Genomic DNA, 56365 nt, shown 5'->3' with positions numbered 1-56365 from the left:
CTGGGCCCGAACTTCGAGGGCCGCAACGCGACCCACCAGATGAAGAAGCTGACGGTCGACGACCTCAAGCGCTTCCGCGACCGGCTCCACATCCCGGTGACGGACCGGCAGTTGGAGGACGGCCTGCCGCCGTACTACCACCCGGGCCGGAACTCCGAGGAGATCCAGTACATGCACGACCGCCGCAAGGGGCTCGGCGGGTACGTGCCGACCCGTGTCGTGCGGGCGAAGCCGCTGGCCCTCCCGGACGACAGGACGTACGCGGCGGCCAGGAAGGGCTCCGGGCAGCAGTCGATCGCCACCACGATGGCGTTCGTCCGCATCCTGAAGGACCTCATGCGGGACAAGGAAATCGGCAAGCGGTTCGTGCTGATCGCCCCCGACGAGTACCGCACCTTCGGCATGGACGCCTTCTTCCCGAGCGCCAAGATCTACAACCCGCTGGGCCAGCAGTACGAGGCGGTGGACCGCGAACTCCTCCTCGCCTACAAGGAGTCGCCGACCGGCCAGATGCTGCACGACGGCATCTCGGAGGCCGGCTGCACGGCCTCGCTGATCGCCGCCGGTTCGGCGTACGCCACGCACGGCGAGCCGCTGATCCCGGTGTACGTCTTCTACTCGATGTTCGGTTTCCAGCGGACCGGCGACCAGTTCTGGCAGATGGCCGACCAGCTGGCGCGCGGCTTCGTGCTCGGCGCCACCGCCGGCCGCACCACGCTGACCGGCGAGGGCCTCCAGCACGCGGACGGCCACTCGCACCTGATCGCCTCGACCAACCCGGCCTGTATCGCGTACGACCCGGCGTTCGGCTTCGAGATCGCGCACATCGTCAAGGACGGTCTGCGGCGGATGTACGGCCCCGCGGCCGAGGACGTCTTCTACTACCTGACCGTCTACAACGAGCCGATCCAGCACCCGGCCGAGCCCGCGGACGTGGACGTGGAGGGCATCCTCCAGGGCATCCACCGCTTCAAGCCGGCCGAGGCCGGTGCCGTCCCGGCCCAGATCATGGCCTCGGGCGTCGCCGTGCCGTGGGCGATCGAGGCGCAGCGGATCCTCGCCGAGGAGTGGAACGTGCGGGCCGACGTCTGGTCCGCGACCTCGTGGACCGAGCTGCGCCGCGAGGCCGTCGCCGTGGAGCAGCACAACCTGCTCCACCCGGACGAGGAGCAGCGCGTCCCGTACGTGACGCGCAAACTCCACGGTGCCGAGGGGCCGTTCGTGGCGGTCTCGGACTGGATGCGCGCGGTGCCGGACCAGATCTCCCGCTGGGTGCCGGGCCCGTACACCTCGCTGGGCGCGGACGGCTTCGGCTTCGCGGACACGCGGGGCGCGGCCCGCCGCTACTTCCACATCGACGCCCAGTCGATCGTGCTCGCGGTGCTGACCGAACTGGCCCGTGCGGGCAAGGTCGACCGGTCGGCCCTGAAGCAGGCGGTGGACCGCTACCAGCTGCTCGACGTGGCGGCCGCCGACCCCGGCGCCGCGGGCGGCGACGCCTGAGCCCTGGGTACATAGCACCTGGTGAGGGGCGGTGGGACCGACAGGTCTCGCCGCCCTTCGGCGTTCTCTACGATGCCCGGCATGAGAGATCGCTGGGAAGAGCGCACGCAGGTGCCGCTGCTGGTGCTGGCCGTGGCGTTCGGCATCGCGTACGCCGTGCCGATCGTCGCCCCCGGCGCCGACCCGTGGGTGCACCGGCTGTGCACCCACGTCGAGTGGTCGGTGTGGGCCGCCTTCGCGCTCGACTACCTGGTCCGTCTCGCGATCGCCCCGGCCCGCTGGGCGTTCGTCCGCTCCCACCCCGTCGATCTGCTCGCGGTCCTGCTGCCGATGGTGCAGCCGCTGCGGCTGCTGCGGGTCGTCTCCACTCTCCTCCTCGTGGGCCGGCGGGCCCGGATGGCCCCCCAGATAACGCTCACCACCTATGTGGCGGGCGCGGTGGTCGGGCTGATGATGTTCGGCTCGCTGGCCGTGCTGCACGTCGAACGGGACGCGCCGGACGGCAACATCAAGACGCTCGGGGACGCGGTGTGGTGGTCGTTCACCACGATGACCACGGTCGGCTACGGCGACCACGCCCCCACGACGGGGCTCGGCCGGGTCCTCGCGGTGGGGCTGATGCTCTCGGGCATCGCCCTGCTCGGTGTCGTCACCGCCAACATCGCGGCCTGGTTCATCGCCCGCTTCGACCGGGACGACGCCGTGGAGCGCCGGCAGACCGAGCTCCTGGAGGCGCTGACCCTGGAGGTCCGCGAGCTGCGCGCGGAGGTGGCCCGGCTCTCCTGCCCGGTGCGGGCGCCCGCACCGGACGGGACGCAGGACGTCCCCGCGCCTACCGCTCCCAGATCTTGAACGCTCTGACCTCGTACGGCGCCTGCGGCACCCAGGTTCCTCGGCCCGGGTAGGTCTCGAACTCCCCCACCTCCGCGCACTCGGCGGACTGGTAGGTGGTGACGGGCCGTCCGGTGCGGTTGGCCAGGGACTGGGCCGAGGTGCCGGCCGGCAGGGCGACGCAGCTGTCGAGGTCGGTCGTGGCCAGCTCGTGGGTCTGCGCCCTGCCCTTGAAGTCGGGCTTGGACCAGAGGCAGAGGCGGCCCGGGCCGCAGGCGCCGAGGACGGTCCCGGACGGCGCGGCGTAGGCCCGGGCCGCCGGGACCTCCGGGGTCGCCCCTGCCGCCGAGGCCGCCCGGGCCGCCGAAGCTGCCGGGGTCGCCGGGGTCGCCCGGGCGGCCGGGGTCGTCAGGAGCGTGGTCAGGGCGGCGGCCAGGACGGCCGCGGTGGTGAGGACGGTCTTCGTATACATGCTGGTGAACCCCCGTTTCGTCACTCTCTGTAATCACGATCATGACGGAGGTCCCCCGGCAACGGAAGAGGGGCCGCCCCCGTTCACGCGAACGGGTGACGGCCCCCTACGGGAACCCTGACGGGCGTCAGATGTGGCCGCCCATGCCGCCCGCCTCCGCGTTCTCACCGCGCTTGGTGAGCGTGGCGACGAGGGCCGCGACGACGGCGACCACGCCGGCGACGGTGAAGGCGAGGCCCATGCCGTCGAGGAAGGTGTCGTGGATGACCCCGGAGATCTTCTCGAAGAGGTCGGGGGTCATCCCCGGCGCCTTCGCCATCTCCGGCGGGGCCATGCCGAACTCGGCCGCCTGCTCCAGCCGCGGGTCGGCCGGGACCGGGATGCCGGCCTCCTTCCAGTTCCCCTCGAACGCGCCGGAGACCTTGGAGGACATGACGGCGCCGAGCACCGCCGTGCCGAGCGCGCCGCCGACCTGCATCGCGGCCTGCTGCAGACCGCCCGCGACGCCGGAGAGCTCCAGCGGCGCGTTGCCGACGATGACCTCGGTGGCGCCGACCATGACCGGGGCGAGGCCCAGGCCGAGGAGGGCGAACCAGAGGGACATGACGAAGGTGCCGGTGCCGGCCGAGAGCGTGATCATGCCGAACATCGCGACGGCCGTGCAGACCATGCCGCCGACCAGCGGCACGCGCGGGCCGAACTTGGTGATCAGCGCGCCCGCCAGCGGCGAGGAGACGATCATCATCGCGGTCAGCGGCAGCAGATGGAGACCGCTGTCGACGGGGCTGAGCCCCTTCACGCCCTGGAGGTAGAACGTCACGAAGAACAGGCCGCCCATGAAGGCGAAGGCCATCAGGACCATGAGCACCACACCGGCCGACAGCGGCACGGAGCGGAACATGCCGAGCGGGACGAGCGGCTCCTTGACCTTGGTCTCCCAGAAGGCGAAGACGGCGAAGAGCAGCAGGGCGCCGATCAGGCAGCCCCAGGTCTTGCCGCTGGTCCAGCCCCAGGACTCGCCGGCCTTGATGAGGCTCCAGACGAGGGAGGCCATGGCGCCGGAGAGCAGCAGGATGCCGAGGACGTCGAAGGAGCGCGGCGCGTTCTCGGCGCGGTGGTCCTTGAGGATGAGCAGGCCGAGGACGAGCGCGACGACGCCCACCGGCACGTTGACGAAGAAGACGGACTGCCAGCTGACGTGCTCGACGAGCAGGCCGCCGACGATCGGGCCGCCCGCGGTGGACGCGCCGATGACCATGCCCCAGATGCCGATGGCCATGTTCAGCTTCTCGGCCGGGAAGGTGGCGCGCAGCAGGCCGAGCGCGGCCGGCATGAGCAGGGCGCCGAAGAGGCCCTGCAGGACGCGGAAGGCGATCACGGCCCCGATGGAGTCGGACAGGCCGATCGCGCCGGAGGCGGCGGCGAAGCCGGCGATGCCGATGAGGAAGGTCTGGCGGTGGCCGAAGCGGTCACCCAGCTTGCCGGCGGTGATCAGGGCGACGGCGAGCGCGAGCAGGTAGCCGTTGGTGATCCACTGGACCTGGGCGAGGGTGGCGCCGAGGTCGGTCTTGATGGCGGGGTTGGCGATGGCGACGATGGTGCCGTCGAGCGCCACCATCATGACGCCCACGGCGACGGCGAACAGGGTCAGCCACGGGTGGCCGCGCAGTCCCTTCGCCGGGCCCGGTGCGGGTTCCCGGACGTCCCCCCGACCCTGCGGGGTCTTTTCCACGGTGGTCTGACTAGTCATACGGAGGAGGCTAGTGACAGTCACTGACAATTGACAAAGCGGTTCACGCGACGGTAACCGTCACGTAGCTCACAGGTACCCTGAGCCGGACTAAACGGCGGAAAAGAGGACCTTGACTTGACCGTGCCCGGCCTGCGCGAGCGGAAGAAGCAGCGCACGCGCGACGCCCTGACCCGGGTGGCCCTGGAGCTCTTCACCGCCCAGGGGTACGAGAGCACCACCGTCGACGAGATCGTCGAGGCCGTGGAGGTCTCGCAGCGCACCTTCTTCCGCTACTTCTCCTCCAAGGAGGAGGTCGCCTTCGCCGTCCAGCAGATGGTGGAGGAGCGCTTCGTCCGCACCCTCGGGGAGCGGCCGCCGGACGAGGGCCCGCTCGACGCGCTGCGCAACGCCGTCCTGTCCGCCTGGGACACCATCGGCGACGCCATCACCGAGGTCGTCCCCGTCGAGCTCTACCTGCGGACGTTCCGGCTGATCGAGTCGACGCCCGCGCTGCTCGCCGTCCATCTGCGCCGCTCCACGGAGATGGAGGAGACCCTCGCGCGGATCATCGCCGACCGCGAGGGCGTCGACGTCGACGAGGACCCGCGCCCGCGGATCGCCGTGGCGGCGTTCAGCGGTGTGATGCGGGTCACCGGGCAGATGTGGGGCCGGGGTTCGGACCAGAGTCTGGAGGCGATCCGCGCCCTCACCGAGCAGTACCTCGACCACCTCGGGCCGGCGCTCGCCCCGCGCTGGCGGGACCGCGGGGACGAGGGGCTCGGCACCGCCCCGTAACGCCCGCCCCGTAGGGTGGCGCCCCGTGACCTCAGCCGATGCCTCGCCCACCCTCACCCTCGTGCGCGCCCTGCTCGCGCTCGCCGTGGTGTTCGTGCTCCTCGCGACGACCGGGTGGACCACGATCCGGCACCGCCCGGTGCCGGGACCGTCCCGCGAGGCGGCGCTGGCCGCCTGGGCGCGCGACCGGATCGACCACCGTCCGCTGCCCGACCCGGCCGCCACCCCGGCCCGTACGGTCGCCGCGTTCTTCGCCGGACTCGGCCCCGCGCGCGGGGCCCGGCTCGCCGAGCGGCACCCGCTCGTCGTCGGCAACCTCAACGGCGCCCCGGTCGCCCTGCGTTACCGCGCCAACCGGATCACGCTCGGCCGGGCGCTCGCCGCGGAGCGGACCAGGGTCGACGACACCCGGCTGTCCGCCGAGGGACGGCACGAGGCGCGCCGCCGGTTCGACCGCTTCGCCTCGCTGATGCGGCCGGACCGCCGGATCCTCGCCTTCGATCCGACCGGTACGGGGCGGACGGCCGAGGTCCTCGGGGACCTGGAGCGGGCGCGGCGCGTCTCGGTGATCGTGCCCGGCGTCGACACCAACCTCCTCACGTTCCAGAAGACGCACGGCCGGTACGGGGCTCCCGCGGGCATGGCCCAGGCCCTCTTCGCCGCCGAACGGCGGGCCTCGCCCCGCGCCCGGGTGGCCGTCATCGCCTGGGCCGACTACACCACGCCCGCCGGGGTGGGCGTGGACGCGGCGACCGGCCGGCTGGCCGAGCAGGGCGCCGTACGGCTCGTGGAGTTGACCGAGGCGCTGCCCGGCGACGCGCGCGTGGCGCTCTTCTGCCACAGCTACGGGTCGGTGCTCTGCGGGGTCGCGGCGCCCCGGCTGCCCGCCCGGGTGACGGACCTGGCCGTGGCCGGGAGCCCCGGCATGCGGGTGGAGCACGTGACCGAACTCGCCACCCGCGCGCGCGTGTGGGCGATGCGGGACACCGACGACTGGATAGCCGACGTGCCGCACCTGGAGGTGGGCGGGGTCGGGCACGGCGCCGACCCGGTGGCGCCGGAGTTCGGCGCGCGGCTGCTCTCCGCGGACGGGGCTCTCGGCCACAGCGGCTACTTCGAGCCGGGCACGGAAAGCCTCGGGAACTTCGCCGCGATAGGCGTCGGGGCCTTCCCGACGCTGGTCTGCGCACGTGCCGACAGCGCTTGCCACGACGGAATATCCGGCGCGGAAGGGCTCTGACGCGCGTAGATCACGTGATTTCCGGACCTTTCACGGGGGCGACGCAGCGGCACGCGCCGCTTACGATGAGGCGTATGGGTGATGTGCTGGCCGGAATTCATGCCACCTGGGAGTTCGAGAGCGACGCCCTCCTCATCCGCTTCGAACGGGGGATCCGCACGCCGAAGCTCTTCCAGGCGCTGCGCGAAAGACGAGTACCGCACGAGGCGTTGGCGTCCGTGACGCTCACGCCCGGCAAGCGGGGCACCGTCGTGCTGCACGCCGTGCCGCGGCCGGGCGCGGATCCGCTGATGGAGGCGGCCGCGGGACAGCTGAAGGACACCTGCGACCCGTACCGGCTCGTACTGCCGGCGGACCGCGAGACGCTCGCCGAGTACTACCGCGACGAGCTGCGGGCCCGTCTCCCGGCGGACGCGACGGTCGGCGGCGAGGGGCCGGACCGCTTCCTGGTGGCGCCGCCGCAGGGGCCTCAGTCCTTCAAGACGTACGACGGGAGGGCGAGCTTCGACGGGACGTCGGAGGTGTCGTTCCGCTGGTCCTGGACGGGGGCGTCCACCGAGAAGTGGAAGGCGGGCGACCAGACCTTCTCCGTACGGGACCTCTGCGGCGTCGAATGGCGCTCGCCGGAGGGCCTCGACGGGTACCTGCGCCTGGTGCCCCGGGGCGGCGGGCCGCGGGCTCCGCAGCCCGACCGGGACCCGGCGTCCGTCGTCCTCGGTCTCGGCTACGGCCCGGTGCACGTGTCCCTGCCCTTCGCCGCGGCGGTGCTCGCCGCGATCCGGGGCCGTGGCACCGACCGCGTGCCGGTCCCCGTGGCCGCCCCCGCCGGGCTCCGGGACATGACGAACCGCGATCCCGGGGCGGTCGCCGAAAGGATCCGGCACCTGGGCGAGCTGCACCAGGCGGGGCTCGTGACGGACGCGGAGTTCTCGGCGAAGAAGGCGGAGCTCCTCGCGGAACTCTGATCGGCCGGAGTCCTGAACGCCGGGTCCTGAACACCGGCGTCATACCTCGGTATCAGGCCGCACCCCGGTCCCCGGTATGACGTCGGCGACCGGGGTCACTGCCTACGCTGGGCGGGTCATGGCTACCGAACAGCGGCCCGAGCCGCCCACCCTCCGACACCCCTCCCCCGAGCGGCCCGGCGCCCGCGGGCTCCGCCTGCGGCGGCTCGTCGCCCGGACGCCCGAGATGTTCCAGGGCCTCGGTGCGGCGCTCACCACCCCGTCCACGCCGGGGGCGCCGCTGCTCGCGGACGCCTCCTCGCGGTGGGTGCGGCTGCTGCCGTACGCCGTGGCCCTCTCGTTCGTCGCCGCGCTCCTGCCCTCCACGGTCGTCCTGCTCATCGGGGACTACGGCGTCAACGGCGCTCTCGCCGGGGCCGTCGGCACCGCGCAGACGCTGCCCCTGCTGCTCGCCGTCGCCCGGCCCCTCCAGGCATGGTGGATCATCTTCACCGCCGATGTGCTCGGCGCGCTCGTGATGCTCGGCGGGGACGGCACGCGCGCGGAGTACTGGCCGTGGACCCCGCCGCTCCTCGTCGGCTACTGCGCGCTGATGCTCGCGCTGGGACTGCGCGAGTCCCGCCGGGCGCTGTTCGGCGTGTGGCTGGCCACCGGCGTGGCCGGGTACGTCCTGGAGGCGTTCCGGCCCGCGGGGTACACCAGCATCCACACCCTGCTGCTCGTCCTGAGCGGGGTGCTGCTGCTCCTGTCCTCGGCGGTCCGTGCCCGGGGCGACGCGCAGCGGCGGCTCGTGGAGCAGGAGACGATCAGCGAGGCCGAACGGTCCCGCCGCACGCTCCTGGAGGAGCGGGCCAGGATCGCGCGCGAGCTGCACGACGTGGTGGCCCACCACATGTCGGTGATCACCGTGCAGGCCGACTCGGCCCCGTACCGCATCCCCGGACTCCCGGACGCGGCCCGCGAGGAGTTCACCTCGATCGCGGCGAGCGCGCGCGAGTCGCTGGCCGAGATGCGGCGGCTGCTGTCCGTGCTGCGCAGCGACGGCGGCGGCGAGGGCGAACGGGCCCCGCAGCCGGGCCTCGACCGGGTCCAGCAGCTGGTCGAGGCGACGGTACGGGCCGGGGTGCCGGCCGAACTGCGGCTCGCCGCCGATCTGGGGGACGTACCGCAGGCGGTCGACCTGTCGGCGTACCGGATCGTGCAGGAGGCGCTCGCCAACGTCGTCCGGCACGCGCCGGGGGCGTCGACCCGGGTGTCGGTCCGGGCGGACGACGGCCGGCTGACGGTCCTCGTCGTCAACGGGCCCGCGACGGAGGCGCGTTCCGCGGTGGAGCGGGGCGCGGCGGGTACCGGGCACGGGCTCGTCGGGATGCGGGAGCGCGTACGGTTGACCGGCGGCTCGCTCGACACCGGGCCGCTGCCGGACGGCGGCTTCCGGGTGGCCGCCCGGCTGCCCCTGACGCCGGACCCGGCCCCGCCCGCCGACCCGACCTCGCTCGCCGACCCCGTGACCACCGCGAGCACCATGACCACCGCAGACCCCGCAGACACCACGACCACCACAGCCCCCGCGGACACCACGACCACCGCGGGCACCACGACCGGCAAGGACCCCGAGTGACCATCCGCGTGATCATCGTCGACGACCAGGCCATGGTGCGGGCCGGTTTCGCCGCGCTGCTCGCCGCCCAGCCCGACATCGACGTGGTCGGCGAGGCCCCGGACGGGCGTCAGGGCGTCGAGGTGGCACGCTCGACGCACCCGGACGTGGTCCTGATGGACGTGCGGATGCCGGAGATGGACGGGCTCGCGGCGGCCCGGGAGATCCTCCACCCGCCGGCCGGTGTCGTGCACCGGCCGAAGGTGCTGATGCTGACCACCTTCGACATCGACGACTACGTGTACGAGGCGCTGCGCGCCGGCGCGTCCGGCTTCCTCCTGAAGGACGCGCCGCCCGCCGACCTCATCGCGGCGGTACGGGTGGTGGCGGCCGGCGAGGCGCTCCTCGCCCCCTCCGTGACCCGGCGTCTCATCGCCGACTTCGCCGCGTCCCGGCCCGCCCCGCGCCGGGACACCACCGCGCTGCGCCTGAACGGTCTCACCCCGCGCGAGACGGAGGTCCTGGAACTGATCGCCCGGGGCCTGTCCAACCAGGAGATCGCGGACCACCTGGTCCTCGCCGAGCAGACGGTGAAGACCCACATCGGGCGGGTCCTCGCCAAGCTGGACCTGCGCGACCGCGCCCAGGCGGTCGTCTTCGCCTACGAGTCGGGCCTCGTGACCCCGGGCGACGCCGGCCACTGACCCCCGCGCGGACCGACGGGCCATCCCCGGGGGAAAGCCCCACCCCCCTCGGGGGGTTGGCCGCTCCTCCACCCCCTACCCGGGTATCAGACGGGAGTTGGCCCCCCGGTGTGACGTGCCGCCACCCGTCGTCTTCCTACCTTCCTCTCGCCGACGAACGAGCGAGTGACCGGAGAGGGAGGGCGACCCATGCGCCGCTTTGCGAGGACCCTGACGACCGTGGCCCTGGTGGCCACAGCGATCGCGGGGACGGCCGGCTGGGCGTCGGGGAACGCGCAGGAGGCCGTGACCGGGGCGCCGGCCGGGACGGGGGCGTGGCGGGCGGCGGGGCTGCCGGACCCGGAGCGGATGGACGCGGCCGAGGTGGCGCGGTACTTCGCGAGCCTGAGCCCCGTACGGCAGAGGGAACTGGCCCGTATCCACCCGACGGTCGTCGGGAACCTGGACGGTGCGCCGCTGGAGCTGCGGTACGCGGCCAACGGCCGTTTCGGGAAAGGGGAGTTCGACGGGGCGCGGGTGCTCGCCCGCGATCCGCGCGGACGGGGCCAGGTGACCCTGGTGTACGGGGATCTGGCGACGGCCGAGCACGTGGCCGTGATCGTGCCCGGGTCCGACGTCGACGCAGGTCACGTCCGGCCGCTCGCCGACATGGCGACCGCGCTGCGCCGGGCGACCGGCGGCCGGACGGCGGTCGTCGCCTGGGTCGGCTACACGACCCCCGTCGGGGTCGGCCTCGACGCGGCCACCGGCCGGCTCGCCGAGGCGGGCGCGGACCGGCTGACCCGGTTCACGGACGGTCTGGCGGCCGTCGGCGCGGCCGAGCCCTCGGTGTTCTGCCACAGCTACGGCTCCGTCGTCTGCGGCCTCGCCGCCCGCGATCTGAAGGCCAAGGACCTCGTGGTGTTCGGGTCGCCCGGGATGCGCGCCGAGAACGTCGCCGGACTCGGCACCTCCGCCCGTGTGTGGGCGGCGAAGGACCCCACCGACTGGATCGACCGGATCCCGAACGTCCAGGTCGCGGGGCTCGGCCACGGCACCGACCCCACCGACCCGGAATTCGGGGCCCGCCGCATCCCGGCCGACGACGCCACCGGCCACGGCGGCTACTTCGCGCCCGGCACCGGCTCCCTGCGCGCCTTCGCCGCGATCGCCGAGGGGGACGTCCGATGAGCGCCCTCGCCACCATGGCCCGCAGGACGGCCTCGACGATCGAGTCCGGCACCCCCGCCCACCGCGACCGGGCGATCGACGGGCTCCGTGCCCTCGCGCTGCTCGCCGTGCCGACCGGGCACTGGCTGCTCGGCGGTTTCACGCTCTCCGGCGACGGGGCGATCCACAACGCGAGCCCGCTCGGCGCCTTCGCCGGGCTCGCCCCGGTCAGCTGGATCCTCCAGATGCTGGGGATCTTCTTCCTCGTCGGCGGTTACGCCTCCGTGTTGTCCTACCGGCGCCGCGAGGGCTCCACCGGCGAGTGGCTCAAGGGGCGGCTCGCGCGGCTCGGCCGCCCGGTCCTCGGCGTCACCGCCGTGTGGGCGGCGCTGCTGCCGCTGCTCCACTTCGGTGCCGGGGTGCCCGTGGACACCCTGCGGACGGCGTCGACGCTGGTGATCCAGCCGCTCTGGTTCGTCGGGGTGTACACGGTGGTCACCGCCCTCACCCCGTACTGCGTCCGGGCCGCCCGCCGGCTCGGCGTCTGGGCGGCGGCGCCGCTGCTGGGCACGGTCGCCGTCGTCGACTTCCTGCGGTACGGGCCGTACGCCGACGCCATGCCGTCCTGGCTGAGCCTGCTGAACATCCTGCCCGGCTGGCTCTTCGCCTACCAGCTCGGCGTCTCGTGGGGCGAGGGCCGGGTCACCCGGCGCCACGCCCGGTGGCTGCTGCTCGGCGGGGCCGCGCTCTTCGCCGCGCTCCTGGTCCTCTTCGGCTACCCGGCGTCCATGGTCGGCGTCCCCGGCGAGGCCCGCACCAACTCGCACCCGCCGTCGCTGCTGGTGATCGCCCTCGCCGCCGCGCAGAGCGGCGCGGCGATCCTGCTCCGCAACCGGCTCGGCCGGCTCCTGAGGCGGCCGGCGCTCTGGGCGCCCGTCGTGATCGTCAACCTGTCGGCGATGACGATCCTGTGCTGGCACCAGACGGCGATGCTCACCGCCGCGATCCCCGCCTCCTTCCTCGGGGAGGTCCCGGGTCTCGTCGGCGCGCCAAACTCGGTCGGCTGGATCCTCGCCCGGCTGGCGTGGATGCCGGTCTTCGCCGGCCTCCTCGTCCTGATCGGACGGTTCGCGCGGGGCTTCGAGTCGCCGTGGGCGAAGACCGGGCCGGCCCGCCGCACCGCGGCGGGGCTGCTGGCGGCGGGCTTCGCGGTCTTCGCCCTGGGACTGGCGTGAGCGGGCGGGGCGGCTCAGACCTCCCGCGCCGCCGAGGTGGAGCCCATGTCCGGGTAGCGGTCGCCCGCCACCTGGCCGGCGATCGGCTCCAGCTCGGCCAGCTCGGCGGCGGTCAGGGTGATGCGGGTGGCGGCCGCGTTCTCCTGGAGGCGGGAGCGCTTGCGGGTGCCGGGGATGGGGACGACCGTGAGGCCGTGGACGGAGGCCCGCTGCTGGACCCAGGCCAGCGCGATCTGCGCCGGGGTCGCCCCGTGCGCGGCGGCGATCTTGCGGACCGGGTCGAGCAGGGCGCTGTTGCGTTCGGCGTTCTCGCCGGTGAACCGGGGCTGGTACTTGCGGTAGTCACCGCCCGAGAGGTCCTTGGCGGCGTCCGCGAACGCCCCGGTCAGGAAGCCGCGGCCGAGCGGCGAGTACGGCACGAAGGTCACGCCCAGCTCGGCGGCGGCGCCGACGGCGCTGCGCTCGACGTCCCGGGAGAAGAGCGACCACTCCGACTGGAGGGCGGCGATCGGGTGCACGGCGTGGGCCTCGCGCAGCTCGGGCCCGGTGACCTCGCTCAGGCCCAGGAAGCGGACCTTGCCCTCCTGGACGAGTTCGGCCATCGCGCCGACGGACTCGGCGAAGGGGACGCCCGGGTCGCGGCGGTGCATGTAGTAGAGGTCGATGGTCTCGACCCCGAGGCGGCGGAGGCTGTCCTCGGCGGCCTTCCTGATGTAGGCGGGGTCGTTGCGGACGGCCCGGTAGGTGGGGTCGTCGGCGCGCCGCTCGACGGCGAACTTGGTGGCGAGGGTGACCTCGCCGCGGTGTGCGGCGAGGAAGGGGGCGAGGAACTCCTCGTTGGCGCCGCTGCCGTAGATGTCGGCGGTGTCGATCAGGGTGACGCCGTTCTCCAGCGCCGCGTCGAGCGTGTCGCGGGCCGCGGCCTCGTCGGTGTCTCCGTAGAACTCGCTGATGCCCATGGCCCCGAAGCCCTGGACGCCGATCTCGGGTCCGTCCTGGCCGAGACGTACGGTGTCGATCCTGGTCACGCTGGTCATGAAGATGCGCCTCCGCTTGCGGTGCCGTAGTGGCCGATCTTGATGTCGAGCACGGCGAGCGTGTCCTGGAGCTCGGTGATCCGGGCGAGGACGTCGCGCCGGGTGGCCTCCAGCAGTTCACGCCGCGCGTCACGGGTGTGGTCGCCCTCGCGGACGAGTTCGGCGTACCGGACCATGTCGGCGACCGGCATCCCGGTCAGCCGCAGCTTGCCGACGAAGGCGAGCCACCCGAGGTCGCGTTCGGTGAAGCGCCGCTGGCCGGTGTGCGAACGGTCGACGTGCGGCATCAGGCCGATGCGCTCGTACCAGCGCAGGGTGTGCGCCGAGAGGCCGGTCAGGGCGGCGACCTCGCTGATGGTGTAGTGCGCCCGGGTGCCGTTCGTACGCGGGGCCGTGCTCGCGATCACGCTCATGCCCCCACGCTAAAACGTTGGAGTGCACTCGAAGCAAGTAGGCTCGGCCCCATGCAGAGCAGCATGCCGAGCCTGGCGTCGATCGAGAACTGGCCCGTCCCCACCGCGGCGGCCGCCGTCGTCCGCGCGGACGGCACCCTGGCCGGGTCCCACGGCCCCACCGGGCAGCGCTTCCCGCTCGCCTCCGTCACCAAGCCGCTCGCGGCGTACGCCGTCCTCGTCGCGTACGAGGAGGGGGCGATCGACCTCGACGAGCCCGCCGGGCCCGAGGGCGCGACCGTCCGCCACCTGCTCGCCCACACCTCCGGGCTCGCCTTCGACGAGAACCGGGTCATGGCGGCCCCCGGCACCCGCCGGATCTACTCCAACACCGGCTTCGAGGCGCTCGGCGACCATGTCGCCAAGGCGACCGACATCCCCTTCGCCGAGTACCTGCACCAGGCGGTCCTGGAGCCGCTCGGCATGACGTCGACGACCCTGGACGGCTCGCCCGCGAAGGACGGCGTGTCGACCGTCGAGGACCTGGTGCGCTTCGCCGCCGAGGTGCAGGCGCCGCGGCTGCTCGACGCCCGGACCGTCCTGGACGCCATGACCGTCACGTACCCCGGCCTCACCGGCATCCTGCCCGGCTACGGGCACCAGAGGCCGAACGACTGGGGCCTCGGCTTCGAGATCCGCGACGCCAAGTCCCCGCACTGGACGGGCGTCACGTCCTCGCCGCGCACCTTCGGGCACTTCGGACAGTCCGGCACGTTCCTGTGGATCGACCCGGACGTACGGGCCGCGTGCGTCGCGCTCACCGACCGGCCCTTCGGGCCGTGGGCGGTCGAGGCGTGGCCGCCCTTCACGGACGCCGTCCTGGCGGAGCTCCGCGCCCGCTGAGCGACCGGTCAGAACTCGCAGCGGGCGGCGGGGAGGCTGCCGTCCGGGCCGGTCAGGGCCACCTCGACCATGCCCGCCGGGTCCTCCGCGAACGCGGTCGTGCAGACCAGCTGCTGGAGGGCCTCGTCCGTCAGCCCCCCGACGGGGAACGGAGAGCTCAGCCGGAGCAGACGGCGGCCCTCGGTGACCCCCGCGGCCTTGTCCGCCTCCACGTGCGCACCGGCACCCGAGCGGGGCAGGCCGGTGGTCATCCCCGCGGCGGCCTCGACACCGCTCGGGCCGTTCAGGAGCATGGCGAGCACCTTGTCGGTCACGACCGGCCCGTGCCGCCCCGACTCGATGCGCGTACCGCTGCCGGTGCCGTCCGAGGGCGGCCACGTCTCGGAGAACGGCCCGCCGAGGTCGCGGACCGCGGGCAGCGGCCGGCCGTCCGGCCCGAGGAAGTAGAGCACCACCCGGTCCTGGCCGGGCGCGGGGAAGACGGCGACGGTCGCGGCCCCGCCCGCCTCGACGACGTCGCTCTTCTGTATGCCGCAGGCGGCGAGCGTCAGCAGCCCGAGCAGGGCCGCGGCGGCCGTCGTCCGGCGGTTCACAGCGGCATCCGCACGGTGAAGACCGCACCGCCCGCGGGGTGGTTGGCGGCCTCGACGGTGCCGCCGTGCAGGCGCACGTTCTCCAGGGTGATCGCGAGGCCGAGACCGCTGCCCGCCGAGCGGGTACGGGCCCGGTCGGCCTTGTAGAAGCGGTCGAAGACGTGCGGCAGGACGTCCGGGTGGATGCCCGGCCCCTGGTCGGACACCTCCGTCACGAGCCGGTCCCCCTCGGCGTACAGCCTGACGGTGACCGGCGCCGCGCCGTGCCGCAGCGCGTTGCCGACGAGGTTGGCGACGACGACGTCGAAGCGGCGGGGGTCGAGACGGGCCCTGATCCCCTCGTCGAGATACGGGACGACCCGCGCCGGGTCGGTCCAGTGCCGGTTCTGGAGGGTCTTGCGGACGCAGTCGGCGGCGTCGACCTCGTCCGGGTGGAGCTCGGCGGCGCGCGCGTCGAAGCGGGAGATCTCCATCAGGTCCTCGACCAGCACGGCGAGCTTGCCGGTCTCGGTGCTGATCAGGCGGACGGCGCGGGCGGTGTCGCTGTCGAGGGAGCCGGCGTCCTCGTCGAGGACCTCGGTCACCGCGAGCATGCCGGCGAGCGGGGTCCGCAGTTCGTGCGAGACGTCGGAGGCGAAGCGTCGGGCCCGTGCCTCGGCGTCCCGGAGCTCGGCGACGGAACGTTCCAGCGCCGCGGCGGACTCGTTGAACGTACGGGCCAGGTCCGCCAGTTCGTCGCTGCCCTTGGCGTGGATACGGGTGTCGAGCCGGCCGCGCCCCATGCTGTGCGCCGCGTGCCGCAGCTCCCGCACCGGGCGGAGCACACCGCGCGCCGCGATCAGCGCGGGGATCAGGGCGACGGCGAGCGCCGGGAGCGCTCCGCCGCGGGCGGCCGCGAGCATCGCCTCGATGTTGGCCTCCTCGTCGTCGAGTTCCATCACGGCGTAGAGGACGAGGCCGGTGGGCTGGGCAGTTCCCGCGGTCGGGTGCGTCCGGAAGACGGCGGGGACGGCGATCGTCAGGTACGGGGTGCCGTTCTTCACGACCCGCTGGAAGCTGCCGTGCGGGGTGGCGACCCGGGCCATGGCCCGGGCCCGCAGCTCGGGGGTGACGACGGAGGAGGTGGGGCGGTCGGTGGACGAGACGCGGACGGTGCCGTACTCGGCGTAGACCCGCCACGGACGGGGCTTGCCCTGCCGGGCGATGTGCAGGAGCGAGTCCCGCAGCGCGCCGCCCTCGACGGGCAGGGTGATGTTCAGCGCGTCGACCTGCTCGCGGAAGGCGGAGACGGCGGTGTCCTGGGTCTGTTCCAGGATCGCGTTGCGCGCGGCCCGGTAGGTGAGCGCCGCGGTGGTGCCGCAGCCGACGGCCGCGACCAGGAGGAACGCGAGGACGAGCCGGGTCCGCAGGCCGAAGGGGTGCGGGCGCAGCCGGGGGGCGCGGGCCCTGCCGCGGCGGCGGGGCGCGTCGGCCGCCTCGGGCGCCGCTGCCTCCGCCGCCGTCCCCGGCCATGTCCCTGCCGCTGCCCCGGCCCCGTTGCCCGCTCGCGGGTCCGTCTCGGGCTCCGGGCCCACACAGGCCCTCACAGCGGGCCGAAGCGGTAGCCGAAGCCGCGCAGGGTCTGGATGTAGCGGGGTTCGCCCGGGGTGTCCTCGATCTTGTTCCGCAGCCGGCGGACGCAGGCGTCGACCAGCCGGGCGTCGCCGTGGTAGCTGTGCTCCCAGACGTGTTCCAGGAGCTGCTGCCGGCTGAAGACCTGCTCGGGCGCGCCCGTCAGATGCAGCAGCAGCTTCAGCTCGGAGGGCGCGAGGGCGATCCGCTCGCCCGCCTTCGCGACGGTGAGGCCGGACCGGTCGATCGCCAGCTCCCCGTGGAACTCCACGGCCGACCGGCCGCCGGCCGGCTCCTCGATCCGGCGCAGCACGGCCCGGATCCGGGCCTCGATGACCTCGGTACGGGCGGGCTTGACGATGTAGTCGTCGGCGCCGGCCTCCAGGCCGATGACCACGTCGAAGTCGTCCCCGCGCGCGGTGAGCATGATGACCGGCAGCTGGCTGGTCTCCCGGACCCGGCGGCAGACCTGCACCCCGTTCATCCCGGGGAGCATCAGGTCCAGCAGCAGCAGGTCGGGCCGGAACTCCCCCAGCGCGGCCAGCCCCGCCTCGCCCGTCGGCGCGGTCCGCACCTCGTGGCCTCGGCGGCGCAGCCCGAGTTCCACACCCTCCCGGACGGAGGGGTCGTCTTCTATCAGCAGCACGCGGGGCATGTGTGGAGTATCCCAAGCTCGTTCGGAAGGGTCCGGCGGGGGCCGGTGGGGCTACTTGCGGCGGATGCGGGTGGCGGTGGTGGTGAGGAGGGTCCGGAGCTCGGTGAGGCGGAGGGGACGGGCCAGGAGGACGAAGGTGGCGAGGAGGGTGAGGGCGCCGGCGAGGCCGGCGACGACGGACCCGGCGGCTCCGGCGGCGTCGGTGACGAAGAGGGCGTAGCCGGTGGCGGGCACGGCGGCGACGAGGAGCCGGACCAGCGCGGCGGCCGAGCCTCCGGAGGACGTGCCCCGCAGCCGCAGCCGCAGGACGTACGCGGTGACCGCCCAGCCCGCCCAGAGGGCGAGGGAGTAGCCGGCGGCCATGCCGGCGACGGCCCAGTGCGGCGGGAGGACGTGGTAGGCGGTGACGGAGAGCCCGGCGTTGAGCGCGGCGATGACGAGGTTGAGGAAGAACGGGGTGCGGGTGTCGCGGAGGGCGTAGAAGGCGCGGGTGCAGACGTACTGGCCGGAGAGGGCGACGAGGCCGGGGGCGAAGGCCATGAGGATCCAGGCCATCGCGCGGATCTCGTCGTCGCCGGTCGCGCCGTACCGGAAGACGACGGTCATCAGCGGGGCGGCGAGCGCGAGGAGCGCGCAGGCGGCGGGGACGATCGCCGCGGTGCTGGTCCGCAGGGCGTACGAGACGTCCCGGCGGACGCCGGCGAGGTCGCCGTCGGCCGCCGCGCCGCTCATCCTGGGCAGCAGCGCGGTGACGAGGGAGACGGTGATGATGCCGTGCGGGACGGTCCAGAGGAGGTAGGCGTTGTTGTACGCGGCGAGGCCCGCGCCGCCGTCGGCGCCGGCGCCCGTGGAGGTGGCGAGGCCCGTGGAGGTGGCGAGCAGGGTGGTCACCCAGTAGGCGCCCTGGTTGGTGAGGACGAGCAGCACCAGCCAGCCGGCCGCGCGCAGCGGTGCGGCGAGTCCGCTGCCGCGCCAGTCGAGGCGGGGGCGCCAGCGAAAGCCGGCGGCGCGCAGCGAGGGGACGAGGGCCAGGGCCTGGAGGGCGATGCCGGCGGTGGTGCCCCAGCCGAGGAGCGCGGTCTCGCCGGGGGTGAGGGTGCCGCCGTCGCTGACGACGAGGAAGAGGGCGAAGACGGCGACGACGACCACGTTGTTGAGGACGGGGGTCCACATCATGGCGCCGAACCGGCCGCGGGCGTTGAGGACTTGGCCGAGCAGGGTGAAGAGGCCGAGGAAGAGGATCTGCGGCAGGCAGGCGCGGGCGAAGGCGACGGTCGTCTCCCGCTGCCCGCCGGTGTAGTCGGTGTACAGGTCGACGATCTGCGGCGCGGCGAGGACGGCGGCCGCGGTGAGGACGGTGAGGGCGAGCGCGCAGAGGGTGAGGAGCCGGTCGGTGTAGGCGACGCCGCCGTCCTCGTGTTCCTTGGCGGCCTTGACCAGTTCGGGGACGAAGACGGCGTTGAGGGCGCCGCCGAGGAGCAGCATGTAGACGATGGTGGGGACGGAGTTGCCGACCGCGTAGCCGTCGGCGACGTAGCCGGCGCCGAGGGCGGCGGCGACGACGGAGGCGCGGGCGAAGCCGGTGGCGCGGGAGACGAGCGAGCCGGCGGCCATGAGGGCGCCGCTGCGGAGGGGCGAGGACTTCCGCTCCGGCGGGGCGGCGGCGAGCGTCGCCGTCATCGGCGGGCCAGATACGCCTGGAAGGCGCGGTAGAGCGCCTGGTTGGTCGTGCCCTGCATCGGAATCTCCCACTCCCCCAGCGTCTCGACGACCTGTCCGCCCGTGCCGAGCTTCCAGCGCAGGAGCCCGTGGGCGCGGTCGCCCGGATCGAGGGTGGAGGGTACCCCGCGCAGGTCGTAGACGTCGGCGCCGACGGCGTGGGCGTCGAGGAGCATGCGCCACTGCAGGGCGTTGGAGGGGCGGACCTCGCGCCGGTGGTCGGCGGAGGCGCCGGTCTGGTACCAGACGCGCCCGCCGACGGTGAGCATGGTGTGGGCGGCGAGTATCTCGCCCTCGTGGCGGGCGAGGTAGAGCTTCATGCGGCCGGGCTGTTCGGCGTTGAGGACGGAGTACTGGCGCTCGTAGTAGGCGAGGGAGCGGCCGAGGCGGAAGCCGTCGCGTTCCTCGGTGATGCGGAGCAGGCGGTAGAACTCGGGGAGGTCGGCGGCGGAGCCGAGGGTGATCTCGACGCCGGACTTGCGGGCCTTGCGGACGTTGCGCCGCCACTCCTGGTTGAGGCCGGACCAGAGGTCGTCGGTGGAGCGGCCGGTGAGCGGGACCTGGAAGACGTGCCGGGGCTGGGCGTCGGCGCCGTCCTCGGAGTCGCCGCCGCACTTGCGCCAGCCGCGGGCCCTGAGGCGTTCGGCGACGGCGGTGCCGAGCGGGTCGACCTGGTCGGCGAGGACGTCGGCGAGGCGGCGGCCGGGTCCGGTGGCGGCCTTGACGGTGGCGGCGTTCCAGCGGCGGTAGGCCGGTCCGGGGCCGATGCGTACGGCGAAGACGCCGGAGGCGCGCAGATGGCCGAGGAGCGGGCCGAGCCAGCCGTCGAGGTCGGGGTCGGCCCAGTCGGCGACGGGCCCCTCGGGGAGGTAGGCGAAGTACTTGCGGGTGCCGGGGAAGGGGCGGAGCAGGACGAGGGCGACGCCCGTGAGGGCTCCGGACTCGGGTCCCCAGCCGATGAGCTGGTGGCTCCAGCCGTCCTTGACCTGTGCCCAGGAAGGGAGTTGGAGGAAGCTGGGGCCGTCCGCGCCGGACCGGGACGCGAGGAACGCGCGGTACACCTCGGGGGTCACGGGGCCGAGCCGGACCGGGCCCACCGGGGCACGGCGGTCGGTGGGTGCGGCCGTCACGAGCAGCGCTGACACAACGGGAGCCTCCTGGTTCCGCCCCTCGGTCGTGGGGCGCACAGCAGGCTCACAGCCGAATTCGACGGGTGCGCGCGGCGTATGTGACCGGACCGTGACCGTTGTGCCGCAGCCCTCGTCACATGGGCCCTCGGCGCCCCGCGGATGCTCCCGTCGCTCTACAGTCCGGACATCCCACCCTTCTTCCCTCTCCACGGAGGTCTTCCGTGCTGCCGATACGCACACGCCGCCCGCTCCCGTCCCGTCCCGTCCTCGCGGCCGTCGCGCTCGTCGCCTCCCTGACCGCCTGCACGGCCCAGGCGGCGGACGGGGGCGGCGGCCGGTCCGGGACGGGGGACGCCAAGCCGGCGGCCCCGGCGAAGGTGACGGTGGTGGCCCCGGCGGCGGGCAGCCCCGTGAAGGTGACCGCCGCGGGCGGCACGATCGCCGCGGTGAAGGTCGTCGACGCCGACGGCGGGACGCTGCTGGGCCGCACGGGCGCGGGCGGCACGAGCTGGCTGTCGGACCGCAAGGCGGTGCCGGGGACCTCGTACACGGTGGAGGTGACCTCCCGTACCGGCGACGGCAAGGAGTCGACGACGACGTCCTCCTTCACCACGCCCGAGCCGGAGAAGGTCAACAAGCTGACGCTGGCGCCCGGCAAGAACACCACCGTGGGCATCGGGCATCCGCTGTCGATCGTCTTCGACCTGCCGGTGACGCGGAAGGCGGACGTCGAGCGGCAGCTCAAGGTCACCACCTCGAACGCCACCGAGGGTTCCTGGGGCTGGGTCACGGACTACTCGGGCCGGGACCGGGCCGACTGGCGTCCGAAGGAGTACTGGAAGCCGGGCACGAAGGTCACCCTCGAAGCGGACCTGAACGGCACCGACTCGGGCGGCGGCTGGTTCGTACGGGACTACCGCACCGGCTTCACCGTCGGCGCCGCGCAGGTCGTCAAGGTCGATCTGGACCGGCACCGGCTGACCGTCGTCCGGGACGGGCGCACGGTCCGCACCATCCCGGTCTCCGGCGGCACCCCGGGCGGCGACAAGCGGTCCTGGCGGGGGACGGCCGTCCTGATGGCGAAGGAGGGCACCATCAACATGAACTCGGAGACGGTCGGCCTCGGCGACGCCTACAACAAGGACGTGGACTACTCGATGCGCCTGACCTGGTCGGGGATGTACGCGCACGCGGCCCCGTGGAACGCGGCGTACTTCGGCAAGGCCAACCACAGTTCGGGCTGCATCGGCATGAGCGACGAGAACGCCGCCTCGTTCTACGCCTCGGTGAACGTCGGCGACCCCTTCGAGATCACCGGCCGCGAGACCAAGGGCACCGTCGCGGAGGGCAACGGCTACGGGGCGTGGAACCTGGGCTGGGAGCAGTGGAAGGCGAAGAGCGCGCTGCGCTGACCGGTCAGCCCAGGGCCCTGCGCCAGTCCCGCATCTCCCAGACCAGCACCTCCGCGGCTGCGGCCGCCAGGAGTTCCGGGCCGCCGGCGTCGGTCAGCCGGGCCGCGTCGCCGGGGCCGAGTTCCTCGCCGTCGAGGCGTACCGTCCCCCGGACCACGTGGACGTAGACGAGGTCGGCGTCCGGGACGGCGGTGGAGTCGCCCGGTCCGAGACGGCGGACGTGCAGCCGGGCGTCCGCCGCCGGCAGCTCGTACGCGTCCCCGAGCCCGCGCACCACCTCGTACGAGGGCTCCCCGCCCGGTGCCAGCGGGGCGAGCCACATCTGGACGAAGGTCAGCGGGACGCCGGCGTCGTTGCGCTCGACGTGCCGGACGCCGCCGGCGGAACTGAGCCGCTGGAGATCGCCGGCGCGGACGACCGTCCCGTGCCCGGCGGTGTCGTGGTGGGTGAGTTCGCCCTCGACGACCCAGGTGACGATCTCGGTGTGGCTGTGCGGGTGCTCGTCGAAGCCCGCGCCGGGCGCGAGCCGCTCCTCGTTGCAGGCGAGGAGGGCGCCGAAGCGGAGGTTGTCCGGGTCGTAGTACGGCCCGAAGGACAGGGCGTGCCGGGTCTCGATCCCGGCCGCCGGGTCGCCGCCGGGGTACCGCTCCGCCGCGCGCTGGATGCGTATCACGGGCCCTACCGTATCCGGGAAGCCCTCGGACCTTCCGGGGAGCAAACCGCCCCGACCCCGCATGCCGGCGTCCCGATAAGGCAGTCTTGTCCCCGTGCCAGAACCCGTGAACGCCGCTCATCCGCACTCCGCGACCCTGAAGCGCCTCGAACAGTCCTCCGGGCGGCTCGCCGCCGGGGCCATCGCCCGCATGGACGAGACGCTGCCGTGGTACCGCGCGATGCCGCCCGAGAACCGGTCGTGGATCGGTCTGGTCGCCCAGGCCGGTATCGCCGCGTTCACCGAGTGGTTCCGGCACCCCGAGACCCCCCAGGCGATCTCGACGGACGTCTTCGGCACCGCGCCACGCGAGCTGACCCGGGCGATCACGCTGCGCCAGACCGTGGAGATGGTCCGCACCACGATCGAGGTCATGGAGTCGGCGATCGACGAGGTCGCCGCCCCCGGCGACGAGTCCGTGCTCCGCGAGGCGCTGCTCGTCTACGCCCGGGAGATCGCCTTCGCCACCGCCCAGGTGTACGCGCAGGCCGCCGAGGCCCGCGGCGCGTGGGACGCGCGCCTGGAGTCGCTCGTGGTGAACGCGGTGCTCTCCGGCGAGGCCGACGAGGGCGCCGTCTCCCGGGCCGCCGCGCTCGGCTGGAACTCGCCCGATCACGTCTGCGTGGTCCTCGGCACCGCCCCCGACGGGGACAGCGAGCTGACGGTGGAGGCCATCCGGCGGGCCGCCCGGCACGCCAAGCTCCAGGTCCTCACCGGAGTCCTCGGCAACCGGCTCGTCGTCATCGCGGGCGGCAACGACAACCCGCTCGCCGTGGCGAAGGCTCTGATCGGGCCGTACGCGGCGGGTCCCGTCGTGGCCGGCCCCGTGGTCCCCGACCTGCTGGCGGCGACCCGCTCCGCGCAGGCCGCGGCGGCCGGACTCAAGGCGTGTTCGGCGTGGCAGGACGCGCCCCGGCCGGTGCTGGCGGACGATCTCCTGCCGGAGCGCGCCATCGCCTCCGACCCTTCGGCGCGCGAGCAGCTGGTGGAGGAGATCTACAGACCGCTGGAGGAAGCGGGCTCGGCCCTGCTGGAAACTCTCAGTGTCTATCTGGAGCAGGCCAGCAGCCTGGAAGGCGCGGCCCGGATGCTCTTTGTCCACCCGAACACCGTGCGCTACCGGCTTCGACGTGTGACCGACGTCACCGGCTGGTCGCCCTCCGACGTGCGCTCGGCCTTCACCCTGCGGATCGCCCTCATCCTGGGGCGCTTGGCCGACGGAGATCCGCAGTCCTAGACTTTTGTCGAAGACCAACAATTCCCCCGACGGTTCTTCGTCCTTGTCCCCACGGGCGCCGGGAGCCGTCCCCAAGAGAGAGTGTGAGGGTGCTCGTACTCGTCGCTCCCGGCCAAGGCGCTCAGACGCCCGGCTTCCTGACTCCCTGGCTCGACCTCCCCGGCGCCGCCGACCGCATCGCGGCCTGGTCGGACGCCATCGAGCTCGACCTCGCCCACTACGGCACGAAGGCGGACGCGGACGAGATCCGTGACACCGCCGTGGCACAGCCGCTCCTCGTCGCCGCCGGCCTGCTGTCCGCCGCCGCGCTCGGCGACGTGCGGCCCGGCGTCGTCGCCGGCCACAGCGTCGGCGAGTTCACCGCCGCCGCGTTCGCGGGTGTCCTCGACGACACCGCCGCGCTGCGTCTCGTACGGACCCGTGGGCTCGCGATGGCCGAGGCCGCCGCGATCACCGGGACCGGCATGTCCGCGCTGCTCGGCGGCGACCCCGAGGTGACCGTCCCGCACCTGGAGAAGCTCGGCCTGACCGCGGCCAACGTCAACGGCGCCGGCCAGATCGTGGCCGCCGGCACCCTGGAGCAGCTGGCCGCCCTGGAGGCGGACAAGCCCGAGGGTGTCCGCCGGGTCGTCGCGCTCAAGGTCGCCGGTGCCTTCCACACGCACCACATGGCCCCGGCCGTGGCGAAGCTGGAGGAGGCCGCGGCGCGGCTGTCCCCGGCCGCCCCGACCACCCGCTACGTCTCCAACAAGGACGGGCAGGTCGTCGCCGACGGCGCCGAGGTCGTGGCCCGCCTGGTCGGCCAGGTCGCGAACCCGGTCCGCTGGGACCTGTGCATGGAGACCTTCCAGGCCCTCGGCGCGACGGCGCTGGTCGAGGTGTGCCCCGGCGGCACCCTGACCGGCATCGCCAAGCGCGCCCTGCCGGGCGTGGCCACGGTCGCTCTCAAGACTCCCGACGACCTCGACGCGGCCCGTACGCTCATCGCTGAGCACGCGGCCGTCTGACAAGGAGTGTCGAGAAGCATGTCGAAGATCAAGCCCAGCAAGGGCGCCCCGTACGCACGGATCCTCGGTGTCGGCGGCTACCGCCCCACCCGGGTCGTGCCGAACGAGGTGATCCTCGAGAAGATCGACTCGTCCGACGAGTGGATCCGCTCGCGCTCCGGCATCTCCACCCGCCACTGGGCCTCGCCGGAGGAGACCGTCACCGCGATGTCGGTGGAAGCCTCGGGCAAGGCCATCGCGGACGCCGGCATCACCGCCGAGCAGATCGGTGCCGTGATCGTCTCCACGGTCTCGCACTTCAAGCAGACTCCGGCCGTCGCCACCGAGATCGCCGACAAGGTCGGCGCCGGGAAGCCGGCCGCGTTCGACATCTCCGCCGGCTGCGCGGGCTTCGGCTACGGCCTGACGCTCGCCAAGGGCATGATCGTCGAGGGTTCGGCGGAGTACGTCCTCGTCATCGGCGTGGAGCGGCTCAGCGACCTGACGGACCTGGAGGACCGCGCGACGGCCTTCCTGTTCGGCGACGGCGCCGGTGCCGTGATCGTCGGCCCCTCGGACGAGCCGCACATCGGCCCGACCGTCTGGGGTTCCGAGGGCGACAAGTCCGAGACGATCAAGCAGACCGTGCCGTGGAACGAGTTCCACGGCGGCGACGTCTCGACGCTGCCCCTCAACGAGGACGGCGAAATCAAGTTCCCCGCCATCACGCAGGAGGGTCAGGCGGTCTTCCGCTGGGCCGTCTTCGAGATGGCGAAGGTCGCCCAGCAGGCGCTGGACGCCGCCGGAATCACGGCGGACGACCTTGACGTCTTCATCCCGCACCAGGCGAACATGCGGATCATCGACTCGATGGTGAAGACTCTGAAGCTGCCGGAGCACGTCACGGTCGCCCGTGACGTGGAGACCACCGGCAACACCTCGGCCGCCTCGATCCCGCTCGCCATGGAGCGGCTCCTGGCGACCGGAAAGGCGAAGAGCGGCGACACCGCGCTCGTCATCGGCTTCGGGGCGGGTCTCGTCTACGCCGCGACGGTCGTTACCCTCCCCTAGGCACCCCGGATCCTTCCGGAAGTCGTTCACCTAAGCAATCACAGAAGGAGCGCCACCATGGCCTTCACCCAGGAGCAGGTCGTCGAGGGTCTCGCCGAGATCGTCAACGAGATCGCCGGCATCCCCACCGAGGACGTCCAGCTGGACAAGTCCTTCACCGACGACCTGGACGTCGACTCGCTGTCCATGGTCGAGGTCGTCGTCGCCGCCGAAGAGCGCTTCGACGTCAAGATCCCGGACGAGGACGTCAAGAACCTCAAGACCGTCGGCGACGCTGCCGACTACATCCTGAAGCACCAGGCCTGATTCGGCCCTCGCTGACTCGGTCCGCCACCCGGCGGTGGCGCCGTATTCCGACCATCACACACATGGAGAACGAATTCCTGTGAACTCGACCAATCGCACCGTGGTCGTTACCGGTATCGGCGCAACCACACCGCTGGGTGGCGACTCCGCGTCGACCTGGGAAGGTCTGCTCGCGGGACGCTCCGGCGTCAAGCCCCTGGTGGGCGAGCGCTTCGCCGAACTGCCGGTCCAGATCGCCGCGACGGCCGCCGTCGACCCCGGCGACGTCCTGCCCCGCCCCCTCGCCCGCAAGCTGGACCGTTCGGCGCAGTTCGCGCTGATCGCGGCCCGCGAGGCGTGGGCCGACGCGGGCTACACCGCCCCGGCCGGTGAGGACGAGAAGGTCGTGCCCGAGCGGCTCGGCTCCGTCATCGCCTCCGGCATCGGCGGTGTCACCACGCTCCTCGACCAGTACGACGTGCTGAAGGAGAAGGGCGTCCGCCGCGTCTCCCCGCACACCGTGCCCATGCTCATGCCGAACAGCCCCTCCGCCAACGTCGGCCTGGAGGTGAACGCCCGGGCGGGCGTCCACACCCCGGTCTCCGCGTGCGCGTCGGGTGCCGAGGCGATCGGCTACGCCGTCGAGATGATCCGTACCGGCCGTGCCGACGTGGTCATCGCCGGCGGTACCGAGGCCGCGATCCACCCGCTGCCGATCGCCGCCTTCGCCAACATGATGGCGATGTCCAAGAACAACGACGAGCCGACGAAGGCTTCGCGTCCCTACGACACCGGCCGTGACGGCTTCGTCCTCGGCGAGGGCGCGGGCGTCGTGATCCTGGAGTCCGAGGAGCACGCGAAGGCGCGCGGCGCGCGCATCTACTGCGAGGTCCTCGGCCAGGGCCTGTCGGCCGACAGCCACCACATCGCGCAGCCCGAGCCGACCGGCCGGGGCATCGCCGCCGCGATGCAGAACCTGCTCGACTCGACGGACCTCAAGCCGTCCGAGGTCGTCCACCTCAACGCGCACGCCACGTCGACGCCGCAGGGCGACGTCGCCGAGATCAAGGCCCTGCGCAAGGTCCTGGGCGACGACCTCGACCACGTCGCGATCTCCGCGACCAAGTCGATGACCGGCCACCTCCTCGGCGGCGCCGGCGGCATCGAGACCGTCGCGACGGTCCTGGCGCTCCACAACCGCCTCGCCCCGCCGACGATCAACATCGACGCCCTCGACCCCGAGGTCGAGGCCGACATCGTCCGCGGCGAGCCGCGCGAGCTGCCCCAGGGCACCATCGCCGCGATCAACAACTCGTTCGGCTTCGGCGGCCACAACGTGGTCCTGGCGTTCCGCACCGTCTGACCCGCGCCGTACACAGGAGAGGCCCACCCCGGTCGGGGGTGGGCCTCTCCTGTCGTGTCAGCGCAGCGCGAAGGCGGCCGGCTCCGCCCGCATCAGGATCTGGTTGAGGACGACGTGGCCGCCGGGCACGGGGACGAGTTCGGGGTAGATGGAGATGCCCACCTCCTTGCCCGTGTCGGGTTCGAGGCGGGCGGTGACCTTGCCGGTGGCGCGGTCGAGCAGCATGACGCGGCCGCTGCCGAAGTTCTCCAGGACGCCGATGCGGCCGTCGGGCTCCGCCGCGAGCGCCATCGTCTGGTTCTCCGCGTGGTACGACCACGCCTTCCTGCCGTCCTTCAGGGAGTACGCGACGACGTGGTCGGGCACGAGCGACTCCCGCTGGGCGAGGGTGACGAGGAGGCCGTCCCGGACGACGGGCCGGAGGAAGTCCTCGGCGGCGACGCTTTCGGGCGCGGAGAGGACCCCTTCGGGTCCGGAGAGGGGCACGGCCACGGTCGGCGCGCCCTTGTCGTCGAAGACCAGGAAGGCGTGGGTGCCGCGCTTGTCCGCCTCGTCGACCGCGAGGACGACCGGGGAGACGGAGACCACCGCCGCCGTGGCCCGCGACTCGACGGGCAGGTCGCGGGACCACCGCCGCGCGCCGGTACGGGTGTCCAGGGCGAGGAGCCGGGCGCCCTTGCCGCACTGCTCGGCGAGGAGCGTACGGGTGGCGTCGGCGTCGACCGCCAGGGTCTCGCAGCCCTTGGGCACCGCCCGCTGCCAGCGCTGCTCGCCCGACTCGGTGGAGCGGGCCCGGACGGCTCCGTCCTCGGCGCTGACGGCGGTGGCGCCGCCGACGGCGAGGGCGCCCTCGACGAGCCCCTCGCCGCCGAGGTTCCGCTTCCACAGGACCTTGCCGTCGGAGACGCGGACGGAGAGGAGGGTGGCGCAGGGCTTGTCGTGGCGGCCGTACGCGATGAGCCCGACGCCCTCCTCGACGTCCGGGGTCATCGCGCACAGGGCCTCGCGGGTCGGCGCGGGCACGCTCCACCGAACGCGGCCGTCGGCCCCGTCGTACGAGAAGAGTCCGTCGATCCGGCCCTGGGCGACGGCGGGGCCGAGCCCCCAGTAGCCGACCGCCCTGTCGTGGTTCCGGCCCACGGACGGGACCGTCCACGCGACGGCCGGCCGGGCGTCGAGGGACGCGGTGGCCGGGGGTTTCGCGGGGGCCTTGCCCTTCGCCGCAGTGTCGTCCCCGGTGTCGTCCCCGGCCGTGACCGCCCAGACGCCGCCGGCGACGAGCGCGAGTGCCCACACCACGGCCGCGGCCACGAGCGAGGACCGTCCCGACGCCGCGGTACGGGCCCCGGCGTCGCTCTTGTCGAGTCCCCGGCCCGGTACCGCGTCCCGTGTCCCCGGGTCCGAGCCCCGGCTCCGCCTCAGCGCGAGGACCGTGCCCCCCAGCGCCCCGCAGACCAGGGCGCAGACCAGCGCCGCCCAGCCCGTCGGCCAGGCACCGCCCGCGACCCCGGCGCCCAGGAAGACGGCCGCGGCGCCGAACAAGGCGCCGGACACACCGTCACGTGACATTTCCTTCCCCCCTCCGGCGCGCCCCCTGCACGCCCGGGCGGGAATCTACAGCGCGCCGGTGAGGGCCGTCAGACGACCTGGTGCAGCCAGCGGACGGGGGCGCCCTCGCCCGCGTACCGGAAGGGTTCCAGTTCGTCGTCCCAGGGCTTGCCGAGGAGTTTGGCGATCTCGGCCTCCAGCTGGGTCTCGCCCTGTGCGGAGCGCGCGAGGGCGGCCCGCAGCCGGTCCTCGGGGACGAGGATGTCGCCGTGCATGCCGGTGACGGCGTGGAAGATGCCCAGCTCGGGGGTGGCGCTGTAGCGCTCGCCCTCGGCGGTGGGGCAGGGTTCCGCGGTGACCTCGAAGCGGAGCATCTGCCAGCCGCGCAGCGCGGAGGCGAGCTTGGAGGCCGTGCCGGTCTGGCCCTGCCAGGAGAACTCGGCTCTCCAGGTGCCGGGGGACGCCGGCTGGCGGATCCAGTCGAGCTGGACTCTCACACCGAGGACGCCCGCCACCGCCCATTCGACGTGCGGGCAGAGCGCGCGCGGTGCGGAGTGTACGTACAGGACTCCACGTGTCGTCACCGGGACCTCCAGTGTGGGACGAGGTTCGCCTTTCCCAGCGGCCTCAGTAAACAGCATCAGGAGCAAAACGTCACAAACCGCTAAAAAGGGGACAGGATGTGACGTGATGTAATTTACCGGAGCCGGTCGGCAAAGGCGCCTCTGGTTCGACGGGGGAAAAGCTACCGTGCCGCACCGTCGTCGGTGTGACGTACGGTCGGTCCGGGTGCGGGTGAACACCAAGCTTTCACTCGCGAGGACGTCGAAGGAGGGGCCGGGGATGCGCGGCCGACGCCGATTCCGTACCGCTGTCGCCACCGGGACGGCGGCGCTGTTGTGTGCGGGAGCGCTCGCCGGCTGCACGACCGGACCCCCGGACGCGGCGGCTCCCGGCCGTCGGCCCCCGGCGACACCGAAGCCGGAACCCTCCTGGGACGTCTCCCCCGCCTCCGTCGCGGCCGTCGGCGACTCCGTCACCCGCGCCTTCGACGCCTGCGCGGTGCTCTCGGACTGCCCGGAGGTGTCCTGGGCCACCGGGACGGACGCGGCCGTGAACAGTCTGGCGCTGCGGCTGCTCGGGCCGGCGAGGGTGGCCACCCACAGCTGGAACCTCGCGCGAACGGGCGCCCGGATGGCGGAACTGCCGGAGCAGATGGCCGGGGCGGCTGCCGAGAGGCCCGAGCTGGTGACGGTGATGATGGGCGCCAACGACGCCTGCCGGCCGACCCCCGGCATGATGACCCCGGTCGCCGACTTCCGCGCCTCCTTCGAGTCGGCGCTCGCCCGGCTGCGGGCGGGTGCGCCGAAGGCGCAGGTCTACGTGTCGAGCGTGCCGGACCTGAGGCACCTGTGGTCGACGGGCCGGGTCAGCCCGCTGGGCGTCCAGGTGTGGAAGCTGGGGATCTGCGGCTCGATGCTGGCGGACGCGGAGGACCTCGGTCCCGCGGCGGAGCGGCGGCGGGCGGCGGTACGGGACCGGGTGGTGGCGTACAACCGGGTCCTGGAGGAGGTGTGCGCGAAGGACGCGCGCTGCCGGTACGACGGCGGGGCCGTCTTCGGTTTCCGGTTCGGCGGCGGCCAGTTGAGCCCCTGGGACCGGTTCCATCCGAGCAAGGACGGGCAGGCGCGGCTCGCGGAGCTCGCGTACCGGCGGATCACGGCGGAGTGAGGGCCCCGGGGCGGTTGTCAGGTGCCGCCCCGGGGCCGGTCGTGGGGCCCGCCGGGGGTCAGACCTCCAGGGTCGCGGTCAGGCGGGCGTCGCCGAGGGAGTGCGCGGCCAGGACCTCGTAGGTACCGGGGACGAGAGTCCAGCCGTTCTTCTCCTCGTCCCAGATCTCGAACGCGCGGCGGGGCAGCGCGATCTCGGCCGTGACGGTCCCGCCGGGCGCGGCCTCGACGCTCGCGAAGCCGGCCAGCCAGCGGGCCGGGCGCTCCACCGGGTCGGCGGTGGGCGCCAGGTAGACCTGCACGACCTCGCGGCCGGCGCGGGCGCCGGTGTTGGTGAGCCGGACGGTGACCGTGCTCCCGTCCGCGCCGGCGGGACCGGCGGCCAGGGAGTCGTACGACCAGGTGGTGTAGCCGAGGCCGTGGCCGAAGGGGTACGCGGGAACGGCGCCGGCCCGGTCCCAGGCGCGGTAGCCGATGAAGACGCCCTCGGTGTAGGCGAGTTCGCCGTCGGTGGGGGTGACCTCGGTGACGGGGACGTCGGCGAGGGCGACGGGCCAGGTGGTGGGGAGGCGACCGCCGGGCTCCTCGGCGCCGGTGAGAATGTCGGCGAGGGCGGCGCCGCCCTCCTGGCCGGGGAACCAGCCGAGCAGGATCGCGGCCACCTCCTCGCGCCACGGCATCTCGACCGGGGAGCCGGCGTTGACGACGACGACGGTGTTCGGGTTGACGGCGGCCACGGCCCGGACGAGGTCGTCCTGGCGGCCGGGGAGGGCGAGGTCCTTGCGGTCGAAGCCCTCGGACTCGACGCGTTCGGTGGTGGCGACGACCACGACGGCGGTGTCGGCGGCGCGGGCGGCCTCGACGGCTTCGGCGATCAGTTCGTCGGGGTCACGGCGCGGACCGAGGTGGACGAAGGAGAACATGACGGCCGGCAGCGGGGCCGCGAACTCCTTGTCGAGGGTGTGGAGCAGGGAGACCTCCACGGTCTCGCCGGCGGCGAGCGCGACCTTGGCGCGCTCGACCGGGGAGCCGAAGAAGGCTTCGAAGGGGTCGGCCTCGGAACCCATCGCCTGGACGCCCTCGAAGACGGTCCGGCCGGCGACGGAGAGGGTGAAGGCGCCGAGGCCGCGGGTGCCGAAGGAGTGCTCGCCGGCCTCGCGCGGGGTGAAGGTGCCGACGACCTCGATGGAGGCGAGCGTCTCGTGGGTGACGCCGGCCGGCAGGTCGTCGCCGATCCACTGGACCTGGCCGTTGGGCAGGGAGCCCTCGCCGAGAAGCCGGCCCTCGGCGTCGCGGCAGCGGGCGCGGAGGGTGAACCCCTGGTCGGCGGGCGCGAGTTCGTCGCTGGGGTCGGCGCCGATGGCGTAGGTGGGCGCGGTCCCTTCCGGACGGGCCGCGAGGGCGGCGGTGAGGCCGTCGACCGGGGAGACGACGTGGTCGGGGAAGACCTGGGCGGAGCCGCCGCCGAGGACGCGGGCGTCGCGGGCGGCGGCGCCGGAGAGGGCGACGGTGCCGGCCTTCAGCGGCAGCGCGTCGCGTTCGTTGCGCACGAGGACGAAGCCGCGGCGGGCGATCTCCCGGGCGAGGGCGTCGCCGTCGACGGCGGCCGGGGGTTCGGTGACGACCGGCGGGGCGCCTTCGAGGGCGCCGACGCGGGCGGCGAGCCGCAGCACGTTGCGTACGGCGGTGTCGACGGTGGACTCCTGGACCTCTCCGGCGCGGACGGCGGCGGCGAGGGCCGCGCCGTACACGGTCTCGGGGCCGGGCATGGCGACGTCGAGGCCGCCCTCGATGTCGCCGACGGTGGAGCGGGCGGCCATCCAGTCGGAGACGTTGCAGCCGTCGAAGCCCCACTCGCCGCGCAGGACCTCGTTCACGAGGTACCGGTGCTCGGTCATCGTCACGCCGTTGACCCGGTTGTAGGCGGTCATGATGCCCCAGGGGTGGGCGTTCGCGACGATGGCCTCGAAGGGGGCGAGGTAGACCTCGCGGAGCGGGCGCGGGGCGATCCGGTTGTCGACGGTGAAGCGGTCGGTCTCGGCGTCGTTGGCGACGAAGTGCTTGACGGTGGTGCCGACGCCGCCGTCCTGGACGCCCTGGACGTAGCCGGTGCCGATGGCGCCGGTGAGGAGGGGGTCCTCGCTGTACGCCTCGAAGTGGCGGCCGCCGAGCGGCGTGCGGTGCAGGTTGACCGTGGGCGCCAGGAGGACGTGGACGCCCTTGCGGCGGGCCTCCTGGGCGAGGAGGCGGCCGGCCCGGCGGGCCAGCTCGGGGTCCCAGGCGGCGGCGAGCGCCGTCGGGGACGGGAGGGCGACGGACGGGTCGTCGGCGGTCCAGCGGACGCCGCGGACGCCGATGGGTCCGTCGGACATGACCAGGGACTTCAGGCCGATCTCCGGCAGGGCGGGCAGGGACCACATGTCCTGGCCGCCGAGCAGCCGGGTCTTGGTGTCCAGGTCGAGCTTGCCGAGCGCCGCCTCGACGGCCGCGTTCCGCGCGGTCTCCGCGCTGTTCTCCGCCATGGCCGTACCTCCTCGTTGACGTACCGATGACCCCGATGGGCCCATCGTGCACCCACTTACCTGTAGATCGGTAGGTTACGTTACGAGTCTGTTATTTTTCGGAGGGAGTACGGTCCTCTCGCAAGGACGTCGGGAAAGGAGGCCACGGCGATGGTGCGGGCCAGAAGCGAGGAGCGGCGCGCGGACATCCTGCGCGCCGCCCTCGAAGTGATCGCCGAACGCGGCTACCGGGGCGCCACCCTCGGCTCGGTCGCGGAGCGCGTCGGGCTGACCCAGCAGGGCCTGCTGCACTACTTCCCGACGAAGGAGGCCCTGCTCGTGGCCGTCCTGGAGGAACGCGACCGCTGGGACACGAGCGGCGGCCGCGACCGCGAGGGCTGGCGGCTCGACCTGCTGGAGTCCCTCGTCGAGTACAACGCGATGCGGCCGGGGATCGTGCAGACCTTCTCCGCCCTGCTCGGCGAGAGCGTCACCGACGGACATCCGGCGCGGACATTCTTCACCGAGCGGTACGCGCAGGTCAGGGACAACATGGCGGACGTACTGCGGCTGGAGTTCGGCGAGCGGCTGCCCGGCGGGCTCACCCCGGAGCGGGCGGCGCCGCTGCTCACGGCGGTGATGGACGGACTCCAGTACCAGTGGCTCCTCGACCCGTCGGCGGTGGACATGCCGGGCGCCTTCCGGGACTTCCTGCACCTGCTGCGCGCGAGCGGGGACACCCCCTAGAGGGTGTCCCCGCCGAATCCCGCCCGGCCCTACCTTGCGGACACGACCGCCGCGGCGGCCGGCTGCGGCTCGGGCTCGGCGCCGTGCAGCCGGAGGGCCGAGCGGTGCAGCCCCCTGCGGTCGTAGAGGCGGGTGAGCGCGAAGCCGAGGGCGAGCGACCCGGCGAATCCGAGGGCCGTCATGGTCCAGGCGCGTCCGAGTCCCGCGTCGGTCCGGGCGCCGAAGTAGAGGATGGACCGCACGCCGTCGACCACCTGGCGGAACGGCTCGAACTCCGCCAGGAAGCGGTAGAAGTCCGGGAGTGCCTGGAGCGGGATGGTGGCGCCGGCCGACGGGATGGCCAGGCCGATCAGGACCAGCATGGAGACGATGGGGCCCGGGGTGCCGAAGACGGCGAGCAGGGCCAGTGCCGTGACGCCCATCGCCGCCGTGGCGCACGACCCGAAGACCCACAGCAGGCCCAGGTGCGAGGCGTCGATGCCGACGACGCCGACGGCGCCGGCCATCGCGAGCGCGGAGGTCAGCATCGACAGGACGACCATGAGCACCGAGCAGGCCGCGAAGTGGTGCACCCGCGTGATGTGCTGGGCGGGCTTGATGAAGCGGAACGGGCCCTTGTCGTTGGCCATGTAGCCGAGCGCGGTGTCCACCTGACTGTGGATCACGTTGGCGCCCAGCATGCCGCCGAGGACCAGCACGAGGGCGTAGAAGAAGGCGCTCAGCCCGAGGCCGGTGTGGGCGCCGAGCGGGTGCCCCTCCTCGACGACCGCCTTCACGGGGTCGGCGATCATCAGCTGGGCGGCGGCGGGCACGGCGGGACGGGCGGCCTGGGCGGGTGCGGCGGGACGGGCGGCCTGCCGCCCGAGCTCCTGGGCGAGCCCGCGGCCCACCTGCGCGGAGGTGGTGGCGACGACCTTGCGGTTGATCTCGGCGGCCATGCCGGAACCGAAGCTTCCGGCCGCGGGGTTGGTCAGCACCGTCATGGTCGGCGGGTGCGGTTCGCGCTGGGCCGGCCCGGCGAGCGCGCTCACGGAGGCGGAGAAGTCCTCCGGGATGACGAGCGCGCCGAACACCTTGCCGCGGGCGAGCAGGTCGTCGGCGGTGCGGCGGTCGACCTTCTTCCAGGAGACCTTGTCCCCCAGCTCCGCGGAGCCGGTGATCCGGGTGGCGATCTGCGCGCCGAGGTCGATCCGCCGTCCGGCCGTCTCCACTCCCCGGTCGGCGTCGACCAGGGCGATCGGCAGGTCCTTCGTCGAACCGACCGGGTCGTTGTTGGCTCCCAGGTAGAGCATCGACAGGACGAGGGACAGCAGGCCGAGGACGACCGCCGCGGGCAGCCACACCCCTCGGCGGCGCAGCAGACCGCCGGCGCTCACCCGGAGCAAGGGGGTCGGTTCGGGCATGACGGGGCTCCGGTTTCGGTGGCGCGCCGGCGGGGCGCTCGGATCGGCAGGAGGGGAAGGGCGCCGGCTTCGCAGGTGGAGGGCGCACTGGAAAGTATCACTTTCCAGTTGAAGAGTTGCACTATCCAACTGGGGGCGTCCACCGGAACGCCTGGGAGACTGGTCACACACAGAACGCACCGAGCGAGAGCGCGCATGAGAATCTCCGACCTGAGCCGCCTGTCCGGAACACCGGTCGGGACGATCAAGTACTACCTGCGCGAGGGCCTGCTGCCGCCCGGCCGGCAGCTGGGAGCCACCCTGAGCCTGTACGGGGACGAGCACCTCCAGCGCCTGCGCCTGATCCGCGCCCTGACCGCCCGCGGCGGCCTGTCGATCGCCGCCACCCGCGACGTCCTCACCGCCATGGACGAGCCCCTCGATCCGCTCGCCACGCTCGGCGTCGTGCACTACGCGCTGCCCACGCCGGTCGACGCCGCCGAGACGGACGCGGTCGACGAACAGGCGCCCCGGGTCGACGAGCTACTGCGGGCCATGGGCTGGAACGTCTCCGAGGACTCTCCGCACCGCCGCGCCCTCGCCGCCAGCCTCATGGACCTCGGCCGCATCGGCGCCGACTACCGCACCGAGGACCTGCTGCCGTACGCCGAACTGGCCGCCTCCGCCGCGAGGCTCGACCTCGACCGGATCAAGGAACTCGACGACTCCGAGGACCGCTTCAAGCTGGCCGAGCACGCCGCCGTCGTCGTACTCCTCCTGGAGCCGGTCCTGGCCGTCCTGCGCCGCCTCGCCCAGGAGAACGAGACCCGGCGGCGCGGCATCTGGGCCCGTCCGGACGAGCCGGCCGCCCCGCACCCCGGCCCGGGCCCCGCGGACACCCCTGACACCCCCTAGCCGGCGACGGCGGCGAGGTCCTCGGCGAGCAGGGCCGGGTCCCGGACGAGGAGGTCGTGGACGGCTTCCAGGACGGGGAGCTTCGCCGACGACGTCGCCAGGGCCACATCCTTCGCGGCGAGGGCGACGGGGAAGTACGAGCCGGTGGCGGTGGCGCGGCCGACGGCGCCCGCGAGCGGGCCCGCGCCGAGGGTGCGGAGCGCGAGCTCGCGGGGCAGACCGAGGGAGGCGGCGAGCGTCAGGGCCTCGGCGACCAGGGCGACCCCGCCGATGGCCGCGTTGATGAGGACGAGCTTGAGAGCGGCGCCGGTGCCGGGGCCGCCGCACGGGGTGGTCTCGCCGAGCCTGTCGAGGACGGCCGCGACGGGCGCGGTGTCGCCGCCCGCCAGGATCAGCAGTTCACCGGCGGCCGCCCGGTCGACGCTCCCCATGACGGGCGCGTCGATCAGGGTGACCCCGGCGGGCAGCCGGGCGGCCAGGGCGCGGACGGTGTCCGGTCCGACGGTCGAGGTGTCGATCCAGTGGGTGCCGGGCCGCAGCGCCGGGATCAGCGCGTCGGCGACGGCGAGCGCGGCCGCCGGGTCCGCCAGCATCGTGACGACGACGTCGGCGTCCCGGACGGCCTCGGCGGGGCTCGCGGCGCGCACGGCGCCCTCCGCGACGAGGGCGTCGGCCTTGCCCGCCGTGCGGTTCCAGACGGTCAACGGGTGTCCGGCACCGAGGAGTCGGCGGGCCATGGGCAGTCCCATGGAGCCGAGGCCGAGGAAGGCGATCTTCTGGGGCGTGGTGTCCATGACCTCGACGCTAGGACCACCCCGGTCATGCGACAAGCGAATGTCTAGCATGGCTGCCATGCCTGTCTCGCATGGTCTGTACGAGGCGTTCCTCGCCGTCGCCCGCGTGGGCTCCTTCACCGCCGCCGCGCACGCCCTCGGCTACACCCAGTCCGCGGTCTCCCGCCAAGTCCAGTCCCTGGAGGAGGAGATGGGGGCCGAGCTCTTCGAGCGGCTGCCCCGCGGAGTGCGGCTGACCGAGGCGGGCCGGGTGCTGCTTCCGCACGCCGAGGCGGTACGGGACCGGCTGGCCGCCGCCCGGGCCGAACTGGCCTCGCTGCGCACGCTCGACGGGGGGCTGCTGCGGCTCGGGGCCTTCTCCAGCGCCACCGCGTCCCTCGTGCCGCGCGCGCAGGCCGCCTTCCGGCAGCGGCACCCGGGGGTCGTGGTCAGCCGCGTCGAGGGACCGTCGGTGAAGCACCTCGGGCTCGTCGTCGCCGGGGAGGAGGACCTCGCGGTGGTCAGCCCGGCGTTCGCCACTCCCCCGCCGCCCGGTGTGACGCTGCACCCGCTGCTCGACGAGCCGATGCTGGTGGCCCTGGAGCGGGGGCACCCGTACGCGGGACGGCGGGCCCTGCGGCTCGCGGAGCTGGCCGGCGAGGAGTGGATCACCGGCGACGAGCGTCTGGAGGACACCCTGTTCCGCCCGGCCGTCGCCGCCGGGTTCCGGCCGCGGACGGGGCTGCTCGCCCATGACTGGATCGCCAAGCTGGGCGCGGTCGCGGCGGGGCTGGGCGTCACGCTGGTGCCCGCGCTCGCGGCGGCTTCGGTGCGCCCGGACGTCGCGCTCGTCACGATCCACCCGGACGACGTCCCGTACCGCCGGATCTGTGCGGCCACTCCGGCGACCCCGACGGCGGCGGCGACGGCCTTCCTCGGGCTGCTCCGCGCGACGGCGGCGGAGCTAATACCCTCAGACCACTCTTGATCCTTACAGGGCGACGCGGGATGATGGCCGCCATGATCCTCGCAGCCACCCAGTTCACCCCGGTCGCCGGGGACATCGACGCCAACGTCCGTACCGTCGCCGGACTCGTCCGGGCTGCCGGCGCCCAGGGGGCCCGCGTGGTCGTCTTCGCCGAGCTCTGTCTGAGCGGGTACGAGCCCTCGCTGATCCGCGACACCCCGGCCCTGGTGCTGACCGAGGACGACCCGCGCCTGGAGCCCGTACGCGAGGCGTGCCGGGAGGTCTCGGCGGCGGCCGTGGTCAACGGGCCGGTGCGGACGGCCGGTTCGCGGCCCGGGGTGACCACGCTGGTCATCGGACCGGACGGTTCGCCGCTCACCCGCTACGACAAGCAGCACCTGTACGGGATCGAGGCCGAGGTCTTCGAACCGGGCGCCGGGGACGGGCGGTTCGAGCTCGACGGGGTCCGGTTCGCCCTGGCCACCTGCTACGACAACCGGTTCCCGGAGCTGGCCGAGCGGGCGGCGGCCGACGGCTGCGCCGCGTACCTGGCGAGTTCGGTGCTCTCCGCCGACAACGACTCCTTCGAGAAGGTCTATCCGGTGCGGGCCCGGGACTTCGGCCTGTACGTGGTCCTCGGCAACGTCCTGGGGCCCAACGAGGACGGAGTGGGCGCCGGCCGGGCCGGGGCCTGGGGTCCGGACGGCGGGCGGATCGCCGACGCGGGCGAGGCCGGGCCGGGCTTCGCGCTCGCCGAACTGCGCTGACCACCGGACTCGGCGGACCGCCGGACCTCGCCGACGACCGGACTCCGCCGACGACCGGTCCGGTGGGGCCGGGACGCGCGGAAGCCGGGCGGCCGTGGGACATACGGCCGCCCGGCTCCGGGAAGTGCCGTCACGGAACCCCCGGTCCGCGACGGCGCCCCGCCCCCGTTACGGGGCGCTCAGGCCCAGCGTGTACGCGCCGGAGCCGCTGTACGCGTGGACCACGTACCGGTAGTAGCCCGCGGTGCCGTAGTAGCTGGTGTTCTCGTCGGCCGACGCGGTGCCGCCGACCGCCACGTCCGCCCAGGCCGACCCGTTCCACTTCTGCAGGTAGAGGTCGAAGTCCGCGCCGGCCGGGCCGCGCAGGCAGCCCGTGTGGGTGCCGGCGGTGGCGGAGTAGTAGTACGAGCCGTCCGGCTGCGCCTGGGTCTGACCGGAGGCCAGGGTGCCCTGGTAGGTGTACTCGGCGCCGTCACAGCCGGTGGGCGGGGTCGTGGTGCCGACCGACAGCTGGTACGTGACCGTGTGGGTGGCGGAGCCCGTACCGGTGACGGTGATCGGGTACGTGCCGTTGGCGGTGCCCGCCGCGACCTGGATCGTCATGGTGGACGAGGAGCCCGAGGTCACCGAGCTGGGGCTGAAGGAGACGGTGACGCCGCTCGGCGCGCCGCTCGCGGAGAGCTGGACGGTCTGCGCGCTGCCGCCGGTGGTGGAGGTGTTCACCGTGGAGGTGGCGGAGGCGCCGGCCTGCACCGAGCCCGAGGACGGGTTCAGGGCGAGCGAGAAGTCCGGGGTGGTGGTGCCGCCGCAGTCGGTCTCACCGGACTGGGCCGGGACGCCGACCGCGTTCCACGCCGCCTTCACCGCGTTGCACTCGACGCTGCCGTAGGTGTTCTTGGCGCTGGTCAGCGTCGCCTTGCGGGCGGCGAGGTGGTTCCAGGACGAGGTCTTCATGAGCAGGGCGCCCATGAAGACCTTGCCGGCCTTCTGGATGCCGATGCCGGTCACCGAGGACGGACCGCCGGAACATATGGGGCTGCTGGGCTTGCCGCCGCCCGGGTTGGAGCCCTCGGCGAGCAGGTAGAACCAGTGGTTCTGCGGGCCGGCCGCCGCGTGCACCTCGGTGCCCGAGGTCAACTGCGGGTAGCAGTTGGGGTCGTTGCCGACGAGCGAGGGGTTGTACATGTTCCGGATCGGCTTGCCGTCGCCGAAGAAGTTGACCTTCTCGCCGACCGTGTAGTCCGGGGTGTCGTTCGGGTTGTTGGCGTAGTGCTCGGTGAGCGCGCCGAAGATGTCGCCCGTCGACTCGTTCATCCCGCCGTTCTCGTTGGACGAGCCCGAGCTGCCCGGGGTCCGGTCGAAGATCTCGTGGCCGTACTCGTGCGCCACGACGTCGATGCCGGTGAGCTGGTTGGAACCGGTCTGGGCTCGCCCGTAGGTCGTCTTCGTACCGTCGTAGTACGCGTTGACCTCGGAGAGTCCGGCGCGGGCCGGGACCATGCCGCCCTGACCGTTCTGGCCGTTGTAGCCGAACCACTCCTTGAGCATGGAGTGTTCCTTCTGCGCCGCGTACATGATGTCGACGCAGGCGGTCACCAGGTCGTTGGCACCGTTGTTGCCCCACGGCGAGGAGCCGGTGTAGGCGCTGCCGTTCTGCCCGCCGCACTTGAAGCCGCCGCGGCTGGTGTCGGTCATGGAGGAGGCGGCCGTGTCGATGGTGACGTTGCCGTTGTGGTAGCCGCGGCCGTCGGCGTGCAGGATCTTGTCCGTGGCGCGGGCGACGGCACCGGTGCGCGCGTCGACATAGGTGTCGAGGGAGCTCGGGGCGTCCTGCGCGGTCCGGCCGATGACCAGGGTGTGCCAGGTCAGCACGGCCTTGCCGCCCTTGAGGAGCACGGTCAGCTCGGGGGCGCTCGCGCTCTCCACCGACGCCAGCTGCCGGCGGGCGGTGGCGAGGGCCGCGTCGGCGGTCACCTTCGCCCTGGTGGAGACCTTGATGGCGGGGGTGGCCGCGCCGGTGACCTCGCGGACCTTCCCGGAGCTGTCGGAGACGACGACCGCGTCGCCGCCGACGACCGGGAGGCCGCGGTAGGTGCGCTCGTACGACGCGTAGTACAGGCCGTTCGTCCACGGGGTGACGGACGTCCGGACGAGGTCCTCGTCGGCGCCGTGCCGCAGCTCGTCGAGACCGCTCGCCGCGGCGCCGTCGGCGGCCGCCAGCGCGAGGGACTTGCCGTGGCCCGGGGGCACCGGCTGCGCCTGCGGGGCGGCGGCGGCGGTGCCGGCGAGGGCGGTCGCGAGGCTCGCCGACAGGGCCAGGGCGGCCACGGTCGCCGTGAGTCTGGTGGGGTGCAACGTCTGCTCCGATCGGGGTGGGGATCGTGGTGGGGGAGACGGATCGTCGCGCCGAGTATGGGCGTGGACATGGCCAGTTCGGGACATCTCACGCGGCATAAGACGCGGGTTATGGTGCGCCCGTGCCGCGCTGCGTACGCTGCTGAAATGCAGCTGGAGTTGAGGCATCTTGAGGCCGTCTGCCGGATAGCGGAAGCGGGCAGTCTGGGGCGGGCCGCCGGGCGGCTCGGGGTCTCGCAGCCGGCTCTGTCCGCGCAGCTGCGCCGTATCGAACGGGTCGCGGGCGGAGAGCTCTTCCTCCGCGGGCCGCACGGCGTGGAGCCCACCCCGCTGGGCGAGTTCGTCCTCTCCAAGGCGCGCCTCGTCCTCGGCGAGATGGACGCGCTGGCCGCCGGGGCGCGGGCCGTCGCCCCGCACACCCCCCTGCGCCTCGGCTGCATCCTGCTCGTCCTCGTCGACCGGCTGCTCGGCGAACTGGAGGAGGTCGTGACGGGGCAGGACATCTCCGTCACCGTCGAGCACTCGGCGACGACGCTGACCCGGCAGCTCGGCGCGGGACGGTACGACGCCGTGCTGTACGGGGAGGTCAACGACCACGAGGTGCCGCTGCCGGAGGGGACGACGGCCCGCACCGTCGTCCCCAAGGAGCCGTTCTGCGTACGGCTCTCGGCGGCGCACCCGCTGGCCGGGAAGGAACGGATCGCGCTGGCCGAGCTGGCCGGCGAGTCCTGGATGACGCTCGTGGAGGACGACGACGGCGGCCCCGAGGCGCTGGTCGCCGCCTGCGCGAAGGCCGGGTTCACGCCCGTCCTGCGGCACCGGGTGCCCGACCGGCAGATGAACTACGGGCTGATCTCCTCGGGCCGGGCGATCTCGATGAGCCAGCCGACGGCCCCGGCGGCGGAGGGCACGGTCCTGCGCCCCCTGGAGGGCGACCCGGTCACCGGGCGGATCAGGCTCGCCTGGAACCGGGCCGCGGTCCCCGCCCCGCAGGCGGAGCTGCTGTTCCAGGCGGCGGCCCGCTCCTATCTGGCGAACGTCGGCAACAACGACTTCCACCGGACCTGGTGGGACGCACGCCCGGAACTGCACCCGGTGCTGGATCAGTCGTAGGAGAGGTCCCCGGCCGTGTAGCGGCAGGTGGTGCCGTCAGGGCCGGTGCCGATCTCCTTGGGCTCCTTGCCGGTGTTGTTGCCGGTGAAGCGGGTGCACGGCTTGATCTTCTTCTTGGTGTCGCCGTGTACGCGGATGTTCCGCAGGGTCGCGGTGTCGCCGTAGTTGGCGTTCACGCCGACGATCGACTTGCCGGGCGCGGTGATGTCCACGTCGTTGACGAGGATCGTCCGCGGGTACTGCTTCCTGCAGTTGCCGCAGGAGCGGACCAGCTTGCCGAAGTCGGAGACCTGGAACCTGGTCACGACCAGCTTGCCCGCGCCGTTGAACTGGAAGACCTTGTCGGAGGCGCTCCTCGCGCCGCCGCCGTACACCGCGTACACCGCGGAGGCCGACGTGCCCTTGAAGGTGGCGGCGTCCTCGCCGACGTTCTCCCACCAGACGTTCTGGAGGGTGCAGCTGCCGAGGCAGTGGACCCCGTCGGCGGCCGGGGTCCCGATGATCACGTTCTTGAGCACGGCCCCGTCCTTGAGGACGAAGACCGGCTTCTGGCTCTCGCTCTGGCCGTCGGAGCCGAGGTCCCCGGTGCCGTAGAAGCGCTTGAGCCTGCCGTCGTACGTGCCGGAGACCTCGATCGTCGTCGCGACCGGCGTACTGCCCTTGGCCTGGGGCCAGGCGGCGACGGCGCTCGCCGCGCCCGCCGGGGCGAGCAGGGAACCGGTGACGAGGGCCGCCCCGGTGACAGCGAGGGCGCTCAGGCCGCCGATGACCGCGCGGCGGCGGCCCGTCTTCCGCTTGTGTGGCGTCATGTGTTCCTTCTTCAGTGGGGGAGGTGGTGCACCTCCTGGTCGCCACCGAAGGAAGGAAGGTTGCCGCGTTCTTGATCGTTTTCTTCGGAGTCGCCGTCCGCGCGGTCCTCGCCGGTCTCGCCCCGCAGGTCACGGACCATCAGGGTGGCGCCCGCTACGGCTCCCGGCATCAGGAAGACGGCGACGAACGGCACCAGGAAGGCGAGCGTCAGCGGTACGCCGAAGCCGAGGGCGGCCAGCCGGCGCCCGCGCAGCATCCGCAGCCGCTCCTTGAGCTCGACGCCCCGGCGCTGGAGCGCGACGGCCGTCAGCTCCTCGGCGAGGAAGAAGCCGGAGACGCAGAAGCCGAGCACGGGCACCACGGTCTGGCCGACGACCGGGATGAAGCCGCAGGCGAAGAGCAGGACGCCGTAGAACGCGACCCGCAGCACGACCCGCAGGCTGTCCCGGGCCGAGATCCACAGCTCGCGCCAGAGCGGAAGCCCGGACTCGGGCACCTCGCCGCCCTCGCTGCGGTCGACCTCCTCGGAGAGGGACTCGTAGAAGGGCTGGCCGACGAGCAGGGTGACGGCGGTGAAGGTGATCACCGCGAGGAAGAGCCCGAAGACGAAGACGAGCGCGGTCAGGGTGCCGCGGAAGAGGCCGATCCACGGCGAGGCCCAGTCGTCGGCGAACGGCGTCGCCCAGGCCGCCAGGTCGTCCGCGCCGTAGCCGAGGCCGATGAGCGCGCCCACGTAGAGGACCAGGGTCACCAGGCCGGGCAACAGCCCGAACCCGAACCACCGTCCGTGCCTGCCCACCCACTTCTGGCCTTGCACCAGGTAACCGAAACCCACCCCGAGATCACGCATGGGGGTCAGTTTATCGGTGGCGTACCGCTCAGCCGCCCGGCGCTCGGCCGGACGTACGGAAGGACTCCAGCGCCGTGTCGAAGTACCCGCGGGCCTCGTCCGCCCGCTCCACCGGCGCCGACGCCCACACGTCGTACAGGGTCCCCGCCTGCTCCCAGCAGACGTCGACGGTGTGCCGGGACCCCTCGGCGCTGGTGAAGCCGTTCCAGGTGAACTCCCAGCGGGCGGCCGGCAGCCCCTTGTGCCGCGTCTCCTCGACCGTGGCGTCGCGGTACCCCCGATTGGTGCTCGGACCGCTCGCGTCGGCGTCGCGCATCGCCCCGATCGCCCCGCCGGACGGGATCGCCCTGACCCTGACCCCGACCCAGACGGCCCCGTCCCCCGTCGTGTAGAACACCCGCTCCCCGTCGGTCGAGCGCCTCGCCCCGGCGGGTACGGCCAGGGTGAAGCCGCGCTCGTCGGTGACCGCCGTGTATCCGGCCGGCACGGGCGCGGGCGGCTCGGAGGAGCTCCCCGAGGCGGTCGCCGTCCCCTTCCCCGAGTCCGCGCCCGTCGACGGCTCGTCGCGGCCCGCGAGCAGCACCCCCACGGTCACCGCCGCGACCGTGGCCGCGACGGCCGCCGCCACGAACGGCAGCGCGAGACCGCCCCGGCGCCCGGCGCCACCGACCTCCCGGTCGCGCGGCGCGGAGGCGTCGTGGGCCGCGGAGTGGTCGTGGGGCACGGAGTGGTCGTGGGTCGCGGAGTGGCCCTGACCTGCGGAGTGGCTGCGGGCCTCCGGCGGGGTGGGCTGCCGTGGCGTGGGCGCCGGGTGGACGTCGGGGGTCGCCGGCCAGGGGGCGTCGGGGGTCGCCGGCCGGTCGGCGTCCGGCGCGGCCGGTCCGTGGGCGTCGGGCGTCGCCGGCCACCGGGGATCGGGCGCGGCCGGCCCGTGGACGTCCGGCGCGGTCGGCGGGTGGGAGGCCGTCGCCGGGCCGGGTGGTGCGGGCGCGGCGGCCGGGTCCTCCGCCGTCAGGCAGGCGGTGAGCATGCGGCGGGCCTCGGCGGCGCCCAGGCGCCGGTCCGGATCGCGTTCGAGGAGGCCCCGGACGACGGGGACGAGGGGGCCCATCCGCGTCGACGGCCGGATCTCCTCGTAGACGACGGCGTGCAGCACGGCGCCGATCGAGTCCCGGCGGAACGGCGACGTGCCCGTCGCCGCCGCGCAGAGCAGCGCGCCGAGCGACCAGAGGTCGGACGCCGGGCCCGCGGCGCCGCCCTGCATCCGCTCGGGCGCGGTGTACTCGGGGGTGCCGACGAACACGCCGGTGCCGCTGAGCGTGGTGGCGCCGGGGAGGCTGGCGATGCCGAAGTCGGTGAGCACCGCGCGGCCGCTGCCCTTCTCCAGGAGGACGTTGGCCGGTTTCACGTCCCGGTGCAGGACGTCGAGGGCGTGGGCGGCGCCGAGGGCGTCGAGCAGGTCGAGGCCGAGGCGCGCGGTCTCCCGGAGGGACAGGACGCGGCCGGCGGCGAGCCGGTCGGCGAGCGACCCGCCCTCGACCAGTTCCATCACCAGGGCGGGCCGGCCCTCGTGCTCGACGACGTCGTGGACGACGATCACGTGGGGGTGCCGGATCCGGGCGACGACCCGCGCCTCCCGCAGGGCGCCCGCCGGGTCGGCACCGTCGTCGAGCGCGAGCGTCTTGACCGCGACCGCGCGCCCGAGCAGTTCGTCGGTGGCCCTGCGGACGACGCCCATGCCGCCCTGGCCGAGCCGCTCTCCCAGGCGGTACCGCCCGCCGATCAGCCCGTGGCCGGCCTGCTCCGGCCCGTTGTGCGACGACACCCGACTCCCCCGTCCGCTGGACACGGACATGATGCCGCAGTCGCTTCGGACGCGGCGAGGGCCGCACCCCGGTCGGTCGGGATGCGGCCCTCGCCCAGTGTGCGTGTCCGGGACTCAGACGGCGAGTTCGACGGTGATGTTGCCACGGGTCGCCTTGGAGTACGGGCAGACCTGGTGGGCCTTCTCGATCAGGCTCTTGGCGGTCTCGGCGTCCACGTGGGGGATGGTCGCCGAGATCTTGACGATGATGCCGAAGCCGTCGTCGTTCTTGCCGATACCGACCTCGGCGGTGACCGTCGAGCCGGAGACGTCCGCGTTCTCGTTGCGGGCGACGACGCCCAGGGCGCCCTGGAAGCAGGCGCTGTAGCCGGCCGCGAAGAGCTGCTCGGGGTTGGTGCCGGCGCCGGAGCCGCCCATGGCCTTGGGCGGGTTGACGGTGACGTCGAGCCGGCCGTCGTCGGTGGCGACGCGGCCGTCACGGCCGTTCTCGGCGGTGGCGACGGCGGTGTAGAGAACGTCGGAGTGCTGGATGGACATGCCGGGTACTTCCTTCTGCGGTTCGCCGCGACTCGCGCCCACGATCGCGACGGCTGAGGGAAGACTAACGGGTCACCGAGACGATCATCTTTCCGGTGTTGTCCCCGCGGAGCAGTCCGAGGAAGGCGTCCACGCCGTTCTCGATGCCCTCGGCGAAGGTCTCGCGGTGCTTCAGCTCGCCGGAGGCAAGCCAGCCGCCGACCTCCTGGACGAACTGGTTCTGCAGCCCGTAGTGGTCGCCGACCAGGACGCCCTGGAGGCGCAGCCGCTTGCCGATGATCATCGCCATGTTGCGCGGGCCGGGGACCGGCTCGGTGTCGTTGTACTGGGCGATCATGCCGCAGATGGTGGCGCGGCCGTGCACGTTGAGCGAGGAGATCGCGGCTTCGAGGTGGTCGCCGCCGACGTTGTCGAAGTAGACGTCGATGCCGTCGGGGGCGGCCTGCCGGAGCTGGTCCTTGACCGGGCCGTTCTTGTAGTTGAAGGCGGCGTCGAAGCCGAGCTCCTCGACGAGGAACTTGACCTTCTCGTCGGAGCCGGCGGAGCCGATGACGCGGGAGGCGCCCTTGAGCCGCGCCATCTGGCCGACCTGGCTGCCGACGGCTCCGGCCGCGCCGGAGACGAAGACGGCGTCGCCCTCCTTGAAGGAGGCGACCTCGAAGAGGCCGGCGTAGGCCGTGAGGCCGGTCATGCCGAGCACGCCCAGGTAGGAGGAGAGGGGGGCGAGCGCCGGGTCGACCTTGGTGGCGCCCTTGGCCGGGACGTCGGCGTACTCGCGCCAGCCGAGGCCGTGCAGGACGTGGTCGCCGACGGCGAAGCCCTCGGCGTTGGAGGCGACGACCTCGCCGACCGCGCCGCCGTCCATGGGCCGGTCGAGCTGGAAGGGAGGAATGTACGACTTGACATCATTCATCCGGCCACGCATGTACGGGTCCACGGAGAAGTGCAGGTTGCGCACGAGGATGCGGCCCTCTGCGGGCTCGGCGACCGGGGTCTCGCGGAGGGCGAAGTCCGCGGGGACGGGCCAGCCGTGCGGACGGGCGACGAGGTGCCACTCACGGCTGGACGCGGGAAGTACGGACATGAGCACGGCCTCCAGGGAGAAGCTCGGCGGAGCTTCAGATCAAGAAAGGTTCACTTACTGAAACAACCATGCTCCTGAATATTTCATGTTGTCAAGTATCCGGGTAGGATGTGACCCATGGCCACCTCACGCACGGACCCCCTCACCCTCGAAGTCGTCGAGCTGATCGGCACGGTCGTGGCGCGCTACTACGAGGAGTACGAGCAGGCGGCCGCGCAGCACGCGCTGACCGGCGCCCAGGCCCGCGTCCTCGGCCTGCTCTCGCTCGACCCGCTGCCGATGCGCCGCATCGCCCAGAAGCTGAAGTGCGAGCCCTCCAACATCACGGGGATCGTCGACCGCCTGGAGGCGCGCGGCCTGGTGGAGCGCCGCCCCGACCCGGACGACCGACGGGTCAAGCTCGCCGTCCCCACGGACGAGGGCCGGGACACCGCCCGCCGGCTGCGTGAATCGCTGGACTTCGCCCGCGAGCCGCTCGGCGAGCTCACCGAGGCCGAGCGGACCCTGCTGCGGGACCTGCTGCGGCGGATGCTGGGCACGGACGTGGTCTGAACCCGGACGGCCCCGCCCATCAGCGGCTGATCGCCCGCGCCCCGCCGACCGCCCGCGCCCGATCGCCGTGCGCCGGCCGCCCGACCGGCCGCCGGTCGCCGGTCACCCGCCGCCGGGCGCCGGCTAGACGCACCACCAGAGGAAGCGGGTGCAGGTCGGCGTCGGGCTCGGTGTCGGGGTCTGGCCCGGCGTGGGGCCGGTGGTGGAGGGCACGGGGCCGCCGGGCGTCCCCGAGCCGGTCGGCGCCGGGCCGCCCGCGGACGGTGTCGCGGTGGGCGTCGCGGACCCGGAAGGCGAGGCGGTCGAGGACGGCTGCCCCGGACCGTCGCCCCCCTGGCCCGTGGCCGGTCCCGGACCGGACCCGGACCCCGGCCCCGTATCGGACCCCGAGGTCCCGTCGGACCCAGCGCCCTCGCCGGACGTCGTTCCCGCACCCCCTCGCGTGCCCGTGGTGGAGCCCGCGCTCACCTGGCGGGGGCGCGTGGGCGTGGCGCCGGGCGTGCCGGTCACCGGAGAGGGACCCGCGCCGTCCGGCGGTTCCGTGCTGTCGACGGGTTCGGGTTCGAGGGGGCTCGCGGTGACCTCCAGCTCCTCGACGGCCATGGCGGCGCCGCTCGGCGGCGGGTCCTCCAGGGCGAGCCGGGCCAGGCCGAGCGTCCCGGCCGCGAGGACCAGGCCCACCGTTCCCGCCAGGACCGTACGGCCCCGGCGGCTGCGGGCCCGTCTTCCCCTGCGCGTGGCGCTACGGCCCCGCGCCGCCCGGCTCTGTGCGGCCTCGCGGGCGGCGCGGCGCCCGCCGGCGGCCGGGCGGGGCGGCTCGACGACGTCCAGTTCGTAGACGTGCTCGGGCTCGGCCGGCGGGCGGACGGATATGTGGGGGGTCTCGTACCGCAGTTCCTCGACGGGAGTCCCGCACCCGGCACAGGCGAGGGCCCCGTTGAGATGCCGCCGGCACGCGTGGCAGTAGTCCATGGGGCCCGCAGGCTATGCGGCCGGGTACGGCGGCAGGTAGGCGTGGACGTGAGGATCCTGTGAGGAAACCGCAGGTCGTCGGCGGTGCGCCGCGATTCTCCCGCTTCGGGAAGGATCGCCTCCGGGCCCGCCCGGCCTCCCGCCGGCCGCCCGGCGAGCCCCGCGCGCGGCCCCCGCCGACAGGCCCCGGGCGGCGCAGCCCAGCGCGCGCCGTGCCCCGGACGGCCGGACGATGCGAACAGGACCGCGAAACGCGACCCACCTCGCCCGTGCCAGCACCGCACTCCGGAGGATCCGCCGTGACCGTCAGCCTTGAGCAGCTGCGTCGTTGCCATGTCGCCGTCGACCTGGGTGCCGCCCGCACCCGGGTCTTCGTCAAGGGCGCCGGACTCGTCGTCGACGAGCCGAGCGTCGCCGCCGTCAACACCCGTACCGGAGCGCTGATCGCCGTCGGCGCCCTGGCGGAGAAGATGACCGGCCGCACCCCCGACTACATCCGGGTCGTCCGCCCCGTGTCGGGCGGCACCGTCGTCGACATCGACATGGCGCAGCGGATGCTCCGCCATCTCCTCGGCGAGAAGCTGCGCCGCCAGCTGCGCCGCAAGCCCCGGCTGCGCGCCGCCGCCTGCACCCCGCACGACAGCGACCCGCTCGCCCAGCGTGCCGCCGTGGAGACCCTCGTCGGTCTGGGAGCGCGCCGGGTCGAGCTGGTGGACACCCTCATCGCGGCGGCGGTGGGCTGCGGCCTTCCGGTCGAGCAGCCCACCGCGACCATGATCCTGGTGTGCGGGGCGGCGACGACGCAGGTCGCGGTGCTCTCGCTCGGCTCGATCGTGACGGCCGAGCGGATGCCGGTCGGCGGCGACGCCATCGACCACGCCGTCATCCAGCACCTGCGTCACCACCACGAGCTGATGCTGCCGAGCCAGTCGGTCCGGCCGCTGCAACTCGCCCTGAGCGGGAACGGCCTGACGCCGCACGGCCCGGCCTGGACCGAGATCCACGGCCGGGACGTCGCCACCGGCCTGGCCCGTTCGGTGACCGTCGACACGGCCGCCGTGCGGCAGGCGATCCACACGCCGCTGACGGCGGTCCTGGACGGCATCGGAAAGGTGCTGCGGGACTGCCCGCCGGACCTGGTGGCCGACCTCGCGGACCGCGGGATCATGATGGTGGGCGGCAGTGCCCTGCTGCCGGGGCTCGACCAGATGCTGCGCGAGGCGACCGGAATGCCGGTGCACATCGCCGAACGCCCCGACGTGTGCGCGGTCCTGGGGCTCGGCGCCATGCTGGAGGGCAAGGTCCAGGCGATGGTCCTCGACCCGCTCGCGGAGCGGAACCCGCTGGCCGACGACGACTGACCGCCGGCCGTACCCAAACCGGCCAAACCGCCTGATTCGTACGACAATGAGACCATGACGATCATGGATGAGGACACGGACGAGGACACACCCCGCCTGCCCATGCTGCTCGAAGCAGTCCTCAGCGTCGGCACGGACCTCGAACTCCGCACCACCCTCCAGCACATCGTGGACTCCGCCACCGAACTCACCGGGGCCCGCTACGGGGCGCTCGGGGTCGTCGACCCCGCGCGCCACCGGCTCACCGAACTCTTCACCTCCGGCATGACCGACGAGGAGCGCCGGCGCATCGGCCGCCTCCCCGACGGCCGCACCGGGCTGGTCGGCGCCCTCGTCCAGGACCCCCGGCCGCTCCGCCTCGACGACCTGACGGCCGACCCGCGCTCCGTCGGCGTACCCGAGGGCCATCCCCCGATGCGCACCTTCCTGGGCGTCCCCATCCGGGTCCACACCCAGGTCTTCGGCAACCTGTACCTCACCGAGAAGCACGCGGGCGGCTTCACCGAGGAGGACCTCGCCCTGCTCCGGGTCCTCGCCTCCCAGGCGGGCATCGCCATCGGCAACGCCCGGCTGTACGAGACGGCCCGGCAGCGCGAGCGCTGGATCGAGGGGGCCGCGGCCGTCACCACGGCCCTGCTCACCGGCGAGTCCGCCGAGGACGCCCTGACGACCGTCGCCGAACAGGCCCGCATCCTCGCCGGCGCCTCGGCCGGCGTGGTCCTCCAGCCGACCGCCGAGGGCGGCATGGAGATCGTCGCCGCCTCGACCGCCGACGACCCGGGCGACCTGGTCGGCACGACCATCGCGCCCGGCTCCCCCGTCCTCGTCCAGCTACTCGGCGGGGAACCCGTCTTCGTCGAGGACTCGGCCACCGATCCGCGGATGACGACCACCGTACGCTCGCGCTTCGGCCCCTCGATGATGCTGCCGCTGCAGAGCGGCGGGAGACTCATCGGCACCCTCGCCCTCCCCCGGCGGCGCGGCGGCCCGCCGTACTCGGCGGTGGACCGGCTCCTCGCCTCCCAGTTCGCCTCGCAGGCGGCGCTCGCCCTCGTCCTCGCCGACGCGCGCCACGACCGCGAGCGCCTCGCCGTCTACGAGGACCGCGACCGCATCGCGCGCGACCTCCACGACCTCGTCGTCCAACGGCTGTTCGCCACCGAGATGATGCTCGAGTCGACCCGGCGCAGAGCCTCCGGCTCGTCCGAGGAGGACGCCCTGCTCAGCCGCGCCGTCGACGAGCTGGACTCCACCATCCAGGAAGTCCGCACCACCATCTTCGCCCTCCAGCAACCGCCCGCCGACGCCCCCGCCTCCTTCCGTGGGCGGGTCCTCCGCGAGACCGGCGGCGCCGCCGCCCTCCTCGGCTTCCAGCCCTCGGTCCACTTCTCCGGCCCGGTCGACACCCTCGCGGACGAGCACGACGCCGAAAAGCTCCTCGCCACCCTGCGCGGAGCACTCGCCGCGGCCCACCGGCGCCCCGGCGTCACCGCGGTCACCGTCGACATCACCGCCGCCGACGGGCTCCGCCTCCACGTCGAGGACGACGGCACTCCCCCGGCCACGGCGACCTGGCCGTAGGAGCGGAGCGGGCACGGCGGCCTCGTGCACGGGCGGGGCCCGGCCTGGTCCACGGGCAGAGCCCGGGCGGCCCCCGGACTCGCCCTCGCGCCCACCCGTACGGAGCAGTCCGGCGCGCCGCGCACCCCTCCCCGATCTTGACTGGAGGCGTGGACACCGAGACCAAGCCCCCGACAGCGGCGGCCTACCGCAACCTGGTGACGGCCACCATCGGCTTCACGCTCACCTTCTGGGCATGGGACCTGATCGCGCCCCTCGCCAGCTGGTACGGCGACCGGCTCGAACTCAGCTCCTTCGAGCAGTCGCTGCTCGTCGCGGTCCCCGTCCTGGTCGGCTCGCTCGGCCGCATCCCGGCCGGCGCGCTCACCGACCGGTACGGCGCGAAACTGATGTTCCCGCTCGTCTCGGCGCTGACGATCATCCCCGTACTGCTGCTCATCGTGGCCAAGGACAGCTACGGCCTGATGCTGGTCGTCGGCTTCCTCCTCGGCCTCGGCGGCACCACGTTCGCCATCGGCATCCCGCTCGTCAACTCCTGGTTCCCGCCCGCCAAGCGCGGCCTCGCACTCGGCGTGTTCGGCATGGGCATGGGCGGCGTGGCACTCTCCGGCTACTTCACGCCGCGCATCGCCAAACACGGCGAGAACCTGCCGTTCATCGTCGTCGCGATCGCCCTCGCCGCGTACGCGGTGCTCGCCACGTTCCTCATCACCGACCGGCCCGACCGGCCCGTGCCCACCGCCTCCCTGGCATCGCGCCTCGGCGCGGCAGGCCGGCTGCGAGTGACATGGGAACTGTCGGCGCTCTACGCGATCGGCTTCGGCGGCATCGTCGCCTTCGGCGTCTACCTGCCCACGTACCTGAAGACCTGGTACGAACTCGACCCCACCGACGCGGGCACCAAAGCCGCCGGCTTCGCCCTGGTCACCGTCGTCTTCCGGCCCATCGGCGGCTGGCTCTCGGACCGCGTCCACCCCGCGCTCGTCACAGCCGCCGCGCTCGGCGTCGTCGCCCTCCTCGCCATCGTCCAGGCATTCGACCCGCCCCTCAACCCCGGCGGCACGATCGCCCTCCTCATCATGGCCGCCGGCCTCGGCACCGCCAGCGGCTCCGTCTTCGCCCTCGTCTCCCAGGTCACCCCCCAGGCCAAAGTCGGCAGCGTCACCGGCATCGTCGGCGCCATGGGCGGCCTCGGCGGCTTCCTCCCCCCGCTCGTCATGGGCGCCATCTACAGCGCCAAGGGCTCCTACTCCATCGGCTTCATGCTCCTCTCCGACCTCGCCCTCGCCGGCTGCGTCTACGCCTACGGCCGCATGCGCGGCATCCGCCCCGACGGCGAAGCCCCCGACCCCCAGCCCACCAGAATCCCGGCAACCCACCCCTGACACCCCCACACCCCCAGGTGGGCCCGCGCCTTGCCCGCACCCGCGCCTGTCGGCCGGGCCCCCACCCTCCGTGTGGGCAATCGTCCCGCTGGGCGGGACGGGTGGGCACACGGGACGGCGCCCTCGGCGGCGCCTCCGCCCCTTGTGCCTGGGCCCGCACCCGTACGGTGCCGTGCTGTCGGTGCGGGTTCGGGCGCGGAAGCCTAGGCCCGGCAACGGGCGCCGTTCCGTTGTGCCCACCCGTTCCGCCCCAGCGGAACGAATGCCCACAACGGGGGTGGTCTCCTGGGGCGAGGTTTCGGCGATGGGGCGTGGGCAGGGGCGGTGGGGGTGGGGAGAATGGGGGGTGGGGTTTGGGTTGGGTGAGGGTGAGGAGTGCGAACGGTGAGTGTGTTGTTGCCTGCGCTGAGGGACCCGTCGGACGCCCCCGCACTGCGCTTCGGCGCGGACGCGCTGTCGTACCGGGAGCTGGCGCGCGCCGCCGGCACGTTGGCGGGCCGGTTCGGCGCGGCGGGCCGGGTCGCGGTGTGGGCGACGCCGAGTGCGCGTACGGCGGTGGCCGTGGTGGCGGCTCTGCTGGCCGGCGTACCCGCGGTGCCGATCAATCCGCGGACCGGGGAGCGGGAGTTGGCGCACATTCTGGGGGACAGTGCGCCGGATGTGGTGCTGGCGGGGCCGGGGGACGTGTTGCCGGCCGGGCTCGCGGCGCTTCCCCGGATCGATGTGGAGCTGACCGGGGCGGACGGGACCCCGCCGGGGCGGACGGGGGTCGTGGACGCCGAGTCGCCCGCGCTGATCGTCTACACGTCCGGTACGACCGGCCCTCCGAAGGGGGTTCTTCTCTCGCATCGGGCGGTGGCGGCGTCGTTGGACGCGCTGGCCGGGGCGTGGTCATGGACGGCGGACGACGTGCTGGTGCACGCGCTGCCGCTGTTCCATGTGCACGGTCTGGTGCTGGGGGTGCTGGGGCCGTTGCGGCGGGGTGGCGAGGTGCGGCATCTGGGCGGGTTCTCGGTGGAGGGTGTGGCGCGGGAGCTGGGGAACGGCGGGACGATGCTGTTCGGCGTACCGACGATGTACCACCGGCTGGCGGACGCGCTGGAAGGGGATGCCGGTCTCGCGGGGGCCTTGGCGGGGGCGCGGCTGCTGGTCTCGGGTTCGGCGGCGTTGCCGGTGCATGATCACGAGCGGATCGCGGCGGCGACGGGGCGGAAGGTCGTGGAGCGGTACGGGATGACGGAGACGCTCATGAACACGAGCGTGCGGCCGGGCGGGGAGCCGCGGCCGGGGACGGTGGGGGTGCCGCTGGAGGGTGTGGACCTGCGTCTGGTCGACGAGGACGGGGCCGTGCTGGGGGAGCGTGACGGGGAGACGGTCGGCGAGGTGCAGGTGCGGGGCCCGAACCTCTTCTCCGGTTATCTCAACCGGCCGGAGGCGACGGCGGCGGCGTTCGACGGCGGCTGGTTCCGCACCGGGGACATGGCGGTGCGGGAGGCGGACGGCGGGGTGCGTCTGGTGGGCCGGAAGGCGACGGACCTCATCAAGAGCGGCGGGTACAAGATCGGGGCGGGCGAGATCGAGAACGCGCTGCTCGACCATCCCGGCGTCCGGGAGGCGGCCGTCACGGGCGAGCCGGACGCGGATCTGGGCGAGCGGATCGTGGCCTGGGTGGTGCCGCGAGACGGGGAGGTGCCGCCGGCGGAGGCGGAGTTGGCCGATCATGTGGCGCGGCTGCTGGCGCCGCACAAGCGGCCCCGGGTGGTGCGCTACCTGGACGCGCTCCCCCGCAACGACATGGGCAAGGTGCTGAAGAAGGCGCTGCCGGGGGCCCGTTGAACGGGTGAGGGCCGGACCCCCGTCCCGGAGGGAGGGGGGTCCGGCCTCGTGTTGTCGGGTTACTTCACGCCGACCGCGCGGATCAGCTCCTGGGTGACGGAGCCGCCCCGGTCGTCGCCGGCGCCGGCGCGCAGCGAGACGGAGGCCGCGCCGGACGGGATCCGCAGCTCGCCGTTCCAGCCGGTGCCGTGCCAGGACTTCCTGAGGGCGACCTTCGTCCAGGTCCCGCCCTCGTCGTAGGAGACCTCCAGGGTGCCGGTGCCGATGGTGCCGGTGCCGGTGGCGCCCTTCACGTACTCGGCGGTGATCCCGACGGGCAGCTTGCTCCCGGCGCGGACGTCACCGTTGAGGTCGGTGTCGAGGTCGATGCCGAGGTTGAGCATGGGCAGGTAGGTGATCCGGTCCTGCGGGGTCTCGGCGGAGCGGAAGGTCCACTCGCTGTGGCCCTTGGTGGCGAGGCGCCAGCGGGCCGGGTCGAGCGCGGTGTCGGTGACGACCTTGTAGGTCGCCTCCTCCGCGGGGGCGTCCCAGGCGTAGGCGCCGGAGCTCTTCTTGCGGTCGACGCGGGTCCCGTTGACGTACACCTCGGTGTACTGGGTCATCGAGTCGTCGTTCCAGACGTTGCCGAAGCCGGTGTGGTCGGTGCCGGAGTCGCCCCAGCCGGGGGTGTTGAAGCGCAGGTCGTTGCCGGTGCGCTGCTGGCCCCAGCCGAGACCGGTGCCCAGCCAGGGGTGCCAGACGGGGCCGAACCAGTCGATGTCGACCCGGCTGCCGCCGCGGTAGGACGGGGTGCCGCCGCGCTGCTCCAGGGAGTCGCCGAGGTCGACGGACTCGTGCCAGCGCTGGCCGGTGCCGGTGGAGACGTACTCGGTGCGCTCGGTCGGGAAGGCGATCCACTCCTTGAAGCCGAAGCCGATCGGGAAGGTGTCGGTGATCGAGTAGCGGTACTCGCCGCCCAGTTCCTTGCGCTTGGTCGGCGCGTGGAAGGTGGAGCGGATGGTGGCGAGTTCGCCCTCGTCGGGACGGAAGGCCAGGTCCTTGCCGATGGCGCCGGGGTGGCCCTCGGAGAGGTCGTACGTGAACGGGGTGAAGCGGGTGCCGGTCAGCTCGACGCGCTTGCCGCGGGCCGCGCCGGCGGCGAGCCGCTGGGCGTCGGCGGTGTTGACGGTGGCGACGGCGAGCGGCCGGTCCTCGTAGTCGGCGGTGCCGAACCACTTCATCAGGCGGCCGGGCTGGTCGTCGGTGACGAACAGGGCCTTGGCGCCCGCGTCCTGGGCGGTCTGGGCGAGCTGCGCCGGGTCGGCGCCGTCGGTCAGGCGGACGAGGACGGCCTTGCCGGTGACGTTCCTGCCCGTGTACTCGGCGGGGGTGCCGGTGCCCGCGTCGACGAGGCCGAGGCGGTGGTCGCCCTCCAGGAGGGTGGCGCCGGCCTGCGGGGTGGC

The 56365-nt window shown here is 73.4% G+C and carries 50 protein-coding genes (2 of these 50 running past the window's edge); 27 read left to right on the top strand and 23 right to left on the bottom strand.

The features are described from left to right. Nucleotides 1–1503 carry the 3' portion of a pyruvate dehydrogenase (acetyl-transferring), homodimeric type gene (gene aceE / locus ACFVZH_RS05785; RefSeq protein ID WP_384893590.1) on the top strand. 1230 nt of this gene lie to the left of the window's left edge, so only the last 1503 of its 2733 coding nucleotides appear in the window; its start codon lies beyond the left edge, outside the window; it ends in the stop codon at nt 1501–1503. Nucleotides 1504–1575: 72 nt separating this feature from the next. Beyond that, nucleotides 1576–2355, top strand: a complete 780-nt coding sequence (locus tag ACFVZH_RS05780; RefSeq protein ID WP_384893588.1) for a potassium channel family protein — start codon at nt 1576–1578, stop codon at nt 2353–2355. On the opposite strand, the gene ACFVZH_RS05775 is transcribed toward ACFVZH_RS05780, so the two are convergent. Together ACFVZH_RS05775 and ACFVZH_RS05770 are read right to left on the bottom strand one after the other, a co-directional pair. Next, nucleotides 2336–2806, bottom strand: a complete 471-nt coding sequence (locus ACFVZH_RS05775) for a peptidase inhibitor family I36 protein (protein WP_384893586.1) — start codon at nt 2804–2806, stop codon at nt 2336–2338. The genes ACFVZH_RS05780 and ACFVZH_RS05775 overlap by 20 nt on opposite strands. Nucleotides 2807–2933: 127 nt before the next feature. Continuing rightward, entirely contained in the window at nt 2934–4556 is a 1623-nt protein-coding gene (locus tag ACFVZH_RS05770; RefSeq protein ID WP_384893584.1) for an MFS transporter, read from the bottom strand. Nucleotides 4557–4673: 117 nt separating this feature from the next. Here ACFVZH_RS05770 and ACFVZH_RS05765 point away from each other — a divergent pair, with 117 nt between their 5' ends. The 7 genes from ACFVZH_RS05765 (at nt 4674) to ACFVZH_RS05735 (ending at nt 12226) form a co-directional block, all read left to right on the top strand. Next, entirely contained in the window at nt 4674–5333 is a 660-nt protein-coding gene (locus ACFVZH_RS05765) for a TetR family transcriptional regulator (RefSeq protein WP_384893582.1), read from the top strand. Between the two features lie 25 nt (nt 5334–5358). Further along, complete coding sequence (locus ACFVZH_RS05760; protein ID WP_384893580.1) at nt 5359–6573, top strand: alpha/beta hydrolase; 1215 nt, start codon at nt 5359–5361, stop codon at nt 6571–6573. A 74-nt stretch (nt 6574–6647) separates the two neighbouring features. Then, nucleotides 6648–7538, top strand: a complete 891-nt coding sequence (locus tag ACFVZH_RS05755; protein ID WP_384893578.1) for a DUF4429 domain-containing protein — start codon at nt 6648–6650, stop codon at nt 7536–7538. Between the two features lie 118 nt (nt 7539–7656). Then, nucleotides 7657–9159, top strand: coding sequence for a sensor histidine kinase (locus tag ACFVZH_RS05750; protein ID WP_384893576.1), 1503 nt, complete (start codon nt 7657–7659; stop codon nt 9157–9159). After that, nucleotides 9156–9842 carry a response regulator gene (locus ACFVZH_RS05745; RefSeq protein ID WP_384893575.1) on the top strand — a complete coding sequence of 229 codons (687 nt, stop codon included), beginning with the start codon at nt 9156–9158 and terminating at the stop codon, nt 9840–9842. The genes ACFVZH_RS05750 and ACFVZH_RS05745 overlap by 4 nt, the downstream gene beginning before the upstream one ends. A gap of 189 nt (nt 9843–10031) precedes the next feature. Further along, nucleotides 10032–11012, top strand: a complete 981-nt coding sequence (locus tag ACFVZH_RS05740; protein WP_384893573.1) for an alpha/beta hydrolase — start codon at nt 10032–10034, stop codon at nt 11010–11012. Beyond that, nucleotides 11009–12226, top strand: a complete 1218-nt coding sequence (locus ACFVZH_RS05735; protein ID WP_384893571.1) for an acyltransferase — start codon at nt 11009–11011, stop codon at nt 12224–12226. The genes ACFVZH_RS05740 and ACFVZH_RS05735 overlap by 4 nt, the downstream gene beginning before the upstream one ends. A 14-nt stretch (nt 12227–12240) precedes the next feature. On the opposite strand, the gene ACFVZH_RS05730 is transcribed toward ACFVZH_RS05735, so the two are convergent. Together ACFVZH_RS05730 and ACFVZH_RS05725 are read right to left on the bottom strand one after the other, a co-directional pair. Continuing rightward, complete coding sequence (locus tag ACFVZH_RS05730; protein ID WP_384893569.1) at nt 12241–13263, bottom strand: aldo/keto reductase; 1023 nt, start codon at nt 13261–13263, stop codon at nt 12241–12243. Further along, entirely contained in the window at nt 13260–13676 is a 417-nt protein-coding gene (locus tag ACFVZH_RS05725; RefSeq protein WP_384893567.1) for a MerR family transcriptional regulator, read from the bottom strand. Before ACFVZH_RS05725 ends, ACFVZH_RS05730 begins: the two co-directional genes overlap by 4 nt. Before the next feature lie 63 nt (nt 13677–13739). Between ACFVZH_RS05725 and ACFVZH_RS05720 the strand changes: the two genes are divergently transcribed. Next, nucleotides 13740–14558: a serine hydrolase domain-containing protein gene (locus ACFVZH_RS05720; RefSeq protein ID WP_384893659.1), complete on the top strand. Its 819-nt coding sequence runs from the start codon at nt 13740–13742 to the stop codon at nt 14556–14558. 8 nt (nt 14559–14566) lie between these two features. Here the strand turns inward: ACFVZH_RS05720 and ACFVZH_RS05715 are convergent, their stop codons facing one another. Genes ACFVZH_RS05715 through ACFVZH_RS05695 form a run of 5 tightly spaced genes read right to left on the bottom strand, consistent with a single transcriptional unit; the run spans nt 14567 to nt 20281 of the window. Continuing rightward, nucleotides 14567–15151, bottom strand: coding sequence for a hypothetical protein (locus ACFVZH_RS05715; protein WP_384893565.1), 585 nt, complete (start codon nt 15149–15151; stop codon nt 14567–14569). Next, nucleotides 15148–16725 (bottom strand): ATP-binding protein, encoded by a 1578-nt coding sequence (locus ACFVZH_RS05710; protein WP_384893563.1) that lies wholly within the window; start codon nt 16723–16725, stop codon nt 15148–15150. Before ACFVZH_RS05710 ends, ACFVZH_RS05715 begins: the two co-directional genes overlap by 4 nt. Nucleotides 16726–16733: 8 nt before the next feature. Continuing rightward, nucleotides 16734–17417 carry a response regulator gene (locus ACFVZH_RS05705; RefSeq protein WP_384893561.1) on the bottom strand — a complete coding sequence of 228 codons (684 nt, stop codon included), beginning with the start codon at nt 17415–17417 and terminating at the stop codon, nt 16734–16736. Nucleotides 17418–17468: 51 nt separating this feature from the next. Beyond that, on the bottom strand, nt 17469–19097 hold the full coding sequence (gene murJ, locus ACFVZH_RS05700; protein ID WP_384893559.1) for a murein biosynthesis integral membrane protein MurJ: 1629 nt from the start codon (nt 19095–19097) through the stop codon (nt 17469–17471). After that, nucleotides 19094–20281: a lipid II:glycine glycyltransferase FemX gene (locus ACFVZH_RS05695; RefSeq protein WP_384893557.1), complete on the bottom strand. Its 1188-nt coding sequence runs from the start codon at nt 20279–20281 to the stop codon at nt 19094–19096. Before ACFVZH_RS05695 ends, murJ begins: the two co-directional genes overlap by 4 nt. A gap of 206 nt (nt 20282–20487) precedes the next feature. Here ACFVZH_RS05695 and ACFVZH_RS05690 point away from each other — a divergent pair, with 206 nt between their 5' ends. Next, nucleotides 20488–21678: an Ig-like domain-containing protein gene (locus ACFVZH_RS05690; RefSeq protein ID WP_384893555.1), complete on the top strand. Its 1191-nt coding sequence runs from the start codon at nt 20488–20490 to the stop codon at nt 21676–21678. Nucleotides 21679–21682: 4 nt separating this feature from the next. Here ACFVZH_RS05690 and ACFVZH_RS05685 read toward each other — a convergent pair whose 3' ends face one another. Then, nucleotides 21683–22351, bottom strand: coding sequence for a pirin family protein (locus ACFVZH_RS05685; RefSeq protein WP_384893553.1), 669 nt, complete (start codon nt 22349–22351; stop codon nt 21683–21685). A gap of 94 nt (nt 22352–22445) precedes the next feature. On the opposite strand from ACFVZH_RS05685, the gene fasR reads away from it, so the two are divergent. From fasR to fabF, 5 genes are all read left to right on the top strand, one after another. Beyond that, a complete protein-coding gene (fasR, locus tag ACFVZH_RS05680) occupies nt 22446–23627 on the top strand; it encodes a fatty acid biosynthesis transcriptional regulator FasR (protein ID WP_384893551.1) in 1182 nt (393 codons plus the stop codon). Between the two features lie 89 nt (nt 23628–23716). Beyond that, a complete protein-coding gene (locus ACFVZH_RS05675) occupies nt 23717–24634 on the top strand; it encodes an ACP S-malonyltransferase (protein WP_384893549.1) in 918 nt (305 codons plus the stop codon). Nucleotides 24635–24652: 18 nt separating this feature from the next. Beyond that, nucleotides 24653–25684: a ketoacyl-ACP synthase III gene (locus ACFVZH_RS05670; RefSeq protein ID WP_384893547.1), complete on the top strand. Its 1032-nt coding sequence runs from the start codon at nt 24653–24655 to the stop codon at nt 25682–25684. Between the two features lie 57 nt (nt 25685–25741). Beyond that, nucleotides 25742–25990 carry an acyl carrier protein gene (locus ACFVZH_RS05665; RefSeq protein ID WP_188267185.1) on the top strand — a complete coding sequence of 83 codons (249 nt, stop codon included), beginning with the start codon at nt 25742–25744 and terminating at the stop codon, nt 25988–25990. Between the two features lie 79 nt (nt 25991–26069). Beyond that, nucleotides 26070–27332 carry a beta-ketoacyl-ACP synthase II gene (gene fabF, locus ACFVZH_RS05660; RefSeq protein ID WP_384893545.1) on the top strand — a complete coding sequence of 421 codons (1263 nt, stop codon included), beginning with the start codon at nt 26070–26072 and terminating at the stop codon, nt 27330–27332. A 57-nt stretch (nt 27333–27389) separates the two neighbouring features. Here fabF and ACFVZH_RS05655 read toward each other — a convergent pair whose 3' ends face one another. Continuing rightward, nucleotides 27390–28901, bottom strand: a complete 1512-nt coding sequence (locus tag ACFVZH_RS05655; protein ID WP_384893543.1) for a PQQ-binding-like beta-propeller repeat protein — start codon at nt 28899–28901, stop codon at nt 27390–27392. A 68-nt stretch (nt 28902–28969) separates the two neighbouring features. Further along, entirely contained in the window at nt 28970–29464 is a 495-nt protein-coding gene (locus ACFVZH_RS05650) for a DUF3145 domain-containing protein (protein WP_384893541.1), read from the bottom strand. Nucleotides 29465–29723: 259 nt separating this feature from the next. On the opposite strand from ACFVZH_RS05650, the gene ACFVZH_RS05645 reads away from it, so the two are divergent. Then, nucleotides 29724–30611, top strand: a complete 888-nt coding sequence (locus ACFVZH_RS05645; RefSeq protein ID WP_384893539.1) for an SGNH/GDSL hydrolase family protein — start codon at nt 29724–29726, stop codon at nt 30609–30611. 58 nt (nt 30612–30669) lie between these two features. Here ACFVZH_RS05645 and ACFVZH_RS05640 read toward each other — a convergent pair whose 3' ends face one another. After that, nucleotides 30670–33132 carry a beta-glucosidase gene (locus ACFVZH_RS05640; RefSeq protein WP_384893538.1) on the bottom strand — a complete coding sequence of 821 codons (2463 nt, stop codon included), beginning with the start codon at nt 33130–33132 and terminating at the stop codon, nt 30670–30672. 150 nt (nt 33133–33282) lie between these two features. Between ACFVZH_RS05640 and ACFVZH_RS05635 the strand changes: the two genes are divergently transcribed. Beyond that, on the top strand, nt 33283–33858 hold the full coding sequence (locus tag ACFVZH_RS05635; protein WP_384893536.1) for a TetR/AcrR family transcriptional regulator: 576 nt from the start codon (nt 33283–33285) through the stop codon (nt 33856–33858). Between the two features lie 29 nt (nt 33859–33887). On the opposite strand, the gene ACFVZH_RS05630 is transcribed toward ACFVZH_RS05635, so the two are convergent. Then, nucleotides 33888–35261: a DUF3533 domain-containing protein gene (locus ACFVZH_RS05630; RefSeq protein ID WP_384893534.1), complete on the bottom strand. Its 1374-nt coding sequence runs from the start codon at nt 35259–35261 to the stop codon at nt 33888–33890. Between the two features lie 195 nt (nt 35262–35456). Here ACFVZH_RS05630 and ACFVZH_RS05625 point away from each other — a divergent pair, with 195 nt between their 5' ends. After that, entirely contained in the window at nt 35457–36155 is a 699-nt protein-coding gene (locus ACFVZH_RS05625; RefSeq protein ID WP_384893532.1) for a MerR family transcriptional regulator, read from the top strand. On the opposite strand, the gene ACFVZH_RS05620 is transcribed toward ACFVZH_RS05625, so the two are convergent. Further along, nucleotides 36152–36949: an NAD(P)-dependent oxidoreductase gene (locus ACFVZH_RS05620; RefSeq protein ID WP_384893530.1), complete on the bottom strand. Its 798-nt coding sequence runs from the start codon at nt 36947–36949 to the stop codon at nt 36152–36154. The two genes, ACFVZH_RS05625 and ACFVZH_RS05620, sit on opposite strands and share 4 nt — an antisense overlap. A 58-nt stretch (nt 36950–37007) precedes the next feature. Here ACFVZH_RS05620 and ACFVZH_RS05615 point away from each other — a divergent pair, with 58 nt between their 5' ends. Then, nucleotides 37008–37916: a LysR family transcriptional regulator gene (locus tag ACFVZH_RS05615; protein WP_384893528.1), complete on the top strand. Its 909-nt coding sequence runs from the start codon at nt 37008–37010 to the stop codon at nt 37914–37916. 32 nt (nt 37917–37948) lie between these two features. Then, nucleotides 37949–38662: a carbon-nitrogen hydrolase family protein gene (locus ACFVZH_RS05610; RefSeq protein WP_384893526.1), complete on the top strand. Its 714-nt coding sequence runs from the start codon at nt 37949–37951 to the stop codon at nt 38660–38662. A gap of 168 nt (nt 38663–38830) precedes the next feature. Here ACFVZH_RS05610 and ACFVZH_RS05605 read toward each other — a convergent pair whose 3' ends face one another. Further along, a complete protein-coding gene (locus ACFVZH_RS05605; protein WP_384893524.1) occupies nt 38831–41017 on the bottom strand; it encodes a M4 family metallopeptidase in 2187 nt (728 codons plus the stop codon). A gap of 147 nt (nt 41018–41164) precedes the next feature. On the opposite strand from ACFVZH_RS05605, the gene ACFVZH_RS05600 reads away from it, so the two are divergent. Then, the gene (locus ACFVZH_RS05600; protein WP_384893522.1) at nt 41165–42130 is read left to right on the top strand and encodes a LysR family transcriptional regulator; all 966 of its coding nucleotides are present in this window, start codon (nt 41165–41167) and stop codon (nt 42128–42130) included. On the opposite strand, the gene ACFVZH_RS05595 is transcribed toward ACFVZH_RS05600, so the two are convergent. The 5 genes from ACFVZH_RS05595 to ACFVZH_RS05575 all read right to left on the bottom strand — a co-directional run bounded on the left by ACFVZH_RS05595 (nt 42121) and on the right by ACFVZH_RS05575 (nt 47236). Beyond that, nucleotides 42121–42939 (bottom strand): pectate lyase, encoded by an 819-nt coding sequence (locus ACFVZH_RS05595; protein ID WP_384893520.1) that lies wholly within the window; start codon nt 42937–42939, stop codon nt 42121–42123. The genes ACFVZH_RS05600 and ACFVZH_RS05595 overlap by 10 nt on opposite strands. An 11-nt stretch (nt 42940–42950) precedes the next feature. Beyond that, nucleotides 42951–43790 carry an EI24 domain-containing protein gene (locus tag ACFVZH_RS05590; RefSeq protein ID WP_384893518.1) on the bottom strand — a complete coding sequence of 280 codons (840 nt, stop codon included), beginning with the start codon at nt 43788–43790 and terminating at the stop codon, nt 42951–42953. 28 nt (nt 43791–43818) lie between these two features. Continuing rightward, complete coding sequence (locus ACFVZH_RS05585) at nt 43819–45615, bottom strand: protein kinase (protein WP_384893516.1); 1797 nt, start codon at nt 45613–45615, stop codon at nt 43819–43821. Between the two features lie 114 nt (nt 45616–45729). After that, nucleotides 45730–46152, bottom strand: coding sequence for an organic hydroperoxide resistance protein (locus ACFVZH_RS05580; RefSeq protein ID WP_384893514.1), 423 nt, complete (start codon nt 46150–46152; stop codon nt 45730–45732). Between the two features lie 64 nt (nt 46153–46216). Then, nucleotides 46217–47236, bottom strand: a complete 1020-nt coding sequence (locus ACFVZH_RS05575) for an NADP-dependent oxidoreductase (protein WP_384893512.1) — start codon at nt 47234–47236, stop codon at nt 46217–46219. A gap of 117 nt (nt 47237–47353) precedes the next feature. Here ACFVZH_RS05575 and ACFVZH_RS05570 point away from each other — a divergent pair, with 117 nt between their 5' ends. Beyond that, complete coding sequence (locus ACFVZH_RS05570) at nt 47354–47788, top strand: MarR family winged helix-turn-helix transcriptional regulator (RefSeq protein WP_384893510.1); 435 nt, start codon at nt 47354–47356, stop codon at nt 47786–47788. Nucleotides 47789–47911: 123 nt separating this feature from the next. Here the strand turns inward: ACFVZH_RS05570 and ACFVZH_RS05565 are convergent, their stop codons facing one another. Further along, nucleotides 47912–48760 (bottom strand): hypothetical protein, encoded by an 849-nt coding sequence (locus ACFVZH_RS05565; protein ID WP_384893508.1) that lies wholly within the window; start codon nt 48758–48760, stop codon nt 47912–47914. Between the two features lie 299 nt (nt 48761–49059). On the opposite strand from ACFVZH_RS05565, the gene ACFVZH_RS05560 reads away from it, so the two are divergent. The 4 genes from ACFVZH_RS05560 (at nt 49060) to ACFVZH_RS05545 (ending at nt 54923) form a co-directional block, all read left to right on the top strand. Continuing rightward, entirely contained in the window at nt 49060–50121 is a 1062-nt protein-coding gene (locus tag ACFVZH_RS05560) for a rod shape-determining protein (RefSeq protein ID WP_384893506.1), read from the top strand. Nucleotides 50122–50175: 54 nt separating this feature from the next. Continuing rightward, the gene (locus tag ACFVZH_RS05555; RefSeq protein ID WP_384893504.1) at nt 50176–51702 is read left to right on the top strand and encodes a GAF domain-containing protein; all 1527 of its coding nucleotides are present in this window, start codon (nt 50176–50178) and stop codon (nt 51700–51702) included. Nucleotides 51703–51851: 149 nt separating this feature from the next. Further along, entirely contained in the window at nt 51852–53087 is a 1236-nt protein-coding gene (locus ACFVZH_RS05550) for a nitrate/nitrite transporter (RefSeq protein WP_384893502.1), read from the top strand. 384 nt (nt 53088–53471) lie between these two features. Then, a complete protein-coding gene (locus tag ACFVZH_RS05545) occupies nt 53472–54923 on the top strand; it encodes an acyl-CoA synthetase (protein WP_384893500.1) in 1452 nt (483 codons plus the stop codon). A gap of 59 nt (nt 54924–54982) precedes the next feature. On the opposite strand, the gene ACFVZH_RS05540 is transcribed toward ACFVZH_RS05545, so the two are convergent. Continuing rightward, a protein-coding gene (locus tag ACFVZH_RS05540; RefSeq protein ID WP_384893498.1) for a S8 family serine peptidase crosses the window boundary here: on the bottom strand, nt 54983–56365 show its final stretch. The gene runs 2301 nt beyond the window's last position; 1383 of the gene's 3684 nt are visible here — the last part of the coding sequence; its start codon lies off the right edge, out of view — the gene reads right to left on this strand; it ends in the stop codon at nt 54983–54985.

This window comes from Streptomyces sp. NPDC059534, assembly GCF_042743475.1.
GTDB lineage: Bacteria > Actinomycetota > Actinomycetes > Streptomycetales > Streptomycetaceae > Streptomyces.
This window is presented reverse-complemented; position numbering and strand designations above follow the sequence as displayed.

Excerpts from the sequence above, each read along its gene's own strand:
- ACFVZH_RS05720 (WP_384893659.1), top strand. The coding sequence starts at position 13,740 with ATGCCGAGCCTGGCGTCGATCGAGAACTGGCCCGTCCCCACCGCGGCG.
- ACFVZH_RS05575 (WP_384893512.1), bottom strand. The coding sequence starts at position 47,236 with ATGTCCGTACTTCCCGCGTCCAGCCGTGAGTGGCACCTCGTCGCCCGT.
- ACFVZH_RS05635 (WP_384893536.1), top strand. The coding sequence starts at position 33,283 with ATGGTGCGGGCCAGAAGCGAGGAGCGGCGCGCGGACATCCTGCGCGCC.
- ACFVZH_RS05775 (WP_384893586.1), bottom strand. The coding sequence starts at position 2,806 with ATGTATACGAAGACCGTCCTCACCACCGCGGCCGTCCTGGCCGCCGCC.
- ACFVZH_RS05730 (WP_384893569.1), bottom strand. The coding sequence starts at position 13,263 with ATGACCAGCGTGACCAGGATCGACACCGTACGTCTCGGCCAGGACGGA.
- ACFVZH_RS05740 (WP_384893573.1), top strand. The coding sequence starts at position 10,032 with ATGCGCCGCTTTGCGAGGACCCTGACGACCGTGGCCCTGGTGGCCACA.
- ACFVZH_RS05625 (WP_384893532.1), top strand. The coding sequence starts at position 35,457 with ATGAGAATCTCCGACCTGAGCCGCCTGTCCGGAACACCGGTCGGGACG.
- ACFVZH_RS05620 (WP_384893530.1), bottom strand. The coding sequence starts at position 36,949 with ATGGACACCACGCCCCAGAAGATCGCCTTCCTCGGCCTCGGCTCCATG.
- ACFVZH_RS05750 (WP_384893576.1), top strand. The coding sequence starts at position 7,657 with ATGGCTACCGAACAGCGGCCCGAGCCGCCCACCCTCCGACACCCCTCC.
- ACFVZH_RS05645 (WP_384893539.1), top strand. The coding sequence starts at position 29,724 with ATGCGCGGCCGACGCCGATTCCGTACCGCTGTCGCCACCGGGACGGCG.
- ACFVZH_RS05630 (WP_384893534.1), bottom strand. The coding sequence starts at position 35,261 with ATGCCCGAACCGACCCCCTTGCTCCGGGTGAGCGCCGGCGGTCTGCTG.
- ACFVZH_RS05655 (WP_384893543.1), bottom strand. The coding sequence starts at position 28,901 with ATGTCACGTGACGGTGTGTCCGGCGCCTTGTTCGGCGCCGCGGCCGTC.
- ACFVZH_RS05565 (WP_384893508.1), bottom strand. The coding sequence starts at position 48,760 with ATGGACTACTGCCACGCGTGCCGGCGGCATCTCAACGGGGCCCTCGCC.
- ACFVZH_RS05610 (WP_384893526.1), top strand. The coding sequence starts at position 37,949 with ATGATCCTCGCAGCCACCCAGTTCACCCCGGTCGCCGGGGACATCGAC.
- ACFVZH_RS05770 (WP_384893584.1), bottom strand. The coding sequence starts at position 4,556 with ATGACTAGTCAGACCACCGTGGAAAAGACCCCGCAGGGTCGGGGGGAC.
- ACFVZH_RS05780 (WP_384893588.1), top strand. The coding sequence starts at position 1,576 with ATGCCCGGCATGAGAGATCGCTGGGAAGAGCGCACGCAGGTGCCGCTG.
- ACFVZH_RS05570 (WP_384893510.1), top strand. The coding sequence starts at position 47,354 with ATGGCCACCTCACGCACGGACCCCCTCACCCTCGAAGTCGTCGAGCTG.
- ACFVZH_RS05600 (WP_384893522.1), top strand. The coding sequence starts at position 41,165 with ATGCAGCTGGAGTTGAGGCATCTTGAGGCCGTCTGCCGGATAGCGGAA.
- ACFVZH_RS05595 (WP_384893520.1), bottom strand. The coding sequence starts at position 42,939 with ATGACGCCACACAAGCGGAAGACGGGCCGCCGCCGCGCGGTCATCGGC.
- ACFVZH_RS05670 (WP_384893547.1), top strand. The coding sequence starts at position 24,653 with ATGTCGAAGATCAAGCCCAGCAAGGGCGCCCCGTACGCACGGATCCTC.
- ACFVZH_RS05725 (WP_384893567.1), bottom strand. The coding sequence starts at position 13,676 with ATGAGCGTGATCGCGAGCACGGCCCCGCGTACGAACGGCACCCGGGCG.
- ACFVZH_RS05755 (WP_384893578.1), top strand. The coding sequence starts at position 6,648 with ATGGGTGATGTGCTGGCCGGAATTCATGCCACCTGGGAGTTCGAGAGC.
- ACFVZH_RS05665 (WP_188267185.1), top strand. The coding sequence starts at position 25,742 with ATGGCCTTCACCCAGGAGCAGGTCGTCGAGGGTCTCGCCGAGATCGTC.
- ACFVZH_RS05735 (WP_384893571.1), top strand. The coding sequence starts at position 11,009 with ATGAGCGCCCTCGCCACCATGGCCCGCAGGACGGCCTCGACGATCGAG.
- ACFVZH_RS05705 (WP_384893561.1), bottom strand. The coding sequence starts at position 17,417 with ATGCCCCGCGTGCTGCTGATAGAAGACGACCCCTCCGTCCGGGAGGGT.
- ACFVZH_RS05580 (WP_384893514.1), bottom strand. The coding sequence starts at position 46,152 with ATGTCCATCCAGCACTCCGACGTTCTCTACACCGCCGTCGCCACCGCC.
- murJ (WP_384893559.1), bottom strand. The coding sequence starts at position 19,097 with ATGACGGCGACGCTCGCCGCCGCCCCGCCGGAGCGGAAGTCCTCGCCC.
- ACFVZH_RS05590 (WP_384893518.1), bottom strand. The coding sequence starts at position 43,790 with ATGCGTGATCTCGGGGTGGGTTTCGGTTACCTGGTGCAAGGCCAGAAG.
- ACFVZH_RS05640 (WP_384893538.1), bottom strand. The coding sequence starts at position 33,132 with ATGGCGGAGAACAGCGCGGAGACCGCGCGGAACGCGGCCGTCGAGGCG.
- ACFVZH_RS05555 (WP_384893504.1), top strand. The coding sequence starts at position 50,176 with ATGACGATCATGGATGAGGACACGGACGAGGACACACCCCGCCTGCCC.
- ACFVZH_RS05615 (WP_384893528.1), top strand. The coding sequence starts at position 37,008 with ATGCCTGTCTCGCATGGTCTGTACGAGGCGTTCCTCGCCGTCGCCCGC.